This window comes from Shewanella sp. A22 (assembly GCF_053850585.1).
In genome coordinates, this window is record NZ_JBSQBN010000007.1 from 1 (window position 1) to 57,671 (window position 57,671).

A 57,671-nucleotide genomic window follows, 5' to 3' on the forward strand; every position below is an offset into this window, starting at 1 on the left:
ATGCTGGAGGTAGAGTAACGCAGGAGCTTGTTACCGAGGATCACTATTCGCTTCAATCATCTGCCTTGCCTACAGCACTTTGAACTCCCGCTGAAAGATCACATATTTAATAGGATTGGTATAACCTCCATTTTGTCCGAGATCAATAAAAAAAGCCCCTCACGAAGAGGGGGCTAAAAGAGAAATTGGTCAGGATTTCTCGTGGGTGGAACTTAGTAATAGTGTGTCGCGTTATTCAGTTTTATTTAAACGACTTTCTATCAAGGTATCAATAACAGCAGGATCTGCCAATGTTGATGAATCGCCTAAATTAGTGACTTCATTCGCAGCAATCTTACGCAAAAAACGGCGCATAATTTTGCCTGAACGCGTTTTAGGTAATCCGCTCGCCCATTGAATAAGATCTGGAGTGGCTAATGCACCAATTTCTTTACGTACCCATTGACGAAGCTCTTGACGGAGTTCTTCTGTTGGCTCAATATCTCGCGTGAGGGTGACATAAGCATAAATACCTTGGCCTTTAATGTCATGGGGGTATCCCACTACAGCGGCTTCAGCGACTAACTCATGTGACACTAATGCGCTTTCAACTTCAGCAGTACCTAAACGATGGCCAGAGACATTAATAACGTCATCGACACGACCTGTAATCCAATAATAGCCATCTTCGTCTCGACGAGCACCATCGCCTGTAAAGTACATTCCGCGGAATGTTTTAAAGTAGGTGAGGGCGAATCTGTCATGGTCACCATAAACAGTACGCATTTGCCCAGGCCATGAATCTAGAATAACCAAGTTCCCTTCTGTGGCACCGTCAACGATGTTACCCATATTGTCGACTAGAGCAGGTTGAACACCAAAAAAAGGACGTGTTGCTGAACCTGGTTTAGTGTCTGTGGCGCCGGGCAATGGACTAATTAGAATGCCGCCAGTTTCGGTTTGCCACCATGTGTCTACAATGGGGCAATTTTCATGACCAATCACTTCGTGATACCAACGCCAAGCCTCTGGGTTAATGGGTTCACCCACAGATCCCATAATCCGTAGAGAATCACCTTTATAGTTACTGAATTGTTCTTTACCTTCAGCCATTAGTGCCCGGATTAGCGTAGGAGCAGTGTAGAGAATATTGACATTATGGCGGTCAATCATCTCACCTAGTCTCGCTGGAGTCGGGTGATTGGGGACGCCTTCGTGAATTAAGACTGTGGCGGCATTGGCGAAAGGACCATAAACCATATATGAATGACCAGTGATCCAACCCACATCGGCAGTACACCAATAAACTTCGTCAGCTTTATAATCAAACACATATTCGTGTGTCATTGAGGCATATACCATATAACCGCCAGTGGTATGCAGCACACCTTTAGGGTTACCAGTAGAGCCTGATGTATAGAGTAAAAATAGCGGGTCTTCGGCATTCATTTCGGCAGGAATACAATGCTCTGAAGCGACGTCCATTAGTGAATGCCACCAAACATCTCTATCATTAGCCCAATCTATGTCACCTCCAGTGCGCTTTAGTACGATGACTTTTTCAACACACGTTACATCAGGGTTTGCGATGGCTTCATCAACGCTTCGTTTTAAAGGGATCTTACGACCACCTCGAACACCTTCGTCGGCAGTAATGATGACTTTTGATTTTCCATCAATGACTCTTGCGGCAATTGAGTCTGGTGAAAAACCACCAAAAACAACAGAATGAACCGCACCAATACGTGCGCAAGCTAGCATAGCTACTGCTGCTTCTGGCACCATAGGCATATAAATTGTAACGATATCGCCTTTATTTACCCCTTGACTACGCAGGGCATTGGCAAACTTACACACATCGGCGTGTAATTCTGTATATGTGATTTTACGTTGTTCATTGGCGTCATCACCTTCCCAAATAATAGCCAGCTTATCGCCATGTTCTTCTAAATGGCGGTCTAAGCAATTTGCCGAGGCATTCAATGTGCCATCATAAAACCAATTAATCGATAAGTTATGATCATCAAAAGAAGTCTTTTTAATTTTGGTATACGGTTTAATCCAATCGATACGTTTGCCGTGTTCTCTCCAAAAACCTTCTGGATTAACGATGGACTCCTGGTACATTTTCTTATATTGATCATTATTAACCAGTGCGTTGTCTGCAATGTCACTAGGAACTTTGTAAAGAGACTGCGAGCTCATAGGGGCTTCCCTTTCTAAAAATGGCGTTGTTAAAGTATCATCTGCAACCGACTACTAACACTATTAGACCTTGGTCTAGTTTTAAAATATCCTTAATATTTAGACTGTTGCACGTGTTAGAATGATTAAGGCTGGTGATAAATTGCTGCGTAATTACAGCTGTTTATCTAATGTAGGTTGTTTTGCGTTCAACGTGATACTTTGTAATGAAAATAAAATAGGCTGTTAATAACAGTAAATGATAGCGGACGTCTGATGAATTTAACTCTTATTGTGGCTGTAATTGCGGTGTGTTATGTGTCATTGCTGTTTATTTTGGCATGGGGGGCGGAGCGCTGGTTTAGTAAGATAAGCCAAAAAATTCAAGTGTGGATTTATGGTCTTAGTCTTGCCGTATATTGCTCATCATGGAGTTTTTTAGGCACGGTTGGTCAATCTGCTATCGATTTATGGTCTTTTTTGCCTATTTTTGTCGGGCCCATTTTAGTGTTTACTCTTGGTTTTGGCATGCTACGCAAAATGGTCGTGGTGTCTAAAGCACAAAACATTACCTCAGTGGCTGATTTTATTGCTGCTCGTTATGGTAAATCACAATTACTGGCCGCAATTGTTACCCTTATCGCCCTATTTGGCATTATGCCTTACATTGCTTTACAGCTTAAAGCGATGGTGTTCAGTCTGAATCTGTTTCAGCCGGATAATACTCCACTTAGTCCTGTGGCGGTACCATTGTTAATTACTATGTTATTAGCGGTATTCGCTATTTTATTTGGTACCCGAAAGTTAGATGCGACAGAGCATAATCCAGGCATGATGGTAGCGATTGCATTTGAATCGTTAGTCAAACTTGCAGCCTTTATTATTGTGGGTGTTGTCATCAGTTTTGGTTTTTTTGATGGTTTTGGCGATATCTGGCAACAAGCGTCTGCAAAAGGGTTAATTGAAAACAGTCATTTACGCCTTGAATCATTTTTACCTGAACTCTTTGTCGGTATGGCGGCATTTTTGTGTATGCCAAGGCAGTTCCATGTGATGGTTGTTGAATGTGGTGGCGAGCATATTTTAAAAAAATCTCGCTGGATTTTTCCTATTTATTTAGCGTTATTTGGCATGTTTGTTGCGCCATTAGCGTTAGCGGGCAAAGTATTATTGGGTGATTCTGTTGCCGCTGATACCTATGTCATTAATTTACCTCTCGCTTTGGATCAGCCCCTATTAGCGGTTATTGCTTTGCTTGGTACCTTGTCGGCAGCTACTGGCATGGTGATTGTTGCAGTGGTCACAATTAGTGTGATGGTAAGTAATGAGTGGTTAGTGCCATTTTTACTGCGTACTGGACAGATCAGGGAAAAAAACTTTAGTCAGTTTTCACAGTTATTACTCAATGTGCGCCGCTTGGCTATTGTGGTCATTCTAGGTTTTGGTTATTTAAGCTATTTAACCTTTGTTGACAGTGATTCATTGTCACATTTAGGCATGTTGTCGTTTGGAGCATTTTCTCAATTAGCCCCGGCATTGGTCGGTGGCTTGTATTGGAAACACGGCAATCGTGCTGGTGTGTATTTGGGCTTAGCAGTTGGTTTTAGTTTGTGGTGCTTTATATTGCTACAAGGTACTGATGCAAGATTAATTGGCGGTGAATTTGATTTACTTAAATCAATTACACCTAATGTCAGTGATACATTAATGGCATTATTGGCCAATGTTATGTGTTACGTACTTGGGTCGATTTGGTTTCGCGCTGGGGTAGCAGAGCGAATTCAAGCCAGTAATTTTGTTAAACCATGGTCTTCAAAACAAGATGCGAATAAACGGCAAGGCCCGATTTCACAGCAAGACTTACTTATTCTTGCTAGTCGTTTTGTGAGTCCTACGCGTGCTTATGAAAGCTTCAGTCGTTTTTCTCCCGAGGCGGTAAAAAGTGACAGTTGGTATAAAGCTGCACCAGAGGAGTTAATTGCGCATACTGAACATATGCTATCAGGTGTACTTGGTGCATCGAGTGCCTCACTGGTAATGGATTCTGTTTTGCAAGGGCGCGATTTGGCATTAGATGAAGTCTTTAGTTTGGTTGATGAAGCGTCATCAAAGATCATTTTAAGTCAAGATATGCTGCGCGGCGCCATTGAGCATGCCTATGAAGGAATGAGCGTGGTTGATAAAGACCTCAATCTTGTTGCTTGGAATTATCGTTATGCCGATTTATATCAATATCCTGAAGGCTTTTTGCAACAAGGCATGCCAATTGCTGATGTGGTTCGTTTTAATGCTTTACGCGGCTTTTGTGGTAAAGGCGATATAGAGAACCAAGTGGCTGTGAGGGTGCAACATATGCGAAATGGTACGCCGCATACCTCGGAGCGTGAACGTAAAGACGGCAAAGTGATTAAGATTCAGGGAAACCCCATGCCAGATGGTGGTTTTGTGATGACATTTACCGATATTACCCAATATCGTTTACAGGAAAAGGCATTACTTGAAGCTAATGAAACGTTAGAAAGTCGAGTACAAGAACGCACCTATGAATTGGCAATGTTAAATAGCGAATTACTCGAAGCCAAAGCTCAAGAAGAACTGGCAAATGCGTCTAAAACACGTTTTTTGGCGGCGGTGGGACATGACTTAATGCAACCGTTAAATGCCGCCAGACTATTTACGGCTTCATTGTCGCAATACCCTAACTTAGATCTTGAGGCTCGCACCACGTTAACTCACGTTAATAGTTCACTAAAAACAGCTGGTGAACTATTGACCGATTTATTAGATATATCAAAATTGGATTCTGGCCTAGTCGATGTCAATCGTCGTGATTTTGCTGTTTCTGAAGTCATTAACGGCTTATCGGTTGAGTTTGATGCTATGGCGAGTGACAATCAAATTTCATTTTCGATGGTGCCATGCTCGGCCACTGTCAATTCAGACCCGTCATTATTGCGCAGAATATTACAGAACTTTTTAACAAATGCTTATCGTTATGCTCGGGGCGGTAAAGTGTTATTTGGCTGTCGTCATCGTGGTAATTTTATTGAAATTCAAGTGCTTGATACTGGTTGCGGTATTGACGAATATGATACACAAGAAATATTTAAAGAGTTTAAACGTTTAAATCATCCGAGTAGCCGCAATGTCAGTGGTTTAGGCTTAGGTCTAGCGATTGCCGACAGGATTAGTAAAGTACTCGACCACCCGATAGAAGTGCATTCAGCTTTAGGTGTTGGCTCTGTGTTTTCAATAATGGTACCGTTAGGTCAGACGGTGAGCCAAGTGCAAACTAAACCATTACCCTCATTATTGCAGCCATTAGCAGGCATTAACGTGTTGTGTATCGATAATGAAGAAGCCATTTTGGCAGGGCTTGATTCATTATTGAGTCGTTGGCAGTGTGATGTAATTTGTGCCACGGACTTAGCCGATGCACGAATTAAATTAGGCCTTAAAGGGGTCGCCCCAGATATTATTTTGGCCGACTATCATTTGGATGACGACGAAAATGGCGTTGATGCCATGGATGATATTCGTGCCCGTTATGGTGATCATTTACCAGGGATTTTGATTACGGCAAATACGAATAAAGATCTCGTGGATGATATTGAGCGTCGCGGTTATCACTATATGGCGAAAATGATTAAGCCTGCTGCATTACGCGCGTTAATTTCTAGTTTAGTTAAAAAATAATTGAGTTATTTCAGAGTTAAGGACAACACATGATTACCGTTTATGGCGACAGCAAGTCGGGAAATTGTTACAAAGTGCAGTTGGTGTTGAATATACTTGGGATTGCACATCAGTGGCAAGAAATGAGTATTCTAGACGGTGATACACAAACAACGACTTTTTTAGCTAAAAGTCCGTCAGGTAAAATCCCGTTACTTGAACTTGATGATGGCAGAGTGTTATCGGAATCGAATGCGATAATGGGATACCTAGCGGCAAATTCAAACCTCATCCCAAGCGATGATTTTACCAAAGCAAAGATGTATCAATGGATGTTTTTTGAACAATACAGCCATGAGCCATATATTGCGGTTGCACGCTTTATTCAGTTTTACTTGGGGTTACCTGAAGGACGCTTAGCCGAATATCAAGCGTTACACGTTAAAGGCTATAAGGCGCTCAGCGTCATGGAATTTGCACTGTCAAAGCAGCCGTTTTTGTGTGGCGATCAATTTACCTTAGCCGATATTGCGCTTTATGCTTATACCCATGTGGCGCATGAAGGTGGTTTTGATTTAGTTGATTACCCACAGATAAGAGCTTGGTTAACCCGCATTACACAAATACCAGGCTTTGTTGCAATGCGGGTTTAATGCTTTAGGCGCTTTGTTTGCCAAGTTTGGCAAAATATTTTGCTACAGCAGGCTCGTAGGGGGTTGATAATCCAACATAAGCAGGGCCAAATGCTTGCAAGCCTCGCTGGGTAACAAACTCTTTTGGCGCCGGTAAAATCACAATAGCAACATTTAATCCAACGTGGTGATTCGGAGTCGTGATTGCTTCTTGGTTGTCCATATCAATACAGCAAATCAAGTCTGGGATTGTGACATCTACCTCTCCATTGCGGCGTGCTAATAGATGTTCATTTTTGATTTCTAATTGATATTGCTCTTGCTGGTATTCACCACTTCCATCAATGGTCACAGTACCAATGGTAAAGCCTTTTTCAATGCTAAAATGTGATTGTGAAACCTGACCTCTAAATGCAACATAACCCTCGCCGTGACTTGCTATGGCCTCGGCAATGTCTTCGCCTTGCTCTTTTGCCTGACGGTAAGCTTTACCAATGGCCAGAGACTTAGAAATCGTGCCTTTAATCACCGCATCTTTTACTTGCTCGATTGGCATCGCGTGATCGATAGCGGCAATATCATTACGACTGATCACAGATAAAGCACGTACAACCGTTTCGGCGCGTAAATCATCAATTACATTCTCACAAATAAAACATTCACCAAACTCATTTGCGGCTACAATCGGTGCAGCTGGGATGTCGTTAAAGTAATATGTTGAGTGGGTGATTTCAGGCACGGCACGGCCTGCAACATCGGCATCAATAATATAGCCATCGGCCATTGCGGCAACATAAAAAGAAACCGCCGTATTTGAGCCGCCTAATTCACAACAAATGGTGCCGTAAAACTTCTCCCCAGTGTATTGTTCCAGGCGTTTAAATGCGGTCATCATTGATGACAGCTCACTTTTAGGTAATCTTGCGTAAACCGCTTCTTCGGTTTCAGATAGCGCCGACAATGCGCCAAGCATATAAGGTGTGCAGATTTTTCTCCCCGCAGGGACTTCTTCTACATCAACCAGGGTAAAGGTTTTACCTGCGGCGAGTGCAGCATCGATATAAGCAATACCATCATCCATTTCGCCACCGCCACCGGTGCCCAAAATAACACATCCATGTAAAATATCGGTTAGTTCTAAACGCGTTAATGACTTCATATGACTCTCTGGTATGTACTGTTAAATCATAGATTTAACTTATTGTGTATTAATATTGAGTTTATAAACTTTGTGTTGAGTTTTGTGGTTTATTGTTTGCCATGAGTTTTTTGATGGCAAAATAAAGTGGGGCAGTAATGAGCATGGCGTCACACACTTCAATACCTGTGAGTGTTAGCCAGCCTTTATTCACCATCATGGCAAAAATAATTCCGCCAACCCAAGCCACTAATGCTTGAAAATTAAACGCTGTAGTTTGATTTAAATGCTCAATTTGGTAGATTTTTTGCTGCTGAATAAAGAAGAAGTCAACAATGTAAATTGCGGCAACAGGGCTAAAAAGAATCGACAAACTAAAAATGAACCCAGTAAAGTTATCGAGTAAGTTCAATGATGCTACAGCGGCACCTAATACTCCGCCGGCAATGATGATTTTCCATTCTGACCAATGCGGTGTAATGGCATTAAAACCTAATGCAGCGCTATAAAGGTTGACCACGTTGGTTACGACACTTGATGCGATTAATAACACAAAGGCAAACATCCCTAAGCCGAGGGTCAACATCACCACAAGAATGTCAGCATTCACTACCGCTAAACCGGCGATTGCTGCCGCGATATAGACAAAATTGCTGATAAACATAAAAGGTAAAAAAGAGGCGATGACCGTGTCTTTTGGCTTAGCGGCAAAACGGCTAAAATCTGGCATTAATACCACACTAACAATAAAACTGCCGACAACGGCTGACACCGCTTCACCAAAGGTAAAATCTATCCCTGTTATACCACCGGTAGTGGGCGTGTCATTCACCACATACCCGAAGCTTTGATAAAGCATGTAGGCCACCAGTAAAAACAAAATGGGCACAAAAAGGCTTGAGACTCGCTCAATAAATTTAAAGCCCCATAAGGTGGTTAAGGTGATCACTATGCTGGCAGCAATATCGAATGTCCAAATAGGTGGATCATAATCAAAAAGCTGCATTGAAAACTGAGCCGCCACCGCGCTAAACAAATTAATGTTAACGCCGTACCAACCAAGTAATGACAATACAAATGCTAAACTCACAATATTGGCACCTTGCAAACCAAAGACAAATTTCATCGTCATGCACGAGCTTAAGCGGTTTTTCATACCCACATAGCCAGTAATCGTGCCTAATACCGACAAAATAAACCCGCCGATTAAAAATGCATATATGCTTTGCTCTAACCCTAAGGCTGAGCCGATCTCTAAACCTGTAATGAGTCCAGGTACAGCAAAAGCTAAGCCACCATTGACCATGCCGATACGCCAACCGTTATGGGTTTTATTTTGAGGCACTGGTGTGGTTGCGTAGTCTTCTAGCAAGTCATCGATAGTGTGAGTTTCAGCCATGTTTATTCCTAGTAAAGGCGTCGTTGCTGGTGTTTGATTGCGCCAATAACGGCGCCATCAAACACCAAGTTAGATTGCTTAGAAGTTGTAAATCGCTTCTACACCAAAGCTACGAGGCTTGTTGGGTTGGCGTGCAAGATCGGTCACTCCGTCAGCCACAATAAACAAATCTTCTATGCTTCGTTCATCAGTTAGATTGTCAACATAAGCTTGAATTGTCCATTGCTCAGATTTAACCCCAATACCTAGATTTAATGTGGTTGAAGACGATGAGCAAATGTCCGCAATGTCGATTGAAAATGATTGCGGTCCAATAACTTGCACGTCAGCACGTGACAATAACGCCCATTCGCCATTGAGTTGATACTGGTGATTCATCGACAATGCATAGTTGTAATCGGCGACATAAAATTGCGTATAGCCAACCAGTTCTGGCTGACGGTCAAACGCTTTGATTTCAGAATCGACAATGCCGGCACTGAAACGCAGCTCTAAGTCATCGGTTAACGTAAGGTCTGCTTCAAGTTCAATACCTTTAGTCTCAACTTTGTCGATTGACAGGTTTTCTAACGTATAGGTATCAACATTAAATTGAGTGATTTGTGCATTGGATTGATCTATCCAAAAAAGTGCGCCATTTAGGGTTAAGCGGTTATCAAATAAGCTCGATTTAAACCCTGTTTCATAACTGTCAGACACTTCTTGGTCGAATGATCGGCTAATGCCTTCTGCGGGTTCATTAAAGCCGCCGCTTCTAAATCCTTTTGAATAGCCGGCATAAAACAATAAGTCGTCGGATGCTTGATAAGCAAGTGTCGCTTTAGGCTGCCATTGGCTAAATGTTTTTTTAGCAAAGGTGTCTTCAAGGGCACCTGGATCATAGGATTCTCGGGTGTCTTCGTCGTAGCGTAATGCGGTGGTTAATTCGAGTTTGTCAGTAATATCGTAGTTAGTTTGTCCAGACAGTGCCCACGCTTTACTGCTGTTTTTATCCGCAATGGTGAAAAACAGGCTGTCGTCATTAAAATCTGAGCGAGATTGCGCAGTATCACCTGCAAAGTCATCAAAGAAATTAATGGTGTTGTCGCGTTGTTTATCTTGATAAAAAGCAGAAACTGCCCATCTTAATGCTTGATCGCCACGAGAGGTAAAGCGTGACTCTATAGTGAATGATTCAATGTCATAAAGCCCTTCGGTAGCAAACGGGGCTCTAAAAAAGTCGTCTTCATCAATAAATGTTGCGTCAGCTGAATAATCACCATCATAGAAATGTTCGTTTTCAGAATCGCTATACGCAGTGATGAAATCAAATGTACCTAAGTCGTACTCTTGGGTTAATTTAGCACTTAACTCGTAAACATCACGTTGGTCATTGTTATATATGTTTTGTGACGTGGGTAAGTCATAGTCTTCTTTGCTGTCTTCTGACACGTTCTGATAATAGGCAAAACCTGCATCAGAGGTGGTATAACGTCCTTTGAGGTTTAAGCTTGTTTCTTCAAATAAATCAAATTGAAGCTGTGCAAACGTTGAGTCTTCTGATAGATAGTCAGCTTCATCATTTAAAAAAACGTTATCAATTAATCCATCGCTATTTTTGGTATAGCCGCCAACCCGGAAAAACGCGCTATCTTGTTTATTTAACGAGCCCGATACCACACCACTGAGATTAAAGGTGTTGCCATTACCATAAGAGCCTTTGACTGAGCCTTCAATATCTTCGGTTGGTTTTTTTGTGGTGACAATCACTGCACCACCAATCGCCCCTTTACCGTATAGCGCACCTTGAGCTCCCCGCATCACTTCAATACGTTCTATGTCGACCAAATCTTGGTTGATAAATTCTAAATCTGGGGCGGTAACGCCATCGACGACAAAGGCGAGTGGTGCATCACCCACTTGGGGGGTAATTAATCCTCGGATCGTAATGCGAGCAAGTCCTGGGCGAAAGTTATCTAGTTGGCTCAGGTTAGGTGTCATATCCGCTACATCACGAAAGTTTGTTATGCGCTGGGTTTCAATCATGTCTGCACTAAAAGCGGTAACAGAATCGGGCACGTTTTGTAAGGTTTCGACACGGCCACGGGCGGTAATAGAGATCCTTTCTACGCCATTAGTATCAATTGCTTCTGCTTGGCTTTGGTTTTCCTCTGCTAATAATGGGGAACTTATCGCCATCGAAATCGCTGCAGCAACAATTGATTTTTTTGTAAATAGCGTCTGGGTATATGGGGTCATGGCGTTCCCTTTAGAAGTTATATTAGTCGTATGTAACCGTAATCAAATTGTTAAATAAATCACTTGTAGCCATTTTGCGGCTTTGCTTGCAAAATAATATTTTGTAGTTAGGGTTAAATTCGAAAAGTTTGTAGCGCTTTTGCAGTAAAAAATCTTGTTTTTGCAAATTAATTGACAATGATTCAGTATAGAAAGCTGCATAAGAACGGTGGGTTGAGCCAATGAAGAAGAAATTGAAGATTGACAGTTACAATAAAAAAATATTATCCACATTGCACTTAGAGGGCTCGGTCACCAATATTGAATTAGCTGAAAAAGTGAACTTATCGCCTAGTGCCTGCTTCCAACGGGTCAAAGCATTAAAAGAAGCGGGGTACTTTCGTAATTTACATGCTGATATTAATTTAGACCAATTGTGTGAGCATGTACTGGCTTATATTGAATTTACCCTAGAAGATAACAGTGCCCCTGCTCGGCGCCGTTTTGTTAATCGGATTAATGACATTCCTGAGATAATGGACTGCATGCAGTTAAGTGGTGATGTTGATTATATTTCGCTAAGTTGTTTTCCTAATATTAAGGCCTTAAATGAAATTTGTTCTGATTTAAGCGATCAACCGGATTTAAGAATCAAACGTATTAACACACGAATTGTTCTCGAACGTACAAAATGGTTTTTAGGTTATCCATTAGCCAAATTAAAATGGTTAGACGATGACGATTTTTCAGGAGAGATGGTGTCAGAGCGAGTCGGGATGTGATTATTATACCTATTTGAAGCGGCTAAATAAGCTCAACATAGTGCGCTTATTTAGCCGTGAGCGACTCTTTATCGAGGCTAATGCGGCAGGGTGGCGCCATTATTAAGTAAGGTGTTAAATACTGAATAAGCAATGAATAGCATAATAGCGCCGACTAAAGCATCGACCACACGTTGTATTTGGGGTTACCTAACCAGGGCGCCAATTTGGCGGCACCAAAAGCAAGGCGGTAAAAACATAACACTGATGCAAATCCAATACTGTGCCTATGGCAAATGCCCATCGTTCATTGCCCTCAAACATGCCACCCACACTGCCTAACATCATCACGGTATCAAGGTAAACGTGAGGATTAAGTAAGGTTACCGCTAATGTGGTGCCAATAATGTGTTTACGGCTATTGGCTGCGGCCTCATGGGGTGTCGTTTGATAGTGATTTTTCCATACTTTAGTAAAAGATATAGCGGCATAAACAATCAGAAAACTGATGCCACCCCAAGCAATAATTAACATTAACCATTCGCTACTGGCGATCAGCTTACCGCCGCCAAAAATCCCTAAACCAATCAGAATAACATCACAAAGCATGCAAATGGTTGCTGCTAGAAAGTGATGATTACGTTTAATCCCTTGGCTGAGTAAATAGGAGTTCTGTGCTCCAATGGGAATGATCATCAGAAGCCTTCATTAATATGGCTAAACACGGCGCTGTTTATTGTTTAGCGCCACAGTTACAAGTGAGCAATGAGCTAGCCAGTGTAGAGTTAGTACAGATTCTGCCAGACAAAGTTATTGAAGAGACACTGTGTCGGCACCATTGGATTCTACTTAAGGGAGTTTATAAAGAAGTCTCTGATGCCATCATATCCCATGCTCAGCAAGTATTGGCTGTTAACCATGGCTAATAAATTGCTGTTTGTTGCCACTATCTTCAATGCTGCCTGCAACGCTAATCATTGCTGAGGTGAGTTGTGTTAGTTGCGCAGCGTTAATCGTGTATGGCGGCATAATATAAATGTATTTATTAAACGGCCTTACCCAAACCCCAAGCTCGACAAATGCTTGTTGTAATTGTGCAGTATTGACATTGTTGACCATTTCTATCACCCCAACAGCGCCCAATACACGTACATCTTGAACTTGCGTTAAATCAATGGCGCTTGCGAGTTCTTGTTTAAGTTGAACTTCAATGGCGCTTACTTGTTGTTGCCAGTCTCCTTGAAGCAATAAATCTAAGCTGGCTGTTGCTGCTGCACAGGCCAAAGGGTTACCCATAAACGTTGGGCCGTGCATAAACACGCCAGCAGATGAGTCACTAATACCATTGGCGACTTCATCACTGCACAGGGTTGCGGCTAAACTGATGTAACCGCCAGTTAGTGCCTTACCTACACATAAAATATCCGCTTCAATATTAGCGTGCTCATAAGCAAAGCATTTCCCGGTGCGGCCAAAGCCGGTGGCTATTTCATCTAAAATAAGCAGTACTTGGTATTCATCGCACAAGGATCGCAGTTTAGTTAAATAGGCTGGCGAATAAAAATGCATTGCGCCAGCACCTTGCATGATGGGTTCAATGATCACCGCAGCAATATTTTGGTGATGTTGGCTAAATGCATTTTCTAAAGCAGCTATATCGGTCTGATTTAGCGGTTCATTAAACTTCGATGTGGGGGCGGGGATAAACACTTGTTTAGTGACATTATTGCCAAACATGGTGTGCATGCCGCCGTCTGGGTCACACACGCTCATGGCGGCAAAGGTGTCGCCGTGATAACCACTTTTTACCGTCATAATCCGCTGTTTCTGTGGCTTATTGCGCCCTTGCCAATACTGCAGCGCCATTTTTAATGCAACTTCAACCGCAATTGAGCCTGAATCAGCAAGAAATACCTTCGTTAAGTTGTCGCTGGTCATTTTCACTAAACGTTTTGATGTTTCAATGGCCGGCTGGTGGGTGATACCGCCAAACATTACATGACTCAGCTGTGATAATTGCTGTTGCATAGCCGTTAAAATGGTCGGATGACTATAACCATGCACACAAGACCACCACGAACTGGTGCCATCAATAAGTACTTTTCCATTGTCTAACGTCAGCTCGCAACCTTGAGCAGAAACGACCCCATATACAGGTAGAGGCTGGGTCATAGAGGTATATGGATGCCAAATATGTTGTGCATCAAAAGCGTGATCTATAGTGGTATTTGTGTCGAGAAGTGTCATAATCGGTATGCTCTTTTTTTAATCAGTAGTAAAGCTGTGACTGCTTGCTGCGTTGACAGTTTACGGGCTCAGGGTATCCTAGCCAACAGAAAATCAAAATAAAGGAATGTTCCATGCCGTTAGCTCAAGTTCGTCACGATTGGCAAAAAGCAGAAATCGAAGCATTGTTTGCGCTGCCGATGAATGATTTATTGTTTAAAGCCCACAGTATTCATCGTGAAACGTTTGATCCCAACGAAGTGCAGATTAGCCGTCTTTTATCAATAAAAACAGGTGCATGCCCTGAAGACTGTAAGTATTGTCCACAAAGTGCTCGCTACGATACAGGCCTTGAAAAAGAGCGTTTGCTTGAGATTGAAAAAGTATTAACTGAGGCAAAAAGCGCTAAAGCTGCTGGAGCATCTCGTTTTTGTATGGGGGCCGCTTGGCGTAATCCCCGTGACAGAGACATGCCGTATTTAACTCAAATGGTTAAAGATGTTCGCGCTTTAGGCATGGAAACCTGCATGACATTAGGAATGTTGTCGTCTGACCAAGCTGAAAAATTAGCTGATGCAGGTTTAGATTATTACAACCATAACCTTGATACTTCGCCTGAATATTATGGTGACGTGATCACTACTCGTACCTATCAAAGTCGTTTAGATACCTTAACCAACGTACGCGCATCAGGCATGAAAGTTTGTTCTGGCGGTATTGTAGGAATGGGAGAAAAAGCCACCGACCGTGCAGGCTTATTACAACAATTAGCCAATTTAGAACAACACCCAGATTCTGTACCCATCAACATGTTAGTTAAAGTGGCTGGTACGCCGTTTGAGAATATTGATGATCTTGATCCGCTTGAATTTGTGCGCACCATTGCAGTTGCCCGCATTATTATGCCTAAATCTCGTGTGCGTTTATCTGCTGGCCGTGAAAATATGAGTGATGAACTGCAATCGATGTGTTTCTTTGCTGGTGCTAACTCCATTTTCTATGGTTGTAAGCTATTAACTACACCAAATCCTGAAGAAAATGATGACATGAGTTTGTTCCGCCGTTTAGGGTTACACCCAGAGCAAGGTCCACAAGCCAACATTGAAAGCGATAGCGCATTATTAGCTAAAGCCAGCGCTAAACAAGACAAGTCGACTAAGCAGTTTTATGACGCCGCGGCATTATAAATTAGCATGACGATATATGGCCGACCTACCATGGGTAAACACCCTTTAACATTACGGATAAGTAAAAAGCTTGCCGATTTGCAAGAAACGGGTCTTTTACGTCAGCGACATGTGTCGGCGACCGTGAAACAGCCCGGGGTGATTGATTTTAGCCATAATGATTATTTGGGTTTAGCCAATGAATCGGCGCTTGCACAAGCACTTTATGACGGTGCAGTGCGGTTTGGCGTTGGGAGTCGGGCGTCGCCATTAGTGAGTGGTTATACTCAAGCACATGTGGCGTTAGAACAAGGATTATGTGAGATTACTGGGCATCAGGCTTGTATGCTGTTCAGTTCGGGTTTTAGTGCTAATAGCGCGTTAATGAAGTCCTTGTTTTTCGCCGATGATATGGTTATTGCAGATAAACTGGTGCATGCCTCAGTTATTGATGGTTTACAAGCTTGTGGCAGTAAAATTAACCGATTTTTGCATAATGATATCAATAGCGCAGCCCGCATTATCGAACGCTATCCCAATACCGCGGTTATTACTGAAAGCGTATTTAGTATGGATGGTGACATTGCCCCCATAGATGAGCTATCAGCATTATGTCAACAACATGGTTGTTGGTTAATTGTTGATGATGCTCACGGCTTTGGAGTATTACCTCAGTCGTTTGTTAATAGCAATAAAGTCGACATTCAAGTGGTCACTTTTGGTAAAGCATTAGGGTGTCAAGGTGCTGCTATTCTGGCATCTCAAGAGGTGATTGATTATTTGGTTGCAACTGGCCGTGAGTATATTTACTCGACCGCGTTGTCACCGGCCAATGCTCATCTTGCATTAGCGGCAATTCATTGGCAAAAAACTCATCCAGAGTTATTGGAACAATTAACCGCTAACATTACGCTATTTAGGCAACTAGCAGAGGTTAATAAACTTGATATAACATCTTCAATTACTGCAATTCAACCGATTATGATTGGTGATAACCATCGGGTCGTTGCGATTGCGGAGCAGTTAAAGCAACAAGGATTCCTAGTGGGTGCAATTCGTTCGCCTACGGTGCCAAAAGGTCAGGCTCGTTTGCGTATTACCTTAAATGCGCAACATAAAGCTGATCATATTTATGCATTGGTGAGTAATATGGCTCAGCTTATACATGATGGTTTTGGCTCAAAGCGAACCTCATCCGCACCACAAACCGTGGCTAAGTAATTTGTATCGATGAGAACCCTCATGACGTTTGATAATCCGCTTGCAGATAAGTTTTCAACAGCCGCGTCTCATTATAAGCAACATGATGTTTTGCAACGTATTAGTGCTCAACACTTGCGGCAAGGTGCTCATTTACATGGCACGTTACTGGATGTTGGTGCGGGACCTGGTACTTGTTTTAACGCTTTTAGTCAGGTTAAGCGAGTTGTGGCGGTTGATATTGCTCATGGCATGCTTATGCAGTTATCAAAACAATACTCTGCTTATTTACCCATTTGTAGCGATGCTCAGGCACTAGGATTACAACGTGATTCTATTGACAGTATTTATTCCAATTTAGCCTTACAATGGTGCCCAAGGTTACCTCAAGCATTTGCTGAGTTTCATCGAGTATTAAGGCCTGGTGGCGAATGTTGTCTCAGCATCGTTGCTGACGGCAGTCTGGCTGAATTACACTCCCTTGGATTTAGAGTGAACCGATTTAATTCAGTATCAGCAATCGAAGCAGCTTTTATTGCATCTCAAGAGGCGGCCAATGATTGGCATTGCATTGACATTCATGTCGAGAGTATAAGCGTGTATTTTGATGATTTGCGCAGCTTGTTGTACTCAATCAAAGGTGTCGGGGCATCCTCTTCTCAACCAGATGAGCGTAATACAACTCAATGTCACCCACTGACTAAACAGCAATGGCAGCAACGCATCGTGCTAGCTGAGACAATGCGTACCGAAAAAGGCATACCATTAACTTATCAAATTGCGTATATCCGCGCCAAACGAGGTTGAAACCATGTTGTACTTTGTGACGGGAACCGATACCGACAGCGGGAAAACATTAATTTCTGCGGCGTTGCTGTCAAAAGCTCAAGGTAATAAGTGTGGCTTTAAACCTATAGCCTCAGGGTGTGAGTTGACCAATGATGGTTTACGTAATAGTGATGCCATGATGCTAATGACGCAATCGAATATGAATTTGCCATATCAAGTTGTTAATCCTATTTGTTTTGAGCCCGCTATTGCACCACATATTGCCGCCAAACAAATAAATCAAACATTAACAGCACAAAGTGTGCTTGATGCTGTGTACCATCCAGCCATGCTAAAAGCTGATTTTGCCTTAATCGAAGGTGCTGGAGGTTGGCGTTTACCATTAGGTAATAGTGAATATTTGTCTGATACCGTTAAATTATTGCAAAGCAAGCTGCTGCAAACACAAACGCCACAAGTGATGACGAATGTTGAAGTTATTTTAGTCGTAGGAATGAAGTTAGGCTGTTTAAACCATGCGTTATTAACTCAAGAGGCTGTGCAGGCCGATGGTTTAACCATAACGGGATGGGTGGCGAATCAGGTTGATCCTAATATGGCGTATATCGATGAAAACCTCGAAAGTCTTCAACAAATGATGAAGACTCCATTTTTAGGGTACGTGCCTTACTTAAGTGAACCAACAGCGAAAGAGGCTGCTCATTATCTTAAGTTACCAGAACCTCATTAACGTTTTCATCAAAATCAAGACCATCAAAAATGACCGTTTTATCAATTAAATGAGTAATGTAAACGTTAATAATAAATAAGCTGTAAGTGAAAAAATTCGTGATAATTAATGGCATTGATATTAGTTTGCTATTGGCATCACACGGTTACGACCTAAACGTTTTGCTTCATAAAGTAACTTATCAGTGGCTTCAATAAACTCAGATACGTTTTGTTTTGGCTTCCATTCTGCCACGCCAAACGAGGCGGTAATTGAGTCGATAACTTTGTCACTGCGTCTGTCTTTAACACTTAGTTTTTCCAGCGCTCGACGAATCCCTTCTGCTAGTTGCCTAGCTACTCTAAACTGGCTGCTTGGTACAATAATAGCGAACTCTTCACCACCAAAACGATACAGTTTAATTCCGTCGCGACAAGCTTCTTGGATCCGTTTTGCTACCGTTTTTAAAACTAAATCACCAAGTTGATGACCGAAGTTATCATTGAATACTTTAAAATGGTCAATATCAATTATGATTAAACACGTTCCCGTTGGAGATAAACTGATTTGTGCTTCAATGTCATGGTTAAATGCACGGCGATTTAATACATTGGTTAATGCATCAAATAGCATGTCTTTTTCTGATTCAGCTAAACGTGTTTTGAGTGTATCAATTTCAGATTGCGCTTTTTGGAGTTGTTCAGTAAAACTCTCCGTACTAGAACGAATACTCGAGGATTCTTTAACGATACTTCTTACAACACCGATCACTTGTTCTAGTGAAAAACCTTGGTTTTCAAGTTCATTTAATTTTTTAAAATCTTTCTCTATTTGAGACTGAAAGCTTTCGGCGTCTAAATTAGTGTCTTTAAGTGATTGAGATAATTCACACACCATTGCATCGAGGTTTTTGCGCATTTCACGAACATCAAGCTCAACTGGATCTGCGACATGTTTTCTATAGAGCAATTCACTGGTTACTGGTGAGTAGGTTTGATTTTGCTTAACAGCAGTATCCAATTCTTGGTTAAGTAATGGATTTTGTTCACCCACATAGGCATACCAAAGCGCATAATTTGTTGGTGTAGTGGGGATTCTATATTTAAGCATTAAAGGAACTGCTTTTTTCAAATTAGCTGCAGCGCTTTGCAGTAGAGTGTTCGACATTAAGTGCCTCATGAACAGGGCTAAAAAGACGTTGAAAATTATCAATTGAATTAAATATAGCAATAATCATAGGGCTTATACCTATCATTATTGTTATACCAATCACAAAAAAGCATCCTAAGATGCTTTTTGAATGATATAAGTTAATATTAAAAAACGTAAGAAACGGCGAACATTGGGCCTGTGAAACTGTAATTTATACTGTGATCAAAGGTCTTTAATTCGTTGTTACTCATTATACGTTGTTTTTCTATTGTAATATCAACATCATAATAATTATATGCAAGTTTAAGTGACCAGTTATCACAAATTTCAGCTTCAACGCCTAAACGCACATCGATTAATGAACCGTCAACATCGTCGTACTTTATGGCAAAATATTGTGCATGAGCGGCAAATGTCCAACCCGGTAAAAATTCATAATTACCATAAATACCCAGATTGGGGAGTGGGGCGGTAAAGCTATCATCAACAACTTCAGGTGTTGCTGTGACATTGTTACACAAGCTGGTTAAGCTAGAATCGGGCACGCATGTACCAATTGTCCCTTTGAATACCGTTTCGACAAACATAGTGTGTAAGCCAACAGAAAGACCCAAAGTATAATTGGTTCCTTGCCAAATATCATAACCGTAGCCAACACGTAAAATGTCAATGTTAAGCTCGGTATTGAGTTTTGCTCCCACCTCAATTAAGTAATCTTTGCCATCGATGTCTTCAAGAATAAAGTCTTGACTTATAGCGTTATTATCGGCTTTTCGATCCAGTGACTTCCAATCGATAAAGAGGTTGTGTCGTTGATTGAATGAATAAGTAAATTCAAAATAAGGGAGATATTGTTCTTCCGCGAGTAGAAATTCATCTTCAAAATCTATTGGAAAAGTGCCCCCAGACTTAGGGCTTCTGACTACCATGTTTGAATCGGAATTAGCATAAAACACACCAATATCAATGGCGTATTTGTCTGTTTCTGTCGATTGATAATCTCTATGGGACTGAGCTGCGATGGCAGTTTGCGTGCCTAATATTATCATGACAAAACAAAAAAAAGGTTTAATCATTGAAACTCCGCATTTAGTATTTTTTATATATCACAAGATATGCGTCTTCATATGATGCAGTTGCCGTATTTAGACTTGATTTATTTCGCGACGATAACCAAAAGGGGCTATCAAAAAGTGTCGTTAAAAACATCAAATCAGCATAAATAGACAAACGGTTCAGCACACATATTAGCACTTTGTTATTGAATGTGAAATATTTGTATCCAATAATTGCGTTAAATCAAGTTTTCGTTAGTAGTTTGAACTTAAAGGCTCATAAGTCACCTTTTATGTCTCAAAATGCTATAAAACCGAGGGGTGACAGGGGCGGGAGGTGATAATGGTATTCGCATTTTTGCTTGAAAAATAAAAAGTAGAGCGGTTTAAACACTCTACTTTTAGTAAACTTGTACTGAAATTGTTAAATGATGTAAGCAATTACTTTAATTAGTTAAAAGTAAAACCTATTCAGCTTCATCTGTATCAGTGTCAGAGGCATCTTCTTCAACATCGTCAAATTCAATTTCAATTTTAGCGCTTGTTGGAGTATGAATCGTACCTACAACGGCATAAAAAGGCTTCCCCTTTGCTAAGCGACAATACTTAGCCCACAGTAATTCCATCGGGGCTGATGGCGGCAAATTACCTTGAATAACTTGCACAAATTGGTCTTCATCGACGTTACATGGCAATTGGGAACCGTCGGCTAAATTTTTCATTGCTTGACCATGTAGTTCAAGCATATCAGCTTCCTTACTGGTAAAATCACCGCAACGCTTAAATCCTTTTGGGAAATTAGCGTCATCATAGAAGCGTTTAGTTGAACGGAAACTGCTACTGGTTCCATTTGAGTTTACTTCAAGACCTTGTTTCGCATTGATAAATGATTGCTGAGACATGGCTAATACCTTCTAGATTATGAGATATAAATATTGCAACTGGAGTATTGGCTAGTATTATGATTTTTTAAATCAAAATATTTTGTCCTTAATGGTAAATAAATTTTTATGGATACAGATTTATTAAAAACCTTCTTAGAAGTGTCTCGTACACGTCACTTTGGCAAAGCGGCGGAAAACCTTTATTTAACACGTAGTGCTGTTAGTTTTAGGATAAAGCAACTCGAAGGTATTCTTGGTGTGGAATTATTCGAACGTCTTCGCAATAACATTCAGCCGACTCCCGCTGGAGAAAGAATGCTTGGTCATGCTGAAGCTGTTCTTAATGCGTGGGAAAGGGCAAAACAAGATATTATTTTGAATCAACAGCACAGCACTCAATTAACCATTGCGGCAGGTCATAATATTTGGGATGCTTTTTTACAACCATTATTGCAACCCTTGCACCTTGGTTTAGAGGGGGTGTCGTTAAGAACCGATGTGCTGTCAGGGTCACTTATGACACGCCAACTTATTGAGCGAACCTTAGATATTGCCATTACTTTTGACCCTCCTAAATTAGATGAGTTAGAATTGGTTAAGCTCGCACAAATTAAATTAGTGTTAGTGACAAAAGAAAAAGGCCTTAACTTAGTCCAGGCCTCAGATATTAACTATATTAAAGTCGATTGGGGAACAGCGTTTAATATCACCCATGCACAAGACTTTACGACATTGCCTCAGCCTATATTACATACAAGTTCTGCCCGTATGGCATTGGATTTTGTTCTCAATAATGGTGGTTGTGCATTTTTACCTGAAGTGTTGATACAACCTTATTTAGATGATCAAACCTTGTACGGTATTGAGAATACCAATAGCGTTACACGTAATGTTTATGGTGCTTATTGGGCGGAAAATGAAAGGTTTTCTTATATAAAGCAAGCTATTGATATTTTAGCTGCTGGGTTAAACATTAAATAAATGGACATGGGCATTTAGTTCCTTTAGATACATATTGAATCAAAAAACTGTCTGCCCTAATTATATTGTTACAAGGTATTGATTATGTTGGGCCATAACACGATAGCCCATGTTATGGCACACAATGCTAAACTGCAAAAAACAGCTGCTGAGGCTATATCCTTTGCTTGACCACTTAGGGGGTGGATTTCATCACCAACTCGGTCGACGACGGCTTCAATCGCTGAATTAAGTAATTCAACAATAAGCACAATCATTACTGTCATGATCAATAACACCCTTTCAGTTGCAGTGATATTGACTAACATGGCGGTAGGTAACATTAATAAGGCTAATATCGCTTCTTGTCTGAAAGCGGCTTCATGTTTCCATGCGGCTTTTAACCCCTTGATTGAAAATCCGGTAGCGCGAAACACGCGTTTAAGACCATGATTATTTGCTGGTTTCATTTTTTATTTCTTGTTGTTAATGTTCATCTGATTGTAACATTCAAACAGATTGGTTCCAGTAGTAATACCAATCTCATTAAATATCTGGTCAGTTCAGAGTCTCTCAGGTTTTTCAATTCAAGGCACATTGATGTAGAAATGGTTGTTGCCTTTTAAATCGATGTAACACAGAAGTGGAATACCTGAGAGACTCCATTCTGGCGGGTTTCAAAGTCCTTTATGCTTCGTTAGATACTTTCAAAATAGAATCACTATTCACTTCAATCATCTGCCTTGCCTACAGCACTTTGAACTCCCGCTGAAAGATCACATATTTAATAGGATTGGTGTAACACCGCCGAATGTATCTCGGCGGTGTTACATTATGCGATTAGAAATATTTAATCCATGCTTGTCGACTTTGTTTTTTATAGGCACTGAAAAGCTTAACTGGATAGTAGAGTGTCACCATTAGTACAATTGAAATAAGCCAAATCCAGCCCATATTATTGACTCCCAATAAGTCACCATGATTTGTTCCAAAAATGTATGTAGAAACACTGTAAAGCAGCAGTAAAACATATAAGTGTAAAATATAGAAAAACATCGGAACTGAACCAAAAGTGGATAATATTTTACCGATTTTGGTAGAGATTTTTTCAAATAAAACTAAACATATAAACATTCCCCCGAGTGTGATCAGCAGAAAGTTTAATGACGGTGGATACTTGGTTAAATTAACAATCGACATGAGTGATTCACCGATGCTGTGACCCACTTGCCAAGGTAATGTTTCACCATAAATATTAACCCCGCGAAGTAATGCAAAAAGTGCTAAACAAATTATTCCGAGGGCGATTAATGTTTTTTGACGTGTGCTTTCATGTGAGTGCCGACTAAAAATGGGTCCTGCAGTGTAACCGAGTAATATAACCCCCATCCAAGGTAGTGCAGGATAGCTAATTTTTATCTTAATAATGCCATCGGCTATTAAATACCCTCTGTCATGTAATATTGTCCATAGGCTATAGCCCCACTCATTAGGCATAAAATGAATTGGGGTGAGGGCATTATGACCAAAAACAATGATTAAACCGAGCAATGCCATCCAAGGCCTTGGGATATTGATAAAAACCGCAAGGGTTATCATACTCACACCAATAACCCAAATAACTTGCAACCAAAGAGTATGATAGTTGCCCATCCAAGAAATATTAATTACTAGTATTTCTAATGCAATTAAAAACACACCACGCTTAAGTAGAAATGTGCGTGCTGATCTTGGCTTATCTGGATCTCGGTTGGCATAAAGCCATGCGGAAACACCGGTTAAAAATACAAAAACGGGTGCACAGAAATGGGCGGCAAAACGGCTGATAAATAATGCCCAAGAGGTTGAACTTAGGTCCATTGGATCGCTAACTTGCATGTGCAAATAAAACCGCTCACGCACATGATCAAGCAACATAATTAACATGACTGCACCCCGCATCATATCAATGCTGTCTATCCGTTGAAGCTTTTGGCTAATGGGTGTTTTCAAACTGCTAGAACTCATAAGAGATACTCATTTTAATATTCCTTGGCTCACCTGGTGCCGCCCATAATGCAGAATAGCTTTGAGCTATATAGTGTTTATCGAGTAGATTATTTATGTTTACAGCAACATTAATTTGGTTGGTGAGTTGAGTGTTGAAAAACAGTCCAAAAAGTTGGTATGACGGTAGCTGAAAATCAGGGTTAACTGAGTCGCCTAATCGTGAATCTACATAATGCCAACTTACTCCAGTAGACCCCTCTAAAGACAAAGGGCTTAGTGATTGCGTTAACATTATACTGCCGGTATTTTTAGGCACATTGACCAAGGCGCTCCCCGCTGGTACCAGGACTCCCCAGTCAGCATTGATTGAGTCATTACTTGTGCGTGTGTTTAGGTAAGCATATGACAGTTTGGCTTGTAAGGTGTCTGAAATGTCTGCTGACAAGTCAATTTCAATGCCACTACTTTTTGCCTCTCCTAATGCGGCAGAAAAACCAATATTAACGGGATCTGATGTTAAGATATTATTTTTTTTTGCATCAAAAAAAGCAATGTTAGCGTCTATGGCTAAGTCATTATGCCAATAGCTATTAAACTTTAGACCCACTTCAATGGATTGGCTCTCTTCTGGTTCAAAAGGGGTTCCAGCATAGTCTGTTCCCGACATAGGTAAAAAACCTTCGGAATAAACACTGTAAACACTGAGGTTGTCAGAGTAAGCATATACTAAACCAATTTTAGGACTAGTACGATTGTCTGATTGCTTAGAGCTTGCTTGGCTAACAAGTTCTATTATGTTTTGTTTATAATAATCAAAGCGCAGCCCAAGTTGGAGTTTCCAGCGGTCGGTTAAATCAATTTGGTCTTGTATGTAACCGCCCCAAGCTCGTTGCTTCTCTTGGTTTTTATATAATAAATTAACCTCTGGAAATGCAACGCCATACACAGGTTGAAAAATATCAATGGCATAGCTTCCACTATTACCTCTGTATCGATAAAAAGCGGTGTTGAGGTGATAATCATAGGCGTCTGCACCCATTAGCAAGTGATGGCTTAGTGAGCCAGTATCAACTCTTCCACTAAGTTCTAACCTGACTGAATGATCTTGTGAGTCGTAATCTCGATACCGATGTTGGCGTGTTAGCGTTTGGTTATCATCAAATAATGATTGACGGCTCATGGCTAACTCGGCGTCAGAGGAATAACCTTGTAGTGATGACTCTCGATAGTTATAACCTGCCAGTAATGACCAGTCATCAGACAATTGGTAATCATAACTAAGTTGGTGGCCTAGTGCATCAATAGTATTAGCTCCGTCATTAGGTTCGCCTAAATAGCGCGATCTAGGTAGGGTGTTTATATTGTTGTCTATCACCACAACACCGCGGTCAAACAGTTTTTCTTGTTTAAGGTATTCAACTTCATACAATAGTGAAGATTTATCTGATATCTGCCAACGAATTGATGGTGTGACTGTTTTTTTACGGTCAAAGACGTTATCACGGAAGCTATCGTAATCTTGCCATGCACCATTAACTCTAACGGCAATATTGTCCATTATTCCTGTCGTGAAGTCGGCTTCTAATCGATATTGATTTTCACTAGCAGAGGATCCTTTAATGTAGCCACTGGTTTGATATTGTGGTTTTTTAGTAATGATGTTAACTGTGCCTCCAGGTTCCGAACGACCATAAAGTGCAGAACCGGGTCCTTTTAACACTTCAACGTAGGCAACGTTTGACAAATCACGATTACCACTGAAACCTCGTCCGCCATTGAACCCATTAATTAGATAACCAGAAGGAATGTTTTCATTACCGGGAAACCCTCTAATAGCAAAGCTATCCCATAAACCACCGCTATTGTTTTGTCTTGATACACTTGCCGAAAAATCTAATAAATCTTGAAATTTAGTTAATCCTGCATCAGTAATGAGTGATTGGCCGAGTACGGTAATAGATTGGGGTAAATCATGAGTTGCCACATCGCCACGATATGCTTGTCGATAGTGAATGTGGATCCGTTCTATGTCTGCAGGTTCTGTCGTTGCTATAGGCTCACGGTATGTTGTAGGTAATTGATCAACTGTTTCAATCTGCTCTGTTGCCATCAAGTGTGGAGACTGCAGTGCATTGATAATCAATGCACTAGATATTGAGATTAATAGCGCTTTCATTGTTACTCCAGTAAAACAAATAGCATAAATAGTCTAGACAGCGGCTAGCTGACTAAATTAAGGTGAAATTTACTCTAAAATAAAATGGTTTATTTAGGCTTTTTGTTTAGGTGGCGCGCGGCTATTAAAGAAGCGATTGAAGGTTGGCTCAAACGATACAACATGGTGTGCAAATGTGATGAACGTTTGTTGAATAACAGGGATGTCAAAGGAAGAGCTGGTAATGGTGTTTTGTAATTGGTGTAACTGAGAGCAAAATAAGCTATGGATCGTGTTGTCTTCATCAATGTGTTGAAGACTATGAACCGCTGTTACCACAGATAAACACACCAAGATGGCAGCAAGCCATAAGGTTAACGTGTTTTTAGTGTGGTAAATTAGCTTCAATGTGTATTCCCTTTATTTAATGCGTGGGATTTTATGTGATAACTCATAGCATCTGCAATGCACTAAAGTGTAATAATTTCTATTATTATGCGATATAGAGCTAGCTAAGCTTAAATCTTTAAACGGTATGATTGCTTATACATACAAAGTCACGACATCTCCTAAAGCTTTATTTGTATAATATTTTTAAACTCTTAGGTAAATGTATCATCAAAGCTCAGCAGCCATACTGCGTGATTAATACATAAGTGTGGTTGCTTAAGCTGCCCAATTTACTTTCACAAAATGCAGCCATTTAAATCAAGTTTGTCATGGTTGAACTCATCAATTAATGAGGAAAGCGTTTTGAAGGAAACCCAATAGCTTAATGAATGAAAAGGGAGCTATTTAACAGGATAGTAAATAGCTCCCTCATAACAGAGCCATTTGGCGTTAAAACATATAGTTGACATTGATTTCGAGTGAGCGACCCGCACCGGCTATTTGTTGAAAACCGTTACTGTTGTCAGCCTTATATTCAGCGATACTGACACCGCCCAATGGCAGTTGATAATACTCATCAAGTAGATTTTTCACTGCAATAGTCATTGTCGCATCTTGCCATTTGATACTGCTGCTTAAATTAAGCAGTGAGTAACTGTCAGTTGTGTTTTCTAAACGCTGTTCATCCACGCGATCTTTATTTGCAACCCATTGCCAACTGATTCTATTTTGCCAATCCCCTAGCTGTTGTTGCAAAGCTAGCTCTGTTTGCAAAGGTTTTATTTGATACAGCAATTGGTCGTTGTCATCTCTTTCGCCGCGGGTTGCGTTGATGTTAGCGTTAATGAGCCATTTACCCGTGTCGTTGTCTGCTAGTTGATATTCAGCATCAATGCGTGCACCAAACAAGTTAGCGTCCACATTTGTAAACTGTAAAATATGACGACTATTACTATCGATGCTTGTGCGATTAAAGCTGCTGACCACATTGGCATCAATAAAATCGTTAATGCTGCTGTACCAAGCTGTTGCACTAAATGCTAAATCATCTTGTACTAGCTTGTAAGCCATACTCAATGTATGTGCAGTTTCTGCACTAAGGTCTGGGTTGCCTATGTAGCCGTTTGCATCGCCATACCAGCCAATCATCGTTGTGGCCATGGTGCTTTGGCCCCAACTGTATCGCTCATATAAATTGGGTGTGCGGTTCTTTTGGGCTAAACCAAGCTCTATCACTTCAGTATCGCTGAGTTGATAGCGAGCAAGAAGGGTCGCATCGATGTTATTGTCATTGCGCTTTCGATAGAGGCCATTAAATTCATCTGCGGCTATGGCATTAACATTGGTCATGCCCATCATGCTCATGGTGTTATAAGGCTGAACCTCACCTGTGCTGGTTGATACGTATTCATAACGAACACCTGCAGACAGCCACCAACGTGTATTAAGTGTTTGTTGCCACTCGCCATAAATAGCTGCACGTTGGCGTTCGCCATCATTAATATTGACATAGTCATTGGGGCCCATCATGGCTGAACCTTCAATCGCTGGCCATGTATCATCAAGTTGATAAACATAATATTCTTGGCCAATTAATAAGGTGCTATCTGAGCTCATTGGTAGCTGCCAATGCAGTTGGTAACTGTAATCTTTACCCTTAGTTTTCATTGGCATCATGCCGGTTTTTTCATCGGTAAAGAAGCCCATTTGATGCTCTACATTGTGCCAGTTTGCTTGGGCTGTGAACTCGCCTTCGTTTTCAAGTGTTCGTTGATAACGTACTAATGCGCCATAACTGTCATTATTCGTCATGTCCATATACTGGTTTGCAAAACCTTGAAAGGGGATATGTTGATGAGTCAGTTTGACAGCAACTTGTTGAATGTCATCTTGCCAAGCAGCGGTTAATGCATGATTTTGTGATTGGTATAAGGTGTCGAGTACTTTATCGCCATGGCCATCTGTATAGCTGTTTGCATCTTCAAATGATCCTTGGTAACTAAAGTTTAATGTTTTACTTGCTACAGTGGCATTTACACCTGCGAGAATGGCGTCATTAGTGCTTCGATAACCGCTAGATATGTTACCACTTTGCCATGTCACTGTATCGCTATCGATAAATACAGGTGTTAAGCTAGTGACATTAATTACGCCAGCAATGTTATCGCCACCGGCGCTCACCGGAGAGACTCCAGCAACCACTTGAATCGAACTAATTTGATTGGCTGACACATATGAAAGTGGCGGGTTCATCTGGTTTGCACATGATGACGTAGTGTCGCTGCCATCAATGAGCACTTTGATCCGATCGCCCATCATGCCATTTAAAATCGGTAATGCAGATACACCACCAGCTTCAGAAAAATCTACACCTTGTTTATTTAATAAGTTTTGTGCAGAACCGAGTAAATCGTTATTGGCCGCTTGTCCATGTACTTCAACCCGCTCAATGGCTTCACTATTTCGGTTGATGTATTGTTCAGCCATTGCCTGTGGTGTAACAGCCAGTATTATGGCCAATGTAATTGATGGGTATGACCAATAATAAATAGTTTTTAATATAATGGGTTGCATTACTATATTTTTCAATTTCATCACCTTTATCGTTTTTTTTCTCTTTTGAGTGAATTATATTCAATGAAATTAGTTATCTTTTTTATATTGTATCCTGCTAATTAATAAGGTAGGTGCGACATAATGTCGCAGATTAATAAATACGTCTGTGGGATGCCTGATGGACAATAAATATTCATTAAATGAAATCGATCAACGAGATAGTATTTTTATAAATGATTTAATTGGGGCTTGTTATTTGACAACAAGCTTGCTTATACTGCGTGACATCTTGTCGGAGTGCCATTATGGCTGAGACCGTTTATTCGGGATCCGTTGAACCTGATCAGGCTAGAACCTGCGAAGGAAACAAGCGTAATAATCATGATTATTGGGACTATAAATAACGTATTAACACGATTGTAATTGGACGTTTACCTCCGAGTTTTTTATCGGTTTATATTCCAATTACGTTATTACATTAGTATTTTTCTATGTGATTATTGACGTGAGCAATAGCTTTTTTATTGTTTACTGCTGCTATCAACACCTCTCCAGACAAGCAACTCTACTCTTAATATTGAGGTTGCTAATGTCAAATCCAAATCGTCGTCAAACTCGAGCTAACGCTCAACAATTTATTGATACCCTTAAACCGTTACAACATCCTAATTCTGAAAAAGTTTATTTAGCGGGTAGTCGTGCTGATATCAACGTCGCTATGCGCCAAGTTAATCAAACTGATACCGTTATTGGTGGTACCGACGCTGAACCCATTGAACAAGCCAATCCGCCTATTATGGTCTACGACTGCGCGGGTGCTTATTCTGATCCCCTTGCTGATATTAATGTGCGTGAAGGCTTACCTAAAATCCGTCAAGCATGGATTGATGAGCGACAAGATACTGAGCAATTAACGGGTGCAAGTTCGGGTTTTACCCAACAACGGCTGGCTGACGATGGACTCGATCATTTACGCTTTGACGCCTTAGTCGCGCCTAAACGTGCCAAGAAGGGCAAATGCGTGACCCAAATGTATTATGCTCGCCAAGGTATTATTACCCCTGAAATGGAATACATTGCCATTCGTGAAAACATGGCTCGCGCTGAAGTAACCGATAGCGTGTTGACTCAAAAAGCCCCAGGTGAGGATTTTGGTGCACATATTGGGCAACTTATCACTCCTGAGTTTGTCCGCGATGAAGTGGCCCGAGGTCGAGCGATTATTCCGCTGAATATTAACCATCCTGAAACTGAACCTATGATTATTGGGCGTAATTTTTTAGTGAAGGTGAATGCCAATATTGGTAATTCTGCGGTGACATCTTCGATTGAAGAAGAAGTTGAAAAACTCGTATGGTCAACCCGTTGGGGCGCCGATACGGTCATGGATTTGTCGACTGGACGTTATATTCATGAAACCCGTGAGTGGCTCATCCGTAATTCGCCTGTGCCGATTGGTACCGTGCCGATTTATCAAGCATTAGAAAAGGTTAATGGCGTTGCCGAAGAGCTCAGTTGGGCGGTATTTAGAGATACATTGATTGAACAAGCCGAGCAGGGCGTAGACTATTTTACGATTCATGCAGGGGTGTTATTGCGTTATGTCCCCATGACCGCCAAACGCCTTACCGGTATTGTGTCGCGTGGCGGTTCAATTATGGCTAAGTGGTGTTTAAGTCACCATCAAGAAAGTTTCTTATATGAACACTTTCGCGATATTTGCCAAATTTGCGCCCAATACGATGTGTCGTTGTCGTTAGGGGATGGTATGCGCCCTGGTTCAATTGCCGATGCCAATGATGAAGCGCAATTTGCGGAATTAGAAACCTTAGGTGAATTGGTCAAAATTGCATGGGAATATGATGTGCAGACCATCATAGAAGGCCCTGGTCATGTGCCAATGCAATTGATTAAAGTCAATATGGAAAAGCAATTGGCCCTTTGTGATGAAGCGCCATTTTATACCTTAGGCCCACAAACGACTGATATTGCGCCTGGTTATGATCACTTCACCTCCGGTATTGGCGCTGCCATGATGGCTTGGTACGGCGTGGCGATGTTGTGTTACGTCACCCCTAAAGAACACTTAGGTTTGCCTAACAAAGAAGATGTAAAACAAGGCTTAATTGCCTACAAGATTGCTGCCCATGCTGCTGATGTCGCTAAAGGTCATCCAGGTGCACAAGTACGTGATAATGCATTATCAAAAGCCCGCTTTGAATTCCGTTGGGAAGATCAATATAACCTAGGTCTCGATCCTGATACCGCTCGTGCTTACCACGACGAATCGTTACCACAAGAATCAGCCAAAGTGGCTCATTTTTGTTCAATGTGTGGGCCTAAATTCTGTTCGATGAAAATAACCCACGAAGTGCGTGAATATGCCGCGAATCTTGAACAAGTTGAAGCACTTAAGATTGAAGTATCTTCTGCTAGTGCTTATCAAGCTCTAGATACGGCTCAAGCCATAAATCCGTCCGAAGCGATGGCGCAAAAGTCGGCAGAGTTCAAAGCGTCTGGCTCGGCGCTTTATCACGACGTCAAACCAGCAGCACAAATTGATACCGACTTAGCGGTTGAGGTTGAATAATCGCCATGAATTCATCGACATTTGTCAGTGAGTCAATCACGCAAACCCCACCCATTGTCTGGACCATAGCGGGTTCTGACAGTGGAGGTGGTGCGGGGATTCAAGCTGATTTACTCACCATACAAGACTTGTCGTGTCACGGGAGTAGCGTGATAACCACATTAACCGCACAAAACTCGGTCAGTGTGAGCCTTGTTGAAACCGTTTCTGAATCCATGTTGTTGGCTCAGTTCAGTAGTTTACTCGCGGATTTGCCGCCAGTGGCGATTAAAATTGGCCTGCTTGCATCCCAAGCACAGGTTGACATATTGGCTGGCTGTTTGGCTCAGATTCGTGCCACTCAGAAGATAGTACCTTTTGTGGTACTTGACCCCGTCATGGTCGCCAGTAGTGGTGCGAACTTTAATTCTATCGATCTCGATTTTAGCCCTCTGATTGGCTTAATTGATTTACTAACGCCTAATCAGCACGAATTGAAGCGTTTATGTTCTCAGTCTGCATTGGCGCAAGATCGTGCTGATGTCGGCAACAATGGTTTTCAGCAACAGCAACAGCAACAGAAAATGATCCGCGAAGCCAAATTGTTATCCGATACATTTAAATGTCATGTGCTCGCTAAAGGCGGTGATGCTCAGTGGCAGCAACAGCAGGCGATAGATGTATATGTGAGTAAAAGCGTTAAAGGCGCCAGCCTTGCACACAGTCATGCGTTGTTTATGCTAAGTAGCCCGCGGATAGCAACCACCAATAATCATGGCAGTGGTTGCACATTATCATCTGCAATTGCGTGTTTTATTGCCCATGACTTCGTTATTCATGATGCCATTGTGCTGGCAAAAGCCTACGTCAATAAGGGACTCACTTTAGGCGTAAGCCTCGGCCAAGGACCTGGTGTATTAGCCCGCACTGGTTGGCCTGCTGATTTAGGAATGATGCCATCAATCAATTTAGTCTCTTCTGACTATCGCGCTCAAGATCGGTTTAAGCCAGCTCCACTGAATGGTTTTAAAGCGGTGCATCAATCCTTGGGGATTTATCCTGTTTTAGATGATCTTGGAATATTAAAAAATGTCTTAAAAGCGGGCTGCAAGACCGTCCAATATCGTGCCAAGTTAGCTACCGATACCGATAATCGGCAACGATTAACACTCGAAGCGAATATCATTGAGGCCATCAAACTAGGTCGCGAATATCATGCTCAGTTGTTTATTAATGATCATTGGCAACTGGCGATTAAACACGGTGCTTTTGGGGTTCATTTAGGCCAAGAGGATTTGGTCATTGCAGATTTAACCGCGATAGCTGCTGCTGGAATGGCGTTAGGGCTATCGAGTCACAGTTATTTTGAAGCCTTATTAGCCCACCAATGTTCGCCTTCATATATTGCTCTTGGGCATATTTTTGCTACCACGACCAAGCAAATGCCTTCCGCGCCTCAAGGGCTCAGCAAACTTAAACGTTATGCCAGTTTATTTGCGCGCCATTATCCTACTGTTGCAATTGGCGGGATAAATCTCAATAACCTTGAGTTGATTGCGGATACCGGCGTTGGTGATGCTGCTGTTGTTAGAGCGGTAGCCACGGCTAACGATCCAGCGAAGGCGTATCGAGCCTTGCATCATAAATGGTTGCAGGTTACGCGGCCTTTGGCAAAAGCCTGTTCACCTCAGGAGGGCTTATGAATTCTCTATCTGGTCAGGATTACATTCAGTATTCACGCACCATGCTACTGAGTGATATTGGAGAAGCAGGGCAGCTTGCCATTATGAATAGCCTTGTAGTGATCATCGGTGTAGGAGGCTTAGGAAATGTAGTGGCGCATTATTTAGCTGCAGCGGGTGTTCAGCAAATAATGTTAATTGATCATGATGTGGTGGAATTATCCAATTTACCAAGACAACTCCTGTTCAGGGCATCAGACATTGGCAAAGCAAAAGTCGACATTGCAAAAAGTGTACTGAGTGATGCTTACCCTCAAATCAATATTGACGTGCTGGCACAGCCCATTACATCAGCGCACTTTAAGCTGCTTGTTAAACGATTTACGGTAAAACCTGTGGTGTTTGATTGCACTGATAATGTTAGTGCGAGGCAACTAATAAACCAAATGTGTGTACAGCATCAGTTAACCTTGGTTAGTGGTGCCATTAGTGCATATCAGGGGCAATTATTTTGTATTGATTTTTCAAGCCCACGTTCACACAGCGGTTGCTATTGTTGTTTATATCCACTTGATACATCCATTATGCAAAATTGTACTCAAGCTGGCGTGTTTGGGCCCTCCGTGGGCATTATAGCCAGTATGCAAGCGCTGGTGGGCCTGCAGCACATCTGCAATACCTTTACGCAATACGGTGTTTTACATCGATTTAATGCTCAGGATTTACGCTGGCAGTATGCAAACATGAGTCAAGACCCACAGTGTGAAGTGTGTCATCAATATCCATTAACTGATCATCAGGAGCGGTCTAATGATACAAACTGATCCCCATGGGGTAATAACCCTGCACCTCAATGGTGTCGAGCAACAAGTTCGGGCTAATTTAAACTTGGCTGAACTACTGATACTCAGTGATTTACCCACTCAAGGAGTGGCTATCGTGATCAACGATACTGTTGTACCTCGAAGTCGTTGGATGCATGTATTGTGTCAAGCCGATGACAATATAACCGTTTTTTCTGCCGTTGCTGGAGGTTAATGATGTTAACGATAGCCGATCATCAATTTTCGTCTCGGTTACTCACCGGAACAGGAAAATTTTCAGATCACAATACAATGTTACAAGCGATAGCCAGTTCTGGGTCGCAGTTAGTCACCTTAGCGATGAAGCGAATTGATTTGACTCGCGGCCATGACAATTTACTCGGTCCTTTGCAAAGTATGGGGGTTAAATTACTACCTAATACCGCTGGTGCGCGTAATGCCAAAGAAGCTATTTTTGCCGCTGAACTCGCTTATGAAATGCTGGGCACTAAATGGATAAAACTTGAAATTCATCCCGATCCTAAATACCTCATGCCCGATCCTATTGAAACATTGATTGCGGCTCAACACTTATGCGAACAAGGCTATATCGTCATGCCTTATGTGCATGCCGATCCAGTCCTGTGCAGGCGCTTAGAAGAAGTCGGTTGCGCTGCGGTGATGCCACTCGGCAGTCCAATAGGCAGTAATCAAGGGTTAGCAACGGAAACATTCTTAAGTATTATTATTGAACAGGCTAATATTCCGGTAATAGTGGATGCCGGCATTGGTGCACCTTCACAAGCTTGCAGAGCTATGGAAATGGGCGCAGCTGCAGTATTGGTGAATACCGCGATTGCAAGTAGTGCCAATCCTCAGCAAATGGCTACATGTTTTGCTGATGCGGTTGCCACAGGAAGACAAGCCTACCTAGCAGGATTAGGGACCGTGAACCATTACGCTAATGCCACCAGTCCTTTGACTGGTTTTTTGTCAGAACCATCAATCAATTCACTTGCAAAGTCAGTTAATAGTAAGGGGGGCTAGCATGACGTATTCAAGCGTATTTTCGCAATTAGCCCCCGAAACATTATCGATGAAGTTGTATTCAACAACTGCCAAAGACGTAGAGCTGGCGTTGCAAAATTCAAGCGGTAATCTTGATAGCTTGTTGGCATTATTATCTCCTGCCGCAATGCCATACATTGAACTGATGGCGAAGCAAGCTGCTCAGCTGACTAGGCAGCGATTTGGTGCCAATATCGGTCTTTACTTACCCTTATATTTATCAAACTTGTGCGCCAATGAGTGCGATTATTGTGGATTTAGTATGAGCAATAAGGTCAAGCGCAAAACTCTTACTCGTGATGAACTAGCAGCGGAAATGGCTATCATTAAACAACGTGGTTTTGATTCTATATTATTGGTGTCTGGCGAACACGAAACGAAAGTTGGAATGGAGTATTTTGAGTCGGTGTTACCGTTAGTCAGCAAGGCTTTTAATTACCTGGCAATGGAAGTTCAACCATTAGAGACTGAGCAGTATCAGCGACTTGGCAAATTAGGCGTTGATGCCGTTATGGTATACCAAGAAACCTATCGTGCTCATACTTATGCTCAGCATCATACTCGCGGTAAAAAACAAGATTTTATCTATCGCTTAGATACCCCTGATAGAGTGGCAAAAGCGGGTATCGATAAAATTGGCCTTGGGGTATTACTGGGATTAGATGATTGGCGCTTAGACGCATTACTGATGGGATTTCATCTAGACTACATGGAGAAAACTTACTGGCGTAGTCGCTACAGTATTTCATTACCTCGTTTACGTCCTTGTACTGGTGGCATTACACCGAAAGTTGAATTAACCGATGCAGGTTTAGTACAAATGATCTGTGCATTTAGGTTGTTTAATCCTCAACTTGAAATTAGCTTATCAACTCGTGAGCTGCCATCGTTCAGGGATAATTTACTCCCTTTAGGAATTACCCACATGAGTGCTGGAAGCTCTACTCAACCTGGTGGTTATATGGCGCCAGACAGCCAACTTGATCAATTTGAAATCAGTGATAACCGTTCAGTAGAGCAAGTTGTTGAACAAATGAAACGACGAGGAATTAACCCAGTATGGAAAGATTGGGAGATGGGTTGGATTATTGGATAACCTCCATCGTTGATTTGTTTGAAAACTGTACATATTAGTCTATTTAGGCCATACTGAATTAACTTTTTAGGATCAGGAGTGGTTATTATGCAAGTTCAATCAGCCTATGCGTCAGGTATGCAGGGATTGCAAAGTGCTCAACAAGGTTTAGCGCAGGCTACAACATCTGTTGCCACACCCGAGCAACAAAAACCTGCTGCGCCAAATACGTCAGCACAAGATACTGTGACCTTAAGTTCTCGTGCTGTCGGGCAAACTGACACCACATCTGCTTTAGTGTCAGCGACTGAATCATCTAACCAAGCTCAAGCATCTGCTAAAGTGATTGAAGTAGCATCTGAGACTGTTGGTAGTTTGATTGATATTGAAGTGTAATCATGAGTGCGGCAATGGTTTCTGCCAATTCAGGGTTAGTTAATAGTGCTGCCCAAATAAACCACCGCAACTCATTGTCTGCACCACAATCTCTGCCACATACACAAGCACAGAATAGTGCTCGAACAACGGTTAGCACTCAAGTAAATAACCTCCAATCAGCCTCTGTTGCTGTAGATTTTCAATCTGTGAACATCAGACCCAGTACAGTTGACACCAGTTCGCTTCAATCCAGCTCAACTCAAACAGCGGCCTTCAAAACTCCAGTAGATATAAGCCACAGCTTATCTAGCCCTGACGCGCATTACGGAGTGCAATCTCATTCTGCATCCACAAATGAGATTAAGCCACAACGCATTGTTGATTCTGGTTCCGTTAATAGCTACGGTTTAAAAAGTGGTCCTCTTAATCTTTCTGGGGTATTAAACCTTACACCTATTCAATTACAGGCCACTAACACATTAACTGAAACGCCGGTCAGTATAGAGATCGTAACCAGCTCGCCAGTCAGTGATGTTGAAAATGTTCAACCGCCTGTGGTTAATCCGTCAGCCATAAACCCTGTTGTAGAAACAACCACGACTGCACAAAACTCATCCGTGGACGATTCAGGAATTGCTGTAGAGGCAGATGTTTCAAATAATCAAAATGACGCAGCAGAACAGCAAGTTGAGCAACAAGTAAAAGATAAACAACAACAAATAATACAAGCAGAAGCAAAATTAATCGACCAATTGTCTCAACGAGATACCGAAGTTAAAACACACGAGCAAGCCCATGCGGCTGTAGGTGGAAGTTTAGCGCAAAGCCCTAGTTATCAATATGAAAAAGGCCCTGATGGACGTCGTTACGCAGTTGATGGTGAGGTTAATATTGATGTGTCTACTGTTGACGGTGACGCCCAAGCAACATTAAGTAAAATGCAAAAAGTCTATGCCGCAGCCATGGCACCAGTACAACCGTCAATGGCCGACATTCGCGTGGCTGCGCAAGCATTACAGAATATGAATGAAGCAAAAGCAGAATTAGCTTCAAATAATTCAGACTCTTTACCTTCAACATCAAAGAACAATTCCATTTCTCCCAATAGCCAAGTATTAACTAATGACGCCCTTGATGCGGCAAACATGAGTTTATTATCATCTTCATCTAACAATCAATTATCGCAAAATCAGGCCGACAATAGTCAACAAATTGTGAATAATAATGAAGATGAATACACTAATACCACTCGCCAAACAGATGAATCGTTATCATCCCCACAGCGATATCAGCACCAATCTTTAGAAATTTACGTTTAATTAGGGCCTGTTGATCTTCCAAGGTTGTTTTGCCGAGGATTGAAGTTAACATATTGATTTTTATAATTATCAATACATCTCTTATCCAGAGTTCGGCAGTAATCCACTCACTTTGATTGACGTAATCACTGCGAACGAAATTTAACCAACAAAGAGCAGCCCTAGTAAACCGATAATAGGTGCAATCTTAAATTGTCGAATATTGATGGCTTACCTTATTTATTCCATCTCTGAACTCGAGTTGATTATGATTGATATCGAATCAGACTCAATTGATACAAGAATGAGTATGAGAACCATAACAGAGTTGTTCATCGAAATTCATCCTAGTTAATCGCTAATGACTAAGTTGTGTTGTTGTAAAATTAAGTTTTCTAATAACCTGCATGCAGGACCTTGTTGATCGCGATTTGGTATCACCAAATTCAGCATGATTTTTCGATGATAACCGCCTCGTAAATGTAAACGGGTTAGCTGTTTATGAGCAATTTCTTGTTCGACGAGAAAACTGGGTATCCAACAAAAGCCGATATTACGTGCCAAAATGCTTTTTGCTTCGTGAAAGTTTGATACCGTCCAACGTTGTTCAGCTTTTAACCAACCTATATCATTGGTCGCATTTATTCCCGTGTCTTTAATCACAATTTGAAGATGTTGAGCTAACTGCTTGTCATCTTCAATTAAAGCAAGTTGTGCTAATGGATGTTCTGGATGGCATACAAGCTCAAAACTTAGTTCACATAATGGCTCAGAAATATGGCCTTTGGGAGGCATGGCACAGATAGCAATATCAGCTTGGTTATTTTTTATTAACTCGTGAGTGCCGGAAATAACAGAATCGATAATGGTGACCCGTGTTCCGCGACTTTCAGGTAAAAATGCTGTTAATGATTCAACCAGTTTGTCCATTGGGTAAACGATTTCTCTGGCGATAATCAGATTAGGTTCCCATCCTTGGCCTAAATTGCTGGCAAGTTGTTCAAGTTCTTCAACTGATTGCGTTAAATGGCGAGAACGACGAAGTAACACTTCCCCTTGTTCGGTTAAATAAGCTTTTCGCCCCTTGACTTCAAGCAGGTTTATTCCTAATTGGTGTTGTAACTTGGCAACGGCATGGTTTAGTGATGACTGGCTCTTATTAAGCTCCTGTGCTGCTTGAGCGTAACCGCCAAAATCAACAACTGCTTGTACAATTCGCCATTGCTCTAAGGTCGATTTTGCTCGGCTCATTAAGTGCTCTCTTTATTGTTGAATAAAATACATAGCATTCATTGAAAGAAAAAAGGCAAATGCACAGCATTTGCCTAAGGTATTACACCGTTATATCTTTAGTGTAATTTAGCCTTTTCCAATAACGCTTTAGGTTTAACTAATTTAGGTAAGTACTTTTTAGTACTTGCAATGTCATTCAAATAGGGGCCTTTATGCAATGTTTCTGGCCAATCTAATAACATCATCGCTAATACGTTTCTGTGTTCGCCACTGGATAATTCCGCTTTACCGTGAGGAGAGGGGATCATCATTGTTTTTGGGTCATATGCCGCAATCACATGTTTTTTCACTTTATCAACAACTGGATTATTACCATTGCCTGTAATTAAGAAGCTAATACCTACTTCTGTGATAATGTCTTCGGTTGTATCGGTTAAAATGCGATCAATATTTTTTTCAAAATAATCTAAGATCCACTGATATTCTTTTGCATCAACTGAATGTTGATAATACTCGCTGGCCGAAAAAATAAAGTGAGTCATACCATAAATTTTATTTTTATATTGGCTTTTCTTAAGCTTATCGTCTTTGCTATCTGGGTAGGTTTTAATGAAAGCCTTTTTGTATGCCTCATAATAGTCACCGACGCCAATTTGTTTTGCCCAATACACATAATTAATTAACTGTGCGGCCCAAGCTTTTATCATCTTTTTATCTGTTAATGCCGGTTCTAAATTGGCGTTTTTAAGCGTTTTTATCATTAGATCATGGCATGGTCCGGTGAAACCAAACTCGTCAACTCGGCTGGCATAGCGCAATAGCACATCACTATACAACATAAAGTTTGGATATGGAGCAATGGCTTTTTTACGGGCTTTACCGCGCGGTCCTTTACCGAGTTTATCGACTTCAATTTGTGATTCACTTTTGATAAAACCGGGTTTATCTAGATTGCAAGAGTAGTAAGCTTGGCGCTCTGCAATGGTGAGTAAATCGATTAATGAACCGTTGGCATATTTCGTTTCGCCCGTCATACGGAATTGACGAATGGCATAGTGTCCTTGTACTCGTGGCGGTAATGAATAAAGATTGGTTTCTAAATTGGTTTTAATACCTTGATAAACTTGCTTCGCGGTTAAATTATGTGGTGCTTTTTCGACGGGCTCTTTTGCTAACGCCACACTACTGAACAACGTAGCTGACAATAGTAAATACGAGAGTGTTTTACTCTTGCGTAGTTCCAGCATGTTTAAATCTCCTGATAAGTGAATGTGGGTCAGTTGGTAAGCCAATAAGCTGTTCAAGTTGATCGTTTAAGGATAATTGTTTTTCATTAACAACCAGTACATTAAATATTTCAGTTGTTGATAATCTGGTCGATGTTTCGGCAATGATTAATTGAGTTAATGCAGTTTGCCATAGAGGAAGATAATGGCTTATTCCTTCATTAGCAATAGCTTGATAACTATATATTTCATCTGTCGCGTTTGGCCATTGTTGACCAAAACTTTGTTCAAAAGCCGACGATAGTTGAAGGTTATGGTTTAGCCAATTATGCTGTTCGGCATTATCAAATTTTCCACTATATTGATAAAATGCCAGTGTGACTTTTGCTCTAAACACCCATAATTGCTGTTGATATTGCGCGGCTAATCTTCGACGTTCAGACATTTGAGGCAAATTAAGTTGCTGCTGAATATAGTGCATTAACCATTGTGTTGCGATTGCATGGGCATTGGGATTCTGTGCTTTATTCGTTAAAAAATAAAAAGAACCACCTTGGGCTAAGGATACTATTGCTTGGCTTAATGCGTTAATTAATTTTTGTTGTTGTTCCACATGAGTTAACAGTACCGGGAAGCTGAGTGCATATTGACCAAATTGATGGCCAATGACAGTCTGTTTTATTAGTTGAGCATTAATGTTCGAATTGGATTGAGATTTGCTTTGAGGATCGATAAACATTTCACCTAGTAACCGTTGTTGATGCCACACGCGAATAATATATGTGTTATCAGTAGAGGTCGTATCTATGGTTGTTTTTTTTTGCGTGATGTGTTCAAACGTTAACCCTAAAGATGCAAGACTGTCGAGTGCTTGCTGCAAAAATTGGCGGCTTGCTAGTGGGTTAATGTTTGGTGATTTTTTTGTGTTAGCAAGTGCATGGGCAATATTCCATGGTGCTATTTTAAGGTTAGTTGTTTGACTCGTTAAGAATTGTTGTAATTGTTGTGGGGTTAATCCATACCGTGCTAGTTGTTCTTGAGCAGTATTATTATAACCTTGAAGAATTGCATGCTTCTGTTTTAATTGATGGATTAATTCAAGTGCCGGGATTTGTTTTGTTTTATTGCGAACCTGATAGGCAAGCCAAGCTTGCTTTCGACAGTGTTCTTGGGGTTGTTTAATTAAATATTTTGCAAGACTAGTCTTGATATTGGTGTGTTCAGTATCAGAGTTATTGGTTAATACACAATCTTGCTGGTTAAAGTGTAAGGTAAATTGCCGTTGTGACAATGCTTGATGAATGCTTGCTTGAGCACTGTGAAGTTTTGATTTTTCGATTAACGACCATTGTGACTGTTTTATACTGGCTAAACGTTTACCAAATTGATTATAAGGTAGGCTAAGAAATGGTGTTTTTTCAATTAGTAATTGAATATTTGGTGATGAAGTCAACGTATAAAGTTCATCCGCAAGATGAAGTTGACACCATAATAAGCCCTGTTGGTTTTGGCTATCATTGGCGAAAGGGCGGTAGTATTGAACTCTATCATTGATATTATTTAACGCAAGCGTGTGCTTTTCGAATTCAACAGCTTGTTGTTCTACCGATTGAAAGTTAGCAAAGCTATTTTGTCCTAAATTAGGTTGATATTGTAAGCACTGTTCAACAAACAGTGCTAAAGGATTAGCCACAGCATTAACTGTGACTAACATATTAAAAAATAGGATTACTACAAAAATGCTTTTTAGCATATGCCACGCGTTCTTCGACCGACATTGAGGTGCTTTTCATCGCTTCCACATGCTTAAGTCGAGGTAAGATCCCTTTACCATTAGCAATTTGAATTGTTAGACCTGGACGGGCATTTAATTCAAGTAGCAATGGGCCTTTGTTTTTATCTAATACCATATCAGTACCTAAATACCCTAATTCACACATTTCATAGGCACTCGATGCCGTGTGAAGTAAGGTTTCCCAGTGAGGCACTTTGATGTTCGACAGTGGAAAATGAGTATCAGGATGTTTATCAACGGGTAAGTCAAATTGGACTGCATGCAAACTGTTACCGGTTGCGATATCAAGGCCAACACCAACAGCACCTTGATGTAAGTTTGCTTTACCATCTGATGCTGCAGTAGACAGACGTAACATTCCCATAACAGGAAAACCTTTAAAAACAATTAGGCGTATGTCAGGAACACCTTCGTAACTTAAACCATCAAAGACAGGGTCAAATTCAATTAATCCTTCAACGATCGCGACATCGGGTTTACCGCCTAGTGAAAATAAACCACTTAAAATGTTAGACACATGGCGATAAATTTCATTATGGGTCACTTCATGACCATTGGCTTTATAATAACAGCCATTGCTCACTTTTGTGATCACCATTATGCCTTTACCACCGGAACCTTTTGCCGGTTTTATGACAAAACCACTACGGTCAAGGACCATTGCCGGGATCTCTTGGATTTTATGTTGCTCGTGAACTACTCCAATAAGATCGGGGACGGCAATGCCATTAGCAAGCGCAAGCTGCTTAGTAATTAGTTTGTCATCAACGCGTTTATAAAATTTACGCTGGTTGTAACGACCAATATAGCTAATATTGCGCCTGTTCATGTTGAGTACACCGCTACGGCTCAATTCCCAAGGCCAGGCGTACTTCATTATTTCTCTCCAACTAATGGTTTAAAGCGTTTTAGTTCGGTTAAACGGTAACCGGTATATTGTCCCATTACTAATACCAAGGCTAAAATAACTAAATGTATTCCCAAGAAATTAAACACCCAATGCTGTACTAATTGGTTGTCCATCGCGAGGTATGCCAGCGTGGCGACAAATAAACTGCCTCCACCTGAAACAAAGACTTTTTTAGGACCTTCTTCTTCCCATAAAATCGACATCCGTTCGATGGTCCACGCTAAGATGATCATTGGGAAAAACGTTACTGTTAACCCTTCACTGAGCCCCAATTTGAATGAGATTAAGGTAAATAATCCAATAATAAAAATGACCACAATAATTACCGCGGATATTCGGGATATGAGTAGCAGGTTAAGGGTAGATAGATAGGAACGGATCATTAAACCAAAGGCTACAATGAGTAAGAAACCAATTAAGCCTGTTAGTAACGTTGTTTGAATAAAGGCAAGGGCAATCAATACTGGCATAAAGGTGCCCGATGTTTTGATACCAACAATAACGCGTAAAAACACGACGACCAATACTCCGATAGGAATTAATAGAATGCCTTTAAATGTGCTTTGTTCTTCAAGCGGAAGCTGATATAAGGAAAAATCCCAAGCATCATCATTCATCATCATATCAATAGATGTTGCCAATGCTGATCGGGTATCTTGTAGCATTGAGAAATTCACTAATGAATTTGTTCCGCCCATAACATCAAGCACTGAGTGACCAGAGTATTCCCATAGCACTAAGGTGTTATCACGACCTTTCTTGTTGTTAGGTACATCAAATAGGATCCATTCACCGTCATTATAAACTTGCACATAGGATGCTAGTTGTTGACGACGTCGTTGATCTTCAAGTTGTAAACCATTCACGATACGGGCAGGAACACCTTTAGAGTGCAACATATGCACAAATAAGTTTGTTGAGGTATTGGCTGATAGCAACAACGCCATATTTTGGCTTTGTTCATTATCATTAATTAAATTCATTAATTGCTGTGCAAAAGATAAATTTGTCGCACTGCGGGTCCAAACGTCTTCAATTATTTGGTCCGCTGCAGACTTCTCTGTCGCGGGCCATAAATATGGTTCAGGTGTTACAGGTTCTTCAGTCGTTTCAATGTTTAGTTTACCTGTTGGCACTAGCGTAACGCGATAATACAACGCTTGTGGTCCAGAAGCTTCACGAATTGACCAAACCGCGCGACGATTATGGGTATCAGTTGAAATGTTCAAACCATAACCTGGTGATGAAGCATTTTCGACTAATATGTCGAATGCTGGATCGTTAGGTAATGAAAAGCTCACTTCGGCAGGTCGGTTTGTGCCATTAAAACTCACCTTGGCATCTACAGCCCAGCTTTGTACTTGTTCACCGGGTAAAAAAGGGACATTGTGCTCAACTCCACGGTAAATACTGGCACTGATCCCTGCAATAAATAACAGTGCAACGAAGATATAAAACGGTTTACGAGAATGCATTACGGATCCTACTTAATTAACGTGGTAATTTGGTTTTTGGCCTTACCATGAATGTAGATTTGGCCTACATCGACAATGGCAATGTCCTTCATAAATTTACGACCTAGCAGTAAAGGATAATCTAGGTGGCTTCGATCCGTTAGGTTTAAATCTGTTTCGGCGGCATATTTACCTATTTTTAGGTGAGCATGAATAATTGGACGGCGATCATCACCAGTATCGGCATCTTGTTTAATTCGTACAAAGCGTTCTACTTTTGATTCAAACGTGTTACCTGGTTGATCAATACCATTGGTCATCACATCAAAACGAACCCATTGTACGCCTTCTCGTTCAAATAAAACGATATTACGAGCATCCAAAGAGGATGATTCTGCACCTGTATCTATTCGAGTTGCAAACTTTGCTTTCACTTCATCAATAAATACACTTTCAACTTCACCAAGTAAAAATTTCTCACCAATTATCGCTTCTGGGCATTGTTCTGGAACCGCAACCGGTTTTGGCATTGGAGGTTGGACAACAATGGTTTTCGGTTTTTGGCTCATTGCAGTACTAACTTGAGTTTTTAACTTTCTGATTTCATCAGAAAGGACGGTAATATTGGTAGCTTGTTGACTATCGTTGACATTAATCGCATCAATAATTGCGGCTTGCGAAGCAAGTAAACTGCTATTCAAGTCAGCATTGGTTAGTGAAGGTGTTATCGGTTTTTGTGTGGTTGTGCAGCCAGAGATAAGCGCCGCGACAACGGATAGAGCAATTACCTGCTTTAACATGTCAATTCCTGTTGAATAGTAATATTTAAACTAAATCGTGATTCGGTTGGTTCTTGGTTGCAATAATGATGGCCCTCTTAGGTGCAGGATAACCTTCTACCGTTAAACTCACATCATTAGGATCAAGATAGTCAACTAGAGACTCGTTTTTCATCCATTGGGTGCTGCGTTGTTCTGCTAGCGAGGTGGTATCAATATCAACACAACGAATATCAATAAATTCGCATTTTTTTAGCCATAGCATTAAGGCGGCAACAGAGGGTATAAACCAAACGTTGTTCATTTTGCCATATCTATCCTGCGGAACAAGCACCGCATTTTCATCGCCATCAATCACCAGTGTTTCAAGTACTAGTTCACCACCCACTCTTAATTGGTCGCGTAGTTGTAGTAAATGATCAATTGGAGAGCGGCGGTGATAGAGCACACCCATAGAAAACACCGTATCAAAGGCATCTAAAGCCGGTAACTCTTCAATACCTAAAGGCAATAAATGTACAGGGTGTTGATTACCTGCAATGCGTTTAATTGCTTCGAATTGGCATAAAAATAATGGTGATGGATCAACACCGATTACGCGTGCTGCGCCCGCCCCAAGCATTCGCCACATGTGGTAACCACTTCCACATCCTACATCTAACACGGTGCGATGGTTTAACGGCGAAATGAAATTCTTAACTCGATCCCACTTCCAATCACTGCGCCATTCTGTATCAATTTGAATGCCATGAACTGAAAATGGCCCTTTGCGCCACGGTTGAAATACTGCCAATAAATTGGTTAATTTTTCAATTTGGCCAGAGCTGAGTTGTTCTCCGGTTCCAATCGTTACACTGCTGCTAAAATCGATATTATCCGGTTGAGGATAATGTAATTTATTGAGCACTTTTTCCCATTTAGGTAGACTGCCGTGTTTATGATCCCGTTGCCATTGACCTAAAATTGCTGGTAATGTTTCTAACCAATGTTGCAAGTTAGAGTCCGCAATGTCTTTATAGAATGAGCTAAAATTGATCATTTAATGGCTACCATAGATGCAAAGTTAAAACATTGAAACCAAACTGAAAAATGGCTAAAGCCGTTTTCAGTTAGCCGTTGTTGATGTAAATTCAAGCTGTCTGGCCGCATTACATTTTCCAGTGCACTGCGTTTTTGGCTTATTTCTAGCTCACTATACCCATTTGCCCGCTTAAAATCTAAATGCTGTTCATCGAGCAATTGTTGGATTTGGCTATCTTCAAAAAATAACTTTTCAGATATCACTAAGATGCCGCCTGGCAACATGCCGTCATAAATACGTTTAATGAGTGCATCTCGATCGTGGATGGGTAAAAATTGTAGGGTAAAGTTTAGCACCACCATTGAAGCATTTTGAATATCAATGTCTCTTATATCTGCACATAAAAGATTGACTTGAATGTCACTGACATATGCGGCAAGGTTTTCTGTGCAGCGTTCAATCATAGATTGGCTATTATCTACTGCATAAATCTGGCACTCACGGCCTTCAATTTGGCGACGAATACTTAATGTTGCTGATCCTAATGAGCTGCCAAGGTCATAAATATTACTTTGGGGTGTAACAAATCGATTGGCAAAGTCGCCAATGGTATTAATGATTTGGGCGTAACCGGGAACCGAACGACGGATCATGTCATTAAATACACCTGCAACACGTTGATCAAATTGAAAATCAGTAATTTGATCGGTTACATTTGCGTATATCGTATCTTGTTGAGAGGTCATGAGCTGTAATGTAGAAAAATTAAGGATGTATTTTAGCTAATCATGGTGAACCGCAGCAAGTATCCTACTGACAATTTATGCATTTTTTTAAAAATAGTTTGTCATCATCTTTAGTCTATCGGTTGTAAATGCTGATATTATGAACAAAAAAATAACAAAATAATGTTCGTTTATAAAATTAACACGACACAAGAGTGAATAATGATATTATTTATTTACTTATTACGGTGTCGAATCAGCCATAATTCAATACCATAGGTTGACAGCAAAGTGGCTTACCACTGTAACGTGAAGGGCTAAGCCTTAAATGGTATGAGCAAATTATCAATAATTATGTATTAACAAGCGTAATACATTAATTCAGTATAAAAAGTGAAAGTATTAGGGAAAAAACTTGAAATTTATACCTTGGATATTAGCAATATTAATTGCATGTTTTTCGTTAACAGCAACAGCGTTATATCCTGATGTAACTGATATATCCGATCCTCAACCACCCATCATTGTGGTGATGGGAGAAGATACCTATCCATTCGAGTATCTCAATGAAAAAGGTATTCCCGCCGGTATAATGGTCGATTTATGGCGCGAGTGGTCAATTGTTACAGGCACTAAAGTTCAGTTTGTTTCTCGGCATTGGCAGCAGTCACTTGATCAACTTGAACAACATAAATCTGATGCACATATTGGCATGTCTCAAAATAAGTTAAGGCTGGCGAAATTTGATTTTGCTAAGCCCATTACCTCACTCAATACTTATTTATATGTTCATAAATCACTCGGTAATAAAAAACAAGTGAGTGACTTGGTTCCGTATCAAATTGGTGTTGTGATGGGCTCATCACATGAACAGACACTACTTGCGATAGAACCTAAATTGAGTTTCAAGCACTATCAAAATCGAGAACAATTACTGCAAGCCGCCGTTAAAGGCGAATTATTTGTTTTTGCAGGTATTGAAGGTTATCAGCGCAACTTAGCACTTGAACAAGATATTGCTGCAAATTTTTACAGTTCATCACGTATTCTTATTAAGAAAATACATCTTTCACCTGCAGTTGTTAAGGGTAATCAAAAGCTTATAGATAAAATTAACCATGGATTTGAATTGATCCCCACGCAGGTGATTCAAAAAATAGAGCGGCGCTGGTTAGGTTATCACCGACAAACGTCTGGGGTGATTATTGCCATGCAAAGTGGCGTTGAACCTTATGCAGATATTGGTGTAGATGGTTTGCCGCACGGTATGTTAGTTGATTTATGGAAATTATGGTCTGAAAAAATTGGTATCAATATCGATTTTGTTGTCGGTGATACTAACAGCACAATTGAAGATGTTAAACGAGGTGTTGCAGATGTTCACATTGGTTATCCTGAGAGCCAAGAAATGCGTACTGGTTTACAGCAAGCATGGCATATTATTTCAGTTAAAAGTCGCTTTTTTAGCTCAGACCAAACCTTAAATAACATCGAAGATATTTCAATGCGTATAGGCGTGTTTCCGACAGCCCCCTATATTAGTGATATCAAAAAAGTATTTCCTAAAGCGCAATTACGTTTTTATGACTCATTGGACGATATGGTTAAAGCCGCCCGAAATAAAGACATTACGGGTTTTGTATCTTCTGCGGCTATGACATCACATTATTTATTGGCGAACAAATTATGGGCTGAATTTCGGCAATATGCTGAGATAGAATTTTCGACCGATATGTATGCATTAACCCGTGTTGATGACAGTGGCTTAGCTGATCGTATTCAAGCTGGATTTAATTTAATTTCGGTCGAAGAACAAATTCAAATAGAGCGTAAATGGTTGATTAATCCAGATGACCGTTATTTTGCTGGTTCAACGAATAAAATTAAGTTAACAACCCAACAAAAACAATACATCAGCAGTTTGGGTGCCATTAAAATGGGGTATTTAAAAAATTGGGCACCAATGGAGTTTCAGGGGAAAAATGGTGAGTTTTTAGGGGTTAATGCGGATGTTAGAAATTTATTAGTAAAACAGCTTAATTTAACGATTATCCCAGTTGCTTACGATGATTTTGGTAAAATGCTCGGTGATCTTATGAAAGGCGAAATTCATCTCGTTGCGAGTATGGCAAAGACTGCCGAACGTACAAACTCCCTTGAATTTTCGTTAGCATATTGGCCGTCCTCTTGGGCTATGGTGACTTCGCTGACTCAACCCCCAATTTTTAACATTTCACAAGTTGCAGGCAAGCGTCTTGCGGTTGTTGAAGGCTATCATATTGTCGATCAACTTCGTCAACAATACCCTGGTATTAACTTAGTCGTTGTGGCAGACACTAAGCAAGGAATGGAAACGGTGATTAATGGGGCTGCAGATATGTTTGTTGAACAAGTCTCGACATTAGCAACAACGTTAAAAGGTGGTCAATATCCGAGTTTAAAGATGTCATTACTCGCGGAGCTCACTGAACAACATAGCCATATAGGTCTATTCCCAGGGGTTAAAAAGCTGGTGCCATTAATTGATAGAGTCATAACGACAATTGATGAAACTGAACAGCAACACATGTATCAAAAATGGGTTTCTTTAGATCTTAATAGTGACACTTTGCGTTATCAACGTTGGCTAAAAGTATTGGTTATTGGCCTACTGGTTATTACCATAATTGCTATTGTTATATTGATGTCGAATCGCTTGTTAAACATTGAAATTCAAAAGCGCCTTAAAGCGGAAGATAACCTTAGGTTTATGGCTAATCATGACAATGTTACTGCGTTACCAAACCGAAGTTTACTCGACGACAGATTAGCACAAGCCTTGCTGACTCATCAGCGTGATAATTTGAAATTTGCATTATTGTTTATTGATTTAGATGGTTTTAAAGCAATAAACGATCGACACGGTCATTACGTAGGGGACAAGCTACTGCAACGCATTGCCTTGTTACTCACAAAACATGTGAGAGAATCTGATACCGTCGCTCGTTTTGGTGGTGATGAGTTTGTGGTGTTATTAAATCACATTGACGCCAGTGATAATGCTCGCCAAGTTGCCGAAAGCATTTTATCAGCGTTAAAAAAACCATTTATTATAGATGACATCATTGTCACTATTTCTGCCAGCATGGGCATTGCTATTTTTCCCGATGATGCAGATAACGTAACATCATTGCTGAAAAAATCCGATCAATTAATGTATCAAGCCAAAAAAGTAGGCGGTCATCAATATAAAATGAACTAACCTTTTTGTTGCTGATTTTTCCGTCAATCAATTGGGTTTATTCGCCATAAGTCTGGTTAATTAACTCAATCTAGCTGATACTTCAATGCATAAGTTTCAGTCACGGTATATAATGCCGTTTTTATCGTTTTCGATTTCCAAAAATACCGCTTTGTGGATAAAGGATAGAGTTCAATGCGCAGTCATTATTGTGGAGACATTAATAAGTCTCATCTAGGTCAAGAAGTAACTTTAGTAGGTTGGGTAAACCGTAGTCGTGATTTAGGCGGAGTGGTTTTTTTAGACTTGCGCGATAGAGAAGGGCTAGTTCAGGTTGTTTATGACCCAGACTTAAAAGAAGTTTTCGACGTAGCAAGCACATTACGCAGTGAATTTTGTGTACAAGTTAAAGGTCTTGTTCGTGCCCGTCCCGAAAGCCAAATTAATTCACAAATGAAAACTGGTGAGATTGAAATATTAGGAAAGCAACTGAGCATAATTAATGCCTCAGCTCCTTTGCCATTAAGCATGGACAATTACCAAAATAATAGTGAAGAGCAACGTTTAAAATATCGCTATTTGGATCTTCGCCGTCCAGAAATGGCTGAACGTCTTATTTTTAGAGCCAAAGTCACCAGTTCTGTACGTCGATTTTTAGACAACAATGGCTTTTTAGATATCGAAACCCCCATTTTGACCAAAGCCACCCCTGAAGGCGCGCGTGACTATCTTGTTCCTAGCCGTACTTATAAAGGTCAATTTTTTGCTTTGCCTCAATCACCACAGCTTTTTAAGCAGTTGCTAATGATGTCTGGTTTTGACCGTTATTATCAAATTGTTAAATGTTTCCGTGATGAAGATTTGAGAGCTGATCGCCAGCCTGAATTTACTCAAATCGATATTGAAACATCGTTTATGTCAGCAGAACAAGTCATGGCAAAAACTGAGCAAATGATGCGTGGTTTATTTCAAGATTTATTGAATGTGGATTTAGGTGATTTCCCCCGCATGACCTACGCAGAAGCAATGAAGCGTTATGGTTCAGATAAGCCTGATTTACGCAATCCATTAGAGTTAGTTGATATTGCTGATTTAGTTAAAGATGTTGAATTTGCAGTATTTAATGGTCCAGCAAATGATATCGAAGGTCGTGTTACGGCATTACGTATTCCAACAGGCGTATCTTTATCTCGTAAACAGATTGATGATTATACTAAGTATGCCGGTATTTACGGTGCTAAAGGTTTAGCATGGATGAAGATAAATGACTTAGCTGCGGGGATGGAAGGAATTCAATCACCAGTACTTAAGTTTTTGACTGAATCAATTGTTAACGACATCATCTGTCGTACTGGTGCACAAACTGGCGATATCATATTGTTTGGCGCGGACAAAGCCAATATTGTGGCTGAAGCTATGGGTGCACTACGCTTAAAAGCAGGTGAAGACTTCAAATTACTTGAAGGTGAATGGCGTCCATTATGGGTAGTCGACTTCCCAATGTTTGAAAAAATAAATGGCGGTTTCCATGCGGTTCATCATCCATTTACCGCGCCACGGGGCATTACCCCTGAACAACTGGCCGCCGATCCAGGTGCTGCAATATCAGATGCCTATGATATGGTGTTGAATGGCTGTGAATTAGGCGGAGGTTCTGTACGTATTCACAATGCAGAAATGCAAAGTACCGTATTTGATATACTAGGTATTGAAGCAGAAGAAGCCAAAGAGAAATTTGGCTTCTTGTTAGAAGCATTACGTTACGGCACTCCACCACATGCAGGTTTAGCATTTGGGTTAGATCGTATTATTATGTTAATGACAGGTGCAAGCTCGATTCGTGATGTTATGGCATTCCCTAAAACAACTACAGCAGCATGCCCATTAACCAGCGCCCCAGGTTTTGCTAATCCTGTGCAGTTAACTGAATTAGGCATTGCTGTGCTTGAAAAGCCTAAAGTTGAAGAATAAACCTTAACCTTAGTCTATTACTCGCTCTTAACAGGGCATCACTTACCGGGGCTTATGCCTCGGTACGTTTTTTACAAGTAGACTTATTTACTTGAGAAAATCTATGAGATAGTAAGGAGTTATTATGGCGGGACACAGTAAATGGGCCAATATTAAACACCGCAAAGCAGCACAAGATGCAAAACGCGGCAAGTTATTCACCAAATTTATTCGTGAGCTCACCGTCGCAGCCCGAGAAGGTGGCTCTGATATCGATGCCAACCCAAGATTACGTGCCGCTGTAGATAAAGCCTTATCAAATAATATGACCCGTGACACGGTTGAACGCGCCATTAAGCGTGGTGCGGGTGAAATGGATGGCCAACAATTAGAAACCATTATTTATGAAGGTTATGGCCCAGGCGGTACAGCGGTCATGGTTGAAACCATGACGGATAATCGTAATCGTACCGTTTCGGGTGTGCGTAATGCATTTAATAAATCTGGTGGCAACTTAGGCACAGATGGCTCAGTATCGTACCTGTTTACTAAATCAGGTATTATTTCTTATGATTCGGATATTGATGAAGACAGTTTAATTGACAATGCGTTAGAGGCGGGGGCAGAAGATGTGATCACCCATGATGATGGTTCTATCGACGTTTTTACCTCTCCTGAGAGTTTTGGCCAAGTGAAGGATGCACTTGATAGCGCTTCTTTTGGCTCGGTTCATGCTGAAGTGACCATGGTGGCATCATTAAAATCAGAACTGGATAAAGACACCGCAGAGAAATTTTTACGTTTAATCGATACGTTAGAAGATCACGATGATGTACAAGAAGTATATCATAATGCTGAAATCTCAGATGATGTTATGCAAGCATTAGACAACGTATGAGGCATCAATGGCCATTATTTTAGGAGTTGATCCTGGCTCCCGTATTACAGGCTATGGTGTTATACAATGCCAAGGCCGACAACAGATATACCTGGGTAGTGGTTGTATACGTACATCTGCAGATGATTTACCGCAACGGTTACAGCAAATCTACGCTGGTTTAAGTGAAATTATAACGCAATACCAACCAGATGAGTTTGCCATTGAACGGGTCTTTATGGCAAAAAATGCAGATTCAGCCCTTAAACTCGGGCAAGCCCGTGGTGCGGCAATTGTCGCGGCTACATGTGCAGGACTGCCCGTTGCAGAATACAGCGCGACACAAATAAAAAGTGCTGTAGTCGGCACGGGCAGAGCGCAAAAAACACAAGTACAGCACATGATAAAACAACTGCTAAAATTGCCCGCCGCACCTCAAGCTGATGCGGCGGATGCGCTTGGGGTTGCTGTTTGTCATTTTCATACTTACCAAAGCCTTATTGCCATGGGCGGTAAAGCTAGCAGCAGAACATATGGAAGATATAAATGATTGGTCGCCTAAATGGAATGTTAATTGAAAAACACGCCCCAGAAGTTGTCATTGATGTAAATGGTGTTGGCTACGAGTTACAAATACCCATGACCAGCTTTTATGAATTGCCTGAGCTGAACCAACAGGTAATGTTGTTTACTCACTTTGTTGTGCGTGAAGATGCGCAGTTATTATATGGCTTTATGACTAAACAAGAACGAGCCTTGTTTAGATTACTGATCAAAACCAATGGTGTTGGCCCTAAGCTTGCGCTAACAATTTTATCAGGTATGACAGCGTCTGAATTTGTTGCTTGTGTTGAACGGGATGACATTGTTACTTTAGTTAAACTGCCTGGTGTGGGCAAGAAAACCGCTGAGCGTTTAGTGATTGAAATGCGCGACAAGCTAAAAAGCTTACTTGAAGCTTCTGTGGGTTCCGAACGTGAGTTTATGCTGCAAACTAATTATAAACCTGTGGTCGTTGCAGATAGTGCAGAAGAAGATGCTATTTCAGCTTTATTATCATTAGGGTATAAACCTGCTCAGGCTAGCAAATCAGTGTCTGCGGCTTTTAAAGAAGGCATGAGTTCAGAAACGCTAATTAAAGCTGCTTTAAAATCAATGTTATAAAAATAATGATATTTATGAATAGGGTAAGTAAAAATGATTGAAGCTGACCGTCTGATCCAGCCACAAGTGCAAGGACAAGATGAACTTATTGATCGTGCAATGCGCCCTAAAATGTTGGATGAATATACCGGTCAGGATGACACAAGAGCACAGCTGAAAATATTTATTCAAGCCGCCATAAATCGTCGTGAAGCACTCGACCATATGTTGATCTTTGGGCCTCCAGGTTTAGGTAAAACAACATTGGCAATGATTGTAGCCAATGAAATGGGGGTAAACATTAAATCTACTTCTGGCCCCGTTCTTGAAAAAGCGGGGGATTTAGCTGCGTTACTAACAAACCTTGAAGAGGGTGATGTATTATTTATCGATGAAATTCATCGGTTAAGCCCTGTTGTTGAAGAGATCCTTTATCCGGCGATGGAAGATTACCAACTTGATATCATGATTGGTGAAGGCCCCGCAGCACGGTCAATTAAACTAGACTTGCCGCCTTTTACTCTTGTTGGCGCGACCACAAGAGCTGGGGCATTGACGTCACCTTTAAGAGCTCGTTTTGGCATACCACTTCGGTTAGAGTTTTATAATGTTAAAGATTTGACCACCATTGTGACACGTTCTGCTAATGTGATGTCGCTGGAGATAGACGAGCAAGGTGCTATTGAAATCGCCACCCGTTCCCGTGGAACGCCACGAATTGCCAATCGCTTATTACGCCGTGTTCGTGATTATGCGGAAGTTAAACATGATGGCAAAGTGACTCTACAAGTTGCTGAATATGCGCTCGATTTGCTTGATGTTGATATGCAAGGCTTTGATTACTTAGATCGTAAACTTTTGCTGGCGATAATTGATAAATTTATGGGTGGACCTGTTGGATTAGATAATCTCGCCGCTGCCATCGGGGAAGACAGAGAAACGATAGAAGATGTACTGGAGCCATTTTTAATCCAGCAAGGGTTTATTCAGCGTACACCTAGGGGAAGAATTGCAACCCATAGAGCTTATGAACATTTTAGTATGATAAAGCCAGAGCAATAAAGCCTTCTGTTCACATTACATTGCATATAGAGCCTAAGGGCTCTTTTTTATACATTCATTAATCGAAAGTGAATAACTATGCAAGATGGCGCGCTAACTAAGTTGTTACATTTAATCGTTTCAATAAACAATTTAAAATTTCTGTTATAGAAATTATCATACATTTTTTTAATTAATATTCATAACAGCTACAAAGAAATAGTATTGAATTTTTTATTATAGCTACTTGCATACTGTATAGTTTATTTGTTAATTAGCTATTTAGATCACTCTTTAGACGTTCAATAATAACATTTGTGTATAATAAGTTATGTTATTTGTTATCAATGTGTTCTAGACAAAAAACTAACTAAAATGTTCATTTTTAATTCGATTAAAATTATTTTTAAGCTTGAATTCCAGTTGTTTACAGGTTTTTTAATATTATTTAAATTTTTACATTGTTATTGAATTAACATTGTTATTGGTTGAATTTAAATCGAGGAGTTAGTTACTATACCTATAATTGGCGATTTTTTATTATTACACACACTAGTCATTATATTTAGTAACACTGACTGCTATTTTTAATAACAACTTTATTTCGAGTGTTAATTAATACACGTTTGACGAAGCTTCATGTTTTATACAATATCTTATCAATCATCTAAATGAATAATTATTATCTAGATGTAAATATAAAAATAAGATCACTAAGGAGTTAGTTCACGTGAATAATAAAACAATACTGTCGATGAGTATAAAAACAGCATTGATTGCATCAATTGCTGCTTCAACGACCATTTCAACGATTGCTTTTGCTGCTGATGAAACGGCAAAAGTAGAGCGCATTGAAGTCACTGGATCTCGTATTCAGCGTCAAGATATGGAAAGCGCATCACCTGTAACGGTTATTAGTTCTGAAGCAATCAGAGCTGAGGGATTTACTTCAGTAGATCAGCTGCTACAAGCTCAAACGTCTATGGCTGGTGCTGCTGTCGGTTCAAGTACAAATAATGGTGCCGATGGTGCTGCTCAGGTTGATTTACGTGGTATGGGCGCTGAACGTACGCTTGTGTTGTTAAATGGACGCCGTATGGTTAACTCTGGTTCAGGAGCCGATAGCGCTGTTGATTTGAACTCCATACCCGTGGCAATGATTTCACGTGTAGAAATTTTGAAAGATGGTGCGTCAGCCGTTTATGGCTCTGATGCAATTGCAGGTGTTGTTAACATTATCACCAAAAAAGATTTTGAAGGCTTTCAGTTTGATTTAAGCGGAAGTACAACAAGTGAAAGCGATGGTGAAACTGGTGAAATCAGTGGTCTGTATGGTGTTAATACAGACAGTGGTAACTACACTATTGGTGTTGCATATTCTAAACGTGAAAGTGTTGTTCAATCGGATCGAGATTGGACAGCACCCGGTGCCAGTTCTTTTATTCCAACGGGCTCATTAGACGGAAAAGTACAAGATAGCAGTGGCAACTGGGCAAATCGTAGCACTGGCTATGACTACACAACAAGTAGTTATTACCAAACACCTAATGAGCGCTACAGCTTGTTTGCTAATATGATCCAAGATCTTGATAATGATTTAGTGTTCACTGGTGACTTTCTATACACCAAGCGAAAGTCTAATCAACAGATGGCGGCGCAACCAGCAGATATTATGCTCAATGTTTGTGGTGCCGATGGCATTGCTGCAGATGTACCTTGTATTACGCTTGATCAGTCGATGCTTGATGGCGGAATTGCAGCTGATGACACAGGCCGAGTTAACTACCGCCGCCGTACTACTGATGTGGGACCTCGTATTTATTCACAGGATACCGACACGTACCGTATATCAGCAGCATTAGCAGGTGAAGTCGATATTAATCAAGGTATGAATTGGGATTTGTCTTACACTTATGGTAAGAACAAAGCTGATACTAAAGTTGAAAACTCAATCAATGCAAGTAACATGAGACAGTCTGTTTATGCTAATCAAGATGCTTGGTTTAGTGGCGATGTATTAAGCCAAGGCATTGTTGATAACATTAGCTACACTGAAAATACTGATGGCGGTAACGAACAACATACTGTTTCGGCAGGCATAAATGGCGACTTATTTGATGTCAGTGCGGGTGCTGTAGCATTTGCTATTGGCGCAGAATATCGTTATGAAAGTGGTTATTACAATCCAGACCCTGTTGTTATTGCTGG

Annotated in this window: 46 protein-coding genes and 1 riboswitch (1 of these 47 running past the window's edge); of the genes, 24 read left to right on the plus strand and 22 right to left on the minus strand. The window is 40.8% G+C overall.

Translation table 11 applies throughout. From position 1 onward, the window contains the following. Positions 1-231: 231 nt before the first annotated feature. Positions 232-2,184 carry an acetate--CoA ligase gene (gene acs / locus ACWXWT_RS02560; RefSeq protein WP_456040054.1) on the minus strand — a complete coding sequence of 651 codons (1,953 nt, stop codon included), beginning with the start codon at positions 2,182-2,184 and terminating at the stop codon, positions 232-234. 255 nt (positions 2,185-2,439) lie between these two features. On the opposite strand from acs, the gene ACWXWT_RS02565 reads away from it, so the two are divergent. Beyond that, on the plus strand, positions 2,440-5,859 hold the full coding sequence (locus tag ACWXWT_RS02565) for a hybrid sensor histidine kinase/response regulator (protein ID WP_456040055.1): 3,420 nt from the start codon (positions 2,440-2,442) through the stop codon (positions 5,857-5,859). Between the two features lie 32 nt (positions 5,860-5,891). Beyond that, positions 5,892-6,491 (plus strand): glutathione S-transferase family protein, encoded by a 600-nt coding sequence (locus tag ACWXWT_RS02570; protein WP_456040104.1) that lies wholly within the window; start codon positions 5,892-5,894, stop codon positions 6,489-6,491. Between the two features lie 4 nt (positions 6,492-6,495). Here the strand turns inward: ACWXWT_RS02570 and ACWXWT_RS02575 are convergent, their stop codons facing one another. The 3 genes from ACWXWT_RS02575 to ACWXWT_RS02585 form a co-directional block, all read right to left on the minus strand. Continuing rightward, on the minus strand, positions 6,496-7,629 hold the full coding sequence (locus tag ACWXWT_RS02575) for a DUF917 domain-containing protein (RefSeq protein WP_456040056.1): 1,134 nt from the start codon (positions 7,627-7,629) through the stop codon (positions 6,496-6,498). A gap of 61 nt (positions 7,630-7,690) precedes the next feature. Continuing rightward, the gene (locus ACWXWT_RS02580) at positions 7,691-9,007 is read right to left on the minus strand and encodes a cytosine permease (protein ID WP_456040057.1); all 1,317 of its coding nucleotides are present in this window, start codon (positions 9,005-9,007) and stop codon (positions 7,691-7,693) included. Between the two features lie 78 nt (positions 9,008-9,085). After that, positions 9,086-11,245 carry a TonB-dependent receptor gene (locus tag ACWXWT_RS02585; protein WP_456040058.1) on the minus strand — a complete coding sequence of 720 codons (2,160 nt, stop codon included), beginning with the start codon at positions 11,243-11,245 and terminating at the stop codon, positions 9,086-9,088. 221 nt (positions 11,246-11,466) lie between these two features. Here ACWXWT_RS02585 and ACWXWT_RS02590 point away from each other — a divergent pair, with 221 nt between their 5' ends. Further along, positions 11,467-12,006: an Lrp/AsnC family transcriptional regulator gene (locus tag ACWXWT_RS02590; protein WP_238104200.1), complete on the plus strand. Its 540-nt coding sequence runs from the start codon at positions 11,467-11,469 to the stop codon at positions 12,004-12,006. Between the two features lie 189 nt (positions 12,007-12,195). Here the strand turns inward: ACWXWT_RS02590 and ACWXWT_RS02595 are convergent, their stop codons facing one another. Then, positions 12,196-12,681 carry a LysE/ArgO family amino acid transporter gene (locus ACWXWT_RS02595; protein WP_456040059.1) on the minus strand — a complete coding sequence of 162 codons (486 nt, stop codon included), beginning with the start codon at positions 12,679-12,681 and terminating at the stop codon, positions 12,196-12,198. 17 nt (positions 12,682-12,698) lie between these two features. Between ACWXWT_RS02595 and ACWXWT_RS02600 the strand changes: the two genes are divergently transcribed. After that, positions 12,699-12,911 carry a hypothetical protein gene (locus ACWXWT_RS02600; protein ID WP_456040060.1) on the plus strand — a complete coding sequence of 71 codons (213 nt, stop codon included), beginning with the start codon at positions 12,699-12,701 and terminating at the stop codon, positions 12,909-12,911. Here ACWXWT_RS02600 and bioA read toward each other — a convergent pair. Continuing rightward, positions 12,898-14,232, minus strand: a complete 1,335-nt coding sequence (bioA, locus tag ACWXWT_RS02605) for an adenosylmethionine--8-amino-7-oxononanoate transaminase (protein WP_456040061.1) — start codon at positions 14,230-14,232, stop codon at positions 12,898-12,900. The genes ACWXWT_RS02600 and bioA overlap by 14 nt on opposite strands. A gap of 113 nt (positions 14,233-14,345) precedes the next feature. Here bioA and bioB point away from each other — a divergent pair, with 113 nt between their 5' ends. Genes bioB through bioD form a run of 4 tightly spaced genes read left to right on the plus strand, consistent with a single transcriptional unit; the run spans position 14,346 to position 18,096 of the window. Beyond that, positions 14,346-15,398 carry a biotin synthase BioB gene (bioB, locus tag ACWXWT_RS02610; protein ID WP_456040062.1) on the plus strand — a complete coding sequence of 351 codons (1,053 nt, stop codon included), beginning with the start codon at positions 14,346-14,348 and terminating at the stop codon, positions 15,396-15,398. Between the two features lie 30 nt (positions 15,399-15,428). Next, a complete protein-coding gene (locus ACWXWT_RS02615) occupies positions 15,429-16,598 on the plus strand; it encodes an aminotransferase class I/II-fold pyridoxal phosphate-dependent enzyme (protein ID WP_456040063.1) in 1,170 nt (389 codons plus the stop codon). Between the two features lie 21 nt (positions 16,599-16,619). Beyond that, a complete protein-coding gene (locus tag ACWXWT_RS02620; protein ID WP_456040064.1) occupies positions 16,620-17,384 on the plus strand; it encodes a methyltransferase domain-containing protein in 765 nt (254 codons plus the stop codon). Positions 17,385-17,391: 7 nt separating this feature from the next. Further along, positions 17,392-18,096 carry a dethiobiotin synthase gene (gene bioD / locus ACWXWT_RS02625; RefSeq protein ID WP_456040105.1) on the plus strand — a complete coding sequence of 235 codons (705 nt, stop codon included), beginning with the start codon at positions 17,392-17,394 and terminating at the stop codon, positions 18,094-18,096. Positions 18,097-18,216: 120 nt separating this feature from the next. On the opposite strand, the gene ACWXWT_RS02630 is transcribed toward bioD, so the two are convergent. The 3 genes from ACWXWT_RS02630 to ACWXWT_RS02640 all read right to left on the minus strand — a co-directional run bounded on the left by ACWXWT_RS02630 (position 18,217) and on the right by ACWXWT_RS02640 (position 21,184). Beyond that, on the minus strand, positions 18,217-19,242 hold the full coding sequence (locus tag ACWXWT_RS02630; RefSeq protein ID WP_456040065.1) for a GGDEF domain-containing protein: 1,026 nt from the start codon (positions 19,240-19,242) through the stop codon (positions 18,217-18,219). A gap of 149 nt (positions 19,243-19,391) precedes the next feature. Continuing rightward, a complete protein-coding gene (locus ACWXWT_RS02635; RefSeq protein ID WP_456040066.1) occupies positions 19,392-20,303 on the minus strand; it encodes a hypothetical protein in 912 nt (303 codons plus the stop codon). A gap of 446 nt (positions 20,304-20,749) precedes the next feature. After that, positions 20,750-21,184: a DUF413 domain-containing protein gene (locus ACWXWT_RS02640; protein ID WP_456040067.1), complete on the minus strand. Its 435-nt coding sequence runs from the start codon at positions 21,182-21,184 to the stop codon at positions 20,750-20,752. A gap of 108 nt (positions 21,185-21,292) precedes the next feature. On the opposite strand from ACWXWT_RS02640, the gene hdfR reads away from it, so the two are divergent. Beyond that, on the plus strand, positions 21,293-22,147 hold the full coding sequence (gene hdfR / locus ACWXWT_RS02645; RefSeq protein ID WP_456040068.1) for an HTH-type transcriptional regulator HdfR: 855 nt from the start codon (positions 21,293-21,295) through the stop codon (positions 22,145-22,147). Positions 22,148-22,215: 68 nt separating this feature from the next. Here the strand turns inward: hdfR and ACWXWT_RS02650 are convergent, their stop codons facing one another. From ACWXWT_RS02650 to ACWXWT_RS02670, 5 genes are all read right to left on the minus strand, one after another. Continuing rightward, a complete protein-coding gene (locus tag ACWXWT_RS02650; protein WP_456040069.1) occupies positions 22,216-22,596 on the minus strand; it encodes a diacylglycerol kinase in 381 nt (126 codons plus the stop codon). 370 nt (positions 22,597-22,966) lie between these two features. Further along, positions 22,967-24,133, minus strand: a complete 1,167-nt coding sequence (locus tag ACWXWT_RS02655; RefSeq protein ID WP_456040070.1) for a DUF1624 domain-containing protein — start codon at positions 24,131-24,133, stop codon at positions 22,967-22,969. Continuing rightward, positions 24,123-26,291, minus strand: coding sequence for a TonB-dependent siderophore receptor (locus tag ACWXWT_RS02660; protein ID WP_456040071.1), 2,169 nt, complete (start codon positions 26,289-26,291; stop codon positions 24,123-24,125). Before ACWXWT_RS02660 ends, ACWXWT_RS02655 begins: the two co-directional genes overlap by 11 nt. A 93-nt stretch (positions 26,292-26,384) precedes the next feature. Next, positions 26,385-26,678: a DUF2946 domain-containing protein gene (locus ACWXWT_RS02665; protein WP_456040072.1), complete on the minus strand. Its 294-nt coding sequence runs from the start codon at positions 26,676-26,678 to the stop codon at positions 26,385-26,387. A gap of 432 nt (positions 26,679-27,110) precedes the next feature. Next, positions 27,111-29,255 (minus strand): TonB-dependent receptor plug domain-containing protein, encoded by a 2,145-nt coding sequence (locus tag ACWXWT_RS02670; RefSeq protein ID WP_456040073.1) that lies wholly within the window; start codon positions 29,253-29,255, stop codon positions 27,111-27,113. 244 nt (positions 29,256-29,499) lie between these two features. Then, positions 29,500-29,599, plus strand: a riboswitch (TPP riboswitch). A 206-nt stretch (positions 29,600-29,805) separates the two neighbouring features. On the opposite strand from ACWXWT_RS02670, the gene thiC reads away from it, so the two are divergent. From thiC to ACWXWT_RS02710, 8 genes are all read left to right on the plus strand, one after another. Then, positions 29,806-31,806: a phosphomethylpyrimidine synthase ThiC gene (thiC, locus tag ACWXWT_RS02675; RefSeq protein ID WP_456040074.1), complete on the plus strand. Its 2,001-nt coding sequence runs from the start codon at positions 29,806-29,808 to the stop codon at positions 31,804-31,806. Positions 31,807-31,811: 5 nt separating this feature from the next. Beyond that, entirely contained in the window at positions 31,812-33,488 is a 1,677-nt protein-coding gene (gene thiE / locus ACWXWT_RS02680; protein ID WP_456040075.1) for a thiamine phosphate synthase, read from the plus strand. Beyond that, positions 33,485-34,291: a HesA/MoeB/ThiF family protein gene (locus ACWXWT_RS02685; RefSeq protein ID WP_456040076.1), complete on the plus strand. Its 807-nt coding sequence runs from the start codon at positions 33,485-33,487 to the stop codon at positions 34,289-34,291. Before thiE ends, ACWXWT_RS02685 begins: the two co-directional genes overlap by 4 nt. Next, the gene (gene thiS, locus ACWXWT_RS02690; protein ID WP_456040077.1) at positions 34,278-34,505 is read left to right on the plus strand and encodes a sulfur carrier protein ThiS; all 228 of its coding nucleotides are present in this window, start codon (positions 34,278-34,280) and stop codon (positions 34,503-34,505) included. The genes ACWXWT_RS02685 and thiS overlap by 14 nt, the downstream gene beginning before the upstream one ends. Before the next feature lie 2 nt (positions 34,506-34,507). Next, complete coding sequence (locus ACWXWT_RS02695; RefSeq protein ID WP_456040106.1) at positions 34,508-35,317, plus strand: thiazole synthase; 810 nt, start codon at positions 34,508-34,510, stop codon at positions 35,315-35,317. Between the two features lies 1 nt (position 35,318). Then, complete coding sequence (thiH, locus tag ACWXWT_RS02700) at positions 35,319-36,434, plus strand: 2-iminoacetate synthase ThiH (protein ID WP_456040078.1); 1,116 nt, start codon at positions 35,319-35,321, stop codon at positions 36,432-36,434. Between the two features lie 87 nt (positions 36,435-36,521). Continuing rightward, complete coding sequence (locus tag ACWXWT_RS02705) at positions 36,522-36,809, plus strand: chemotaxis protein (protein ID WP_456040079.1); 288 nt, start codon at positions 36,522-36,524, stop codon at positions 36,807-36,809. Between the two features lie 2 nt (positions 36,810-36,811). Next, entirely contained in the window at positions 36,812-38,110 is a 1,299-nt protein-coding gene (locus ACWXWT_RS02710; protein WP_456040080.1) for a putative metalloprotease CJM1_0395 family protein, read from the plus strand. A gap of 330 nt (positions 38,111-38,440) precedes the next feature. Here ACWXWT_RS02710 and ACWXWT_RS02715 read toward each other — a convergent pair whose 3' ends face one another. The 8 genes from ACWXWT_RS02715 to cmoA form a co-directional block, all read right to left on the minus strand. Beyond that, positions 38,441-39,340, minus strand: a complete 900-nt coding sequence (locus ACWXWT_RS02715) for a LysR family transcriptional regulator (protein WP_456040081.1) — start codon at positions 39,338-39,340, stop codon at positions 38,441-38,443. Positions 39,341-39,438: 98 nt separating this feature from the next. Continuing rightward, positions 39,439-40,569 carry a DUF3541 domain-containing protein gene (locus tag ACWXWT_RS02720; RefSeq protein ID WP_456040082.1) on the minus strand — a complete coding sequence of 377 codons (1,131 nt, stop codon included), beginning with the start codon at positions 40,567-40,569 and terminating at the stop codon, positions 39,439-39,441. Next, entirely contained in the window at positions 40,547-42,301 is a 1,755-nt protein-coding gene (locus tag ACWXWT_RS02725) for a hypothetical protein (RefSeq protein ID WP_456040083.1), read from the minus strand. The genes ACWXWT_RS02720 and ACWXWT_RS02725 overlap by 23 nt, the downstream gene beginning before the upstream one ends. Then, entirely contained in the window at positions 42,264-43,220 is a 957-nt protein-coding gene (locus tag ACWXWT_RS02730) for an alpha-L-glutamate ligase-like protein (RefSeq protein WP_456040084.1), read from the minus strand. Before ACWXWT_RS02730 ends, ACWXWT_RS02725 begins: the two co-directional genes overlap by 38 nt. After that, complete coding sequence (locus tag ACWXWT_RS02735) at positions 43,220-44,728, minus strand: UUP1 family membrane protein (protein ID WP_456040085.1); 1,509 nt, start codon at positions 44,726-44,728, stop codon at positions 43,220-43,222. Before ACWXWT_RS02735 ends, ACWXWT_RS02730 begins: the two co-directional genes overlap by 1 nt. Positions 44,729-44,736: 8 nt before the next feature. Next, the gene (locus tag ACWXWT_RS02740) at positions 44,737-45,507 is read right to left on the minus strand and encodes an ATP-dependent zinc protease family protein (RefSeq protein WP_456040086.1); all 771 of its coding nucleotides are present in this window, start codon (positions 45,505-45,507) and stop codon (positions 44,737-44,739) included. A 25-nt stretch (positions 45,508-45,532) separates the two neighbouring features. Continuing rightward, on the minus strand, positions 45,533-46,525 hold the full coding sequence (gene cmoB / locus ACWXWT_RS02745) for a tRNA 5-methoxyuridine(34)/uridine 5-oxyacetic acid(34) synthase CmoB (RefSeq protein WP_456040087.1): 993 nt from the start codon (positions 46,523-46,525) through the stop codon (positions 45,533-45,535). Beyond that, positions 46,522-47,253 carry a carboxy-S-adenosyl-L-methionine synthase CmoA gene (cmoA, locus tag ACWXWT_RS02750; RefSeq protein WP_456040088.1) on the minus strand — a complete coding sequence of 244 codons (732 nt, stop codon included), beginning with the start codon at positions 47,251-47,253 and terminating at the stop codon, positions 46,522-46,524. The genes cmoB and cmoA overlap by 4 nt, the downstream gene beginning before the upstream one ends. 394 nt (positions 47,254-47,647) lie before the next feature. Between cmoA and ACWXWT_RS02755 the strand changes: the two genes are divergently transcribed. From ACWXWT_RS02755 to ACWXWT_RS02785, 7 genes are all read left to right on the plus strand, one after another. Continuing rightward, entirely contained in the window at positions 47,648-50,473 is a 2,826-nt protein-coding gene (locus ACWXWT_RS02755; RefSeq protein WP_456040089.1) for a diguanylate cyclase domain-containing protein, read from the plus strand. A 174-nt stretch (positions 50,474-50,647) separates the two neighbouring features. Beyond that, positions 50,648-52,423, plus strand: coding sequence for an aspartate--tRNA ligase (aspS, locus tag ACWXWT_RS02760; protein ID WP_456040090.1), 1,776 nt, complete (start codon positions 50,648-50,650; stop codon positions 52,421-52,423). A 124-nt stretch (positions 52,424-52,547) separates the two neighbouring features. Then, complete coding sequence (locus ACWXWT_RS02765; RefSeq protein WP_456040091.1) at positions 52,548-53,300, plus strand: YebC/PmpR family DNA-binding transcriptional regulator; 753 nt, start codon at positions 52,548-52,550, stop codon at positions 53,298-53,300. Positions 53,301-53,307: 7 nt separating this feature from the next. After that, positions 53,308-53,829 (plus strand): crossover junction endodeoxyribonuclease RuvC, encoded by a 522-nt coding sequence (gene ruvC / locus ACWXWT_RS02770; protein ID WP_456040092.1) that lies wholly within the window; start codon positions 53,308-53,310, stop codon positions 53,827-53,829. Continuing rightward, positions 53,826-54,443, plus strand: coding sequence for a Holliday junction branch migration protein RuvA (ruvA, locus tag ACWXWT_RS02775; protein ID WP_456040093.1), 618 nt, complete (start codon positions 53,826-53,828; stop codon positions 54,441-54,443). The genes ruvC and ruvA overlap by 4 nt, the downstream gene beginning before the upstream one ends. Positions 54,444-54,476: 33 nt before the next feature. Then, complete coding sequence (gene ruvB / locus ACWXWT_RS02780) at positions 54,477-55,484, plus strand: Holliday junction branch migration DNA helicase RuvB (protein WP_456040094.1); 1,008 nt, start codon at positions 54,477-54,479, stop codon at positions 55,482-55,484. Between the two features lie 733 nt (positions 55,485-56,217). After that, positions 56,218-57,671, plus strand: the 5' portion of a protein-coding gene (locus ACWXWT_RS02785) for a TonB-dependent receptor plug domain-containing protein (RefSeq protein WP_456040107.1). 1,042 nt of this gene lie beyond the right edge of the window; the window shows 1,454 of its 2,496 coding nt (coding positions 1-1,454); it begins with the start codon at positions 56,218-56,220; its stop codon lies beyond the right edge, outside the window.

Coding starts and splice junctions, on each gene's coding strand:
- ruvC (WP_456040092.1), top strand. CDS start 53,308: ATGGCCATTATTTTAGGAGTTGATCCTGGCTCCCGTATTACAGGCTAT.
- ACWXWT_RS02565 (WP_456040055.1), top strand. CDS start 2,440: ATGAATTTAACTCTTATTGTGGCTGTAATTGCGGTGTGTTATGTGTCA.
- ACWXWT_RS02650 (WP_456040069.1), bottom strand. CDS start 22,596: ATGAAACCAGCAAATAATCATGGTCTTAAACGCGTGTTTCGCGCTACC.
- hdfR (WP_456040068.1), top strand. CDS start 21,293: ATGGATACAGATTTATTAAAAACCTTCTTAGAAGTGTCTCGTACACGT.
- ACWXWT_RS02590 (WP_238104200.1), top strand. CDS start 11,467: ATGAAGAAGAAATTGAAGATTGACAGTTACAATAAAAAAATATTATCC.
- bioA (WP_456040061.1), bottom strand. CDS start 14,232: ATGACACTTCTCGACACAAATACCACTATAGATCACGCTTTTGATGCA.
- ACWXWT_RS02735 (WP_456040085.1), bottom strand. CDS start 44,728: ATGCATTCTCGTAAACCGTTTTATATCTTCGTTGCACTGTTATTTATT.
- ACWXWT_RS02640 (WP_456040067.1), bottom strand. CDS start 21,184: ATGTCTCAGCAATCATTTATCAATGCGAAACAAGGTCTTGAAGTAAAC.
- ACWXWT_RS02670 (WP_456040073.1), bottom strand. CDS start 29,255: ATGAAATTGAAAAATATAGTAATGCAACCCATTATATTAAAAACTATT.
- ACWXWT_RS02710 (WP_456040080.1), top strand. CDS start 36,812: ATGAGTGCGGCAATGGTTTCTGCCAATTCAGGGTTAGTTAATAGTGCT.
- ACWXWT_RS02740 (WP_456040086.1), bottom strand. CDS start 45,507: ATGTTAAAGCAGGTAATTGCTCTATCCGTTGTCGCGGCGCTTATCTCT.
- ACWXWT_RS02695 (WP_456040106.1), top strand. CDS start 34,508: ATGTTAACGATAGCCGATCATCAATTTTCGTCTCGGTTACTCACCGGA.
- ACWXWT_RS02615 (WP_456040063.1), top strand. CDS start 15,429: ATGGGTAAACACCCTTTAACATTACGGATAAGTAAAAAGCTTGCCGAT.
- ACWXWT_RS02685 (WP_456040076.1), top strand. CDS start 33,485: ATGAATTCTCTATCTGGTCAGGATTACATTCAGTATTCACGCACCATG.
- ACWXWT_RS02635 (WP_456040066.1), bottom strand. CDS start 20,303: ATGATTAAACCTTTTTTTTGTTTTGTCATGATAATATTAGGCACGCAA.
- ACWXWT_RS02705 (WP_456040079.1), top strand. CDS start 36,522: ATGCAAGTTCAATCAGCCTATGCGTCAGGTATGCAGGGATTGCAAAGT.
- thiE (WP_456040075.1), top strand. CDS start 31,812: ATGAATTCATCGACATTTGTCAGTGAGTCAATCACGCAAACCCCACCC.
- cmoB (WP_456040087.1), bottom strand. CDS start 46,525: ATGATCAATTTTAGCTCATTCTATAAAGACATTGCGGACTCTAACTTG.
- cmoA (WP_456040088.1), bottom strand. CDS start 47,253: ATGACCTCTCAACAAGATACGATATACGCAAATGTAACCGATCAAATT.
- ACWXWT_RS02730 (WP_456040084.1), bottom strand. CDS start 43,220: ATGAAGTACGCCTGGCCTTGGGAATTGAGCCGTAGCGGTGTACTCAAC.
- ruvA (WP_456040093.1), top strand. CDS start 53,826: ATGATTGGTCGCCTAAATGGAATGTTAATTGAAAAACACGCCCCAGAA.
- ACWXWT_RS02585 (WP_456040058.1), bottom strand. CDS start 11,245: ATGACCCCATATACCCAGACGCTATTTACAAAAAAATCAATTGTTGCT.
- ruvB (WP_456040094.1), top strand. CDS start 54,477: ATGATTGAAGCTGACCGTCTGATCCAGCCACAAGTGCAAGGACAAGAT.
- thiC (WP_456040074.1), top strand. CDS start 29,806: ATGTCAAATCCAAATCGTCGTCAAACTCGAGCTAACGCTCAACAATTT.
- ACWXWT_RS02720 (WP_456040082.1), bottom strand. CDS start 40,569: ATGCTGGAACTACGCAAGAGTAAAACACTCTCGTATTTACTATTGTCA.
- ACWXWT_RS02620 (WP_456040064.1), top strand. CDS start 16,620: ATGACGTTTGATAATCCGCTTGCAGATAAGTTTTCAACAGCCGCGTCT.
- ACWXWT_RS02725 (WP_456040083.1), bottom strand. CDS start 42,301: ATGCTAAAAAGCATTTTTGTAGTAATCCTATTTTTTAATATGTTAGTC.
- aspS (WP_456040090.1), top strand. CDS start 50,648: ATGCGCAGTCATTATTGTGGAGACATTAATAAGTCTCATCTAGGTCAA.
- ACWXWT_RS02660 (WP_456040071.1), bottom strand. CDS start 26,291: ATGAAAGCGCTATTAATCTCAATATCTAGTGCATTGATTATCAATGCA.
- ACWXWT_RS02765 (WP_456040091.1), top strand. CDS start 52,548: ATGGCGGGACACAGTAAATGGGCCAATATTAAACACCGCAAAGCAGCA.
- thiS (WP_456040077.1), top strand. CDS start 34,278: ATGATACAAACTGATCCCCATGGGGTAATAACCCTGCACCTCAATGGT.
- ACWXWT_RS02580 (WP_456040057.1), bottom strand. CDS start 9,007: ATGGCTGAAACTCACACTATCGATGACTTGCTAGAAGACTACGCAACC.
- bioB (WP_456040062.1), top strand. CDS start 14,346: ATGCCGTTAGCTCAAGTTCGTCACGATTGGCAAAAAGCAGAAATCGAA.
- thiH (WP_456040078.1), top strand. CDS start 35,319: ATGACGTATTCAAGCGTATTTTCGCAATTAGCCCCCGAAACATTATCG.
- ACWXWT_RS02595 (WP_456040059.1), bottom strand. CDS start 12,681: ATGATCATTCCCATTGGAGCACAGAACTCCTATTTACTCAGCCAAGGG.
- ACWXWT_RS02575 (WP_456040056.1), bottom strand. CDS start 7,629: ATGAAGTCATTAACGCGTTTAGAACTAACCGATATTTTACATGGATGT.
- ACWXWT_RS02715 (WP_456040081.1), bottom strand. CDS start 39,340: ATGAGCCGAGCAAAATCGACCTTAGAGCAATGGCGAATTGTACAAGCA.
- ACWXWT_RS02630 (WP_456040065.1), bottom strand. CDS start 19,242: ATGTCGAACACTCTACTGCAAAGCGCTGCAGCTAATTTGAAAAAAGCA.
- ACWXWT_RS02655 (WP_456040070.1), bottom strand. CDS start 24,133: ATGAGTTCTAGCAGTTTGAAAACACCCATTAGCCAAAAGCTTCAACGG.
- ACWXWT_RS02600 (WP_456040060.1), top strand. CDS start 12,699: ATGGCTAAACACGGCGCTGTTTATTGTTTAGCGCCACAGTTACAAGTG.
- acs (WP_456040054.1), bottom strand. CDS start 2,184: ATGAGCTCGCAGTCTCTTTACAAAGTTCCTAGTGACATTGCAGACAAC.